At 62.9% G+C, this 51,300-nt stretch carries 42 protein-coding genes and 1 other RNA gene; 17 read left to right on the forward strand and 26 right to left on the reverse strand.

The window, feature by feature from the left end; translation table 11 throughout:
* Positions 1-406: 406 nt before the first annotated feature.
* The 7 genes from citF to KH208_RS05895 form a co-directional block, all read right to left on the reverse strand.
* Positions 407-1,966, reverse strand: a complete 1,560-nt coding sequence (gene citF / locus KH208_RS05865; protein ID WP_291434649.1) for a citrate lyase subunit alpha — start codon at positions 1,964-1,966, stop codon at positions 407-409.
* Positions 1,967-2,063: 97 nt separating this feature from the next.
* On the reverse strand, positions 2,064-2,756 hold the full coding sequence (locus KH208_RS05870) for an aldolase/citrate lyase family protein (RefSeq protein WP_291434651.1): 693 nt from the start codon (positions 2,754-2,756) through the stop codon (positions 2,064-2,066).
* 13 nt (positions 2,757-2,769) lie between these two features.
* Positions 2,770-3,039: a citrate lyase acyl carrier protein gene (gene citD / locus KH208_RS05875; RefSeq protein ID WP_291434653.1), complete on the reverse strand. Its 270-nt coding sequence runs from the start codon at positions 3,037-3,039 to the stop codon at positions 2,770-2,772.
* 411 nt (positions 3,040-3,450) lie between these two features.
* Positions 3,451-4,743, reverse strand: a complete 1,293-nt coding sequence (locus KH208_RS05880) for a (Fe-S)-binding protein (RefSeq protein WP_291434656.1) — start codon at positions 4,741-4,743, stop codon at positions 3,451-3,453.
* A gap of 97 nt (positions 4,744-4,840) precedes the next feature.
* Positions 4,841-6,232: an FAD-linked oxidase C-terminal domain-containing protein gene (locus tag KH208_RS05885; protein ID WP_291434658.1), complete on the reverse strand. Its 1,392-nt coding sequence runs from the start codon at positions 6,230-6,232 to the stop codon at positions 4,841-4,843.
* Positions 6,233-6,275: 43 nt separating this feature from the next.
* The gene (locus KH208_RS05890) at positions 6,276-7,526 is read right to left on the reverse strand and encodes an NADP-dependent malic enzyme (RefSeq protein ID WP_367114943.1); all 1,251 of its coding nucleotides are present in this window, start codon (positions 7,524-7,526) and stop codon (positions 6,276-6,278) included.
* Between the two features lie 136 nt (positions 7,527-7,662).
* Positions 7,663-8,547 carry a CoA ester lyase gene (locus KH208_RS05895; protein WP_291434662.1) on the reverse strand — a complete coding sequence of 295 codons (885 nt, stop codon included), beginning with the start codon at positions 8,545-8,547 and terminating at the stop codon, positions 7,663-7,665.
* A 462-nt stretch (positions 8,548-9,009) separates the two neighbouring features.
* Between KH208_RS05895 and KH208_RS05900 the strand changes: the two genes are divergently transcribed.
* Positions 9,010-9,786 (forward strand): FCD domain-containing protein, encoded by a 777-nt coding sequence (locus KH208_RS05900; protein WP_291434664.1) that lies wholly within the window; start codon positions 9,010-9,012, stop codon positions 9,784-9,786.
* Positions 9,787-9,853: 67 nt separating this feature from the next.
* Here KH208_RS05900 and ffs read toward each other — a convergent pair.
* The 14 genes from ffs to KH208_RS05970 form a co-directional block, all read right to left on the reverse strand.
* Positions 9,854-9,939: signal recognition particle sRNA small type (ffs, locus tag KH208_RS05905), an RNA gene on the reverse strand.
* A 68-nt stretch (positions 9,940-10,007) separates the two neighbouring features.
* Positions 10,008-10,823, reverse strand: coding sequence for an amidohydrolase family protein (locus KH208_RS05910; protein ID WP_291434666.1), 816 nt, complete (start codon positions 10,821-10,823; stop codon positions 10,008-10,010).
* A gap of 180 nt (positions 10,824-11,003) precedes the next feature.
* On the reverse strand, positions 11,004-11,975 hold the full coding sequence (locus tag KH208_RS05915; protein ID WP_291434668.1) for a D-2-hydroxyacid dehydrogenase: 972 nt from the start codon (positions 11,973-11,975) through the stop codon (positions 11,004-11,006).
* 321 nt (positions 11,976-12,296) lie between these two features.
* Positions 12,297-12,764: a peptidoglycan-associated lipoprotein Pal gene (gene pal / locus KH208_RS05920; protein ID WP_008686147.1), complete on the reverse strand. Its 468-nt coding sequence runs from the start codon at positions 12,762-12,764 to the stop codon at positions 12,297-12,299.
* A gap of 211 nt (positions 12,765-12,975) precedes the next feature.
* Positions 12,976-14,304 carry a translocation protein TolB gene (locus tag KH208_RS05925; protein ID WP_291434670.1) on the reverse strand — a complete coding sequence of 443 codons (1,329 nt, stop codon included), beginning with the start codon at positions 14,302-14,304 and terminating at the stop codon, positions 12,976-12,978.
* Positions 14,305-14,336: 32 nt separating this feature from the next.
* Positions 14,337-15,476, reverse strand: a complete 1,140-nt coding sequence (locus KH208_RS05930) for a TonB family protein (RefSeq protein ID WP_291434672.1) — start codon at positions 15,474-15,476, stop codon at positions 14,337-14,339.
* Between the two features lie 19 nt (positions 15,477-15,495).
* Positions 15,496-16,458 carry a cell envelope integrity protein TolA gene (locus KH208_RS05935; RefSeq protein ID WP_291434674.1) on the reverse strand — a complete coding sequence of 321 codons (963 nt, stop codon included), beginning with the start codon at positions 16,456-16,458 and terminating at the stop codon, positions 15,496-15,498.
* A gap of 6 nt (positions 16,459-16,464) precedes the next feature.
* Positions 16,465-16,920 (reverse strand): ExbD/TolR family protein, encoded by a 456-nt coding sequence (locus KH208_RS05940; RefSeq protein ID WP_291434676.1) that lies wholly within the window; start codon positions 16,918-16,920, stop codon positions 16,465-16,467.
* Positions 16,921-16,922: 2 nt separating this feature from the next.
* Entirely contained in the window at positions 16,923-17,618 is a 696-nt protein-coding gene (locus tag KH208_RS05945; protein ID WP_008686141.1) for a MotA/TolQ/ExbB proton channel family protein, read from the reverse strand.
* Between the two features lie 217 nt (positions 17,619-17,835).
* Complete coding sequence (locus tag KH208_RS05950) at positions 17,836-19,782, reverse strand: sigma 54-interacting transcriptional regulator (protein WP_291434679.1); 1,947 nt, start codon at positions 19,780-19,782, stop codon at positions 17,836-17,838.
* A 162-nt stretch (positions 19,783-19,944) separates the two neighbouring features.
* Positions 19,945-20,415 (reverse strand): hypothetical protein, encoded by a 471-nt coding sequence (locus tag KH208_RS05955; protein ID WP_291434681.1) that lies wholly within the window; start codon positions 20,413-20,415, stop codon positions 19,945-19,947.
* A gap of 217 nt (positions 20,416-20,632) precedes the next feature.
* Complete coding sequence (locus KH208_RS05960; protein ID WP_291434683.1) at positions 20,633-21,379, reverse strand: SLC13 family permease; 747 nt, start codon at positions 21,377-21,379, stop codon at positions 20,633-20,635.
* An 89-nt stretch (positions 21,380-21,468) separates the two neighbouring features.
* Complete coding sequence (locus tag KH208_RS05965) at positions 21,469-22,623, reverse strand: sulfotransferase (protein ID WP_291434685.1); 1,155 nt, start codon at positions 22,621-22,623, stop codon at positions 21,469-21,471.
* A gap of 180 nt (positions 22,624-22,803) precedes the next feature.
* Positions 22,804-23,571, reverse strand: a complete 768-nt coding sequence (locus KH208_RS05970) for a sulfite exporter TauE/SafE family protein (RefSeq protein ID WP_291434687.1) — start codon at positions 23,569-23,571, stop codon at positions 22,804-22,806.
* Between the two features lie 279 nt (positions 23,572-23,850).
* On the opposite strand from KH208_RS05970, the gene KH208_RS05975 reads away from it, so the two are divergent.
* Positions 23,851-25,638 carry a DEAD/DEAH box helicase gene (locus KH208_RS05975; RefSeq protein ID WP_291434689.1) on the forward strand — a complete coding sequence of 596 codons (1,788 nt, stop codon included), beginning with the start codon at positions 23,851-23,853 and terminating at the stop codon, positions 25,636-25,638.
* A gap of 110 nt (positions 25,639-25,748) precedes the next feature.
* Here the strand turns inward: KH208_RS05975 and KH208_RS05980 are convergent, their stop codons facing one another.
* Positions 25,749-30,392 carry a PAS domain-containing protein gene (locus KH208_RS05980; protein ID WP_291434691.1) on the reverse strand — a complete coding sequence of 1,548 codons (4,644 nt, stop codon included), beginning with the start codon at positions 30,390-30,392 and terminating at the stop codon, positions 25,749-25,751.
* Positions 30,393-30,569: 177 nt separating this feature from the next.
* On the opposite strand from KH208_RS05980, the gene KH208_RS05985 reads away from it, so the two are divergent.
* The 14 genes from KH208_RS05985 to KH208_RS06050 all read left to right on the forward strand — a co-directional run bounded on the left by KH208_RS05985 (position 30,570) and on the right by KH208_RS06050 (position 46,318).
* Entirely contained in the window at positions 30,570-32,021 is a 1,452-nt protein-coding gene (locus KH208_RS05985; protein ID WP_291434693.1) for a TolC family protein, read from the forward strand.
* 195 nt (positions 32,022-32,216) lie between these two features.
* A complete protein-coding gene (locus tag KH208_RS05990; RefSeq protein WP_291434695.1) occupies positions 32,217-33,875 on the forward strand; it encodes a ribonuclease J in 1,659 nt (552 codons plus the stop codon).
* Positions 33,876-34,130: 255 nt separating this feature from the next.
* Complete coding sequence (locus tag KH208_RS05995) at positions 34,131-34,391, forward strand: hypothetical protein (protein ID WP_291434697.1); 261 nt, start codon at positions 34,131-34,133, stop codon at positions 34,389-34,391.
* Between the two features lie 233 nt (positions 34,392-34,624).
* On the forward strand, positions 34,625-35,791 hold the full coding sequence (gene hflK / locus KH208_RS06000; RefSeq protein WP_291434699.1) for an FtsH protease activity modulator HflK: 1,167 nt from the start codon (positions 34,625-34,627) through the stop codon (positions 35,789-35,791).
* Positions 35,791-36,639 (forward strand): protease modulator HflC, encoded by an 849-nt coding sequence (gene hflC, locus KH208_RS06005; RefSeq protein ID WP_291434701.1) that lies wholly within the window; start codon positions 35,791-35,793, stop codon positions 36,637-36,639. Before hflK ends, hflC begins: the two co-directional genes overlap by 1 nt.
* 31 nt (positions 36,640-36,670) lie before the next feature.
* Entirely contained in the window at positions 36,671-37,363 is a 693-nt protein-coding gene (locus KH208_RS06010) for a helix-turn-helix domain-containing protein (RefSeq protein ID WP_291434703.1), read from the forward strand.
* Between the two features lie 2 nt (positions 37,364-37,365).
* Positions 37,366-38,586 (forward strand): lytic murein transglycosylase, encoded by a 1,221-nt coding sequence (locus tag KH208_RS06015; protein WP_291434705.1) that lies wholly within the window; start codon positions 37,366-37,368, stop codon positions 38,584-38,586.
* Positions 38,587-38,590: 4 nt separating this feature from the next.
* A complete protein-coding gene (gene fabF, locus KH208_RS06020) occupies positions 38,591-39,832 on the forward strand; it encodes a beta-ketoacyl-ACP synthase II (protein ID WP_291434708.1) in 1,242 nt (413 codons plus the stop codon).
* A gap of 10 nt (positions 39,833-39,842) precedes the next feature.
* Positions 39,843-41,468 carry a class I adenylate-forming enzyme family protein gene (locus KH208_RS06025; protein WP_291434710.1) on the forward strand — a complete coding sequence of 542 codons (1,626 nt, stop codon included), beginning with the start codon at positions 39,843-39,845 and terminating at the stop codon, positions 41,466-41,468.
* Positions 41,469-42,164: 696 nt separating this feature from the next.
* Complete coding sequence (locus KH208_RS06030; RefSeq protein ID WP_291434712.1) at positions 42,165-42,821, forward strand: HD domain-containing protein; 657 nt, start codon at positions 42,165-42,167, stop codon at positions 42,819-42,821.
* The gene (locus KH208_RS06035) at positions 42,784-43,695 is read left to right on the forward strand and encodes a D-alanine--D-alanine ligase (RefSeq protein ID WP_291434713.1); all 912 of its coding nucleotides are present in this window, start codon (positions 42,784-42,786) and stop codon (positions 43,693-43,695) included. Before KH208_RS06030 ends, KH208_RS06035 begins: the two co-directional genes overlap by 38 nt.
* A gap of 2 nt (positions 43,696-43,697) precedes the next feature.
* Complete coding sequence (locus KH208_RS06040) at positions 43,698-44,438, forward strand: CatA-like O-acetyltransferase (protein WP_291434715.1); 741 nt, start codon at positions 43,698-43,700, stop codon at positions 44,436-44,438.
* 89 nt (positions 44,439-44,527) lie between these two features.
* Entirely contained in the window at positions 44,528-45,361 is an 834-nt protein-coding gene (locus KH208_RS06045; RefSeq protein ID WP_291434717.1) for an AraC family transcriptional regulator, read from the forward strand.
* A 15-nt stretch (positions 45,362-45,376) separates the two neighbouring features.
* Positions 45,377-46,318 (forward strand): DMT family transporter, encoded by a 942-nt coding sequence (locus KH208_RS06050; protein ID WP_291434719.1) that lies wholly within the window; start codon positions 45,377-45,379, stop codon positions 46,316-46,318.
* 193 nt (positions 46,319-46,511) lie between these two features.
* Here the strand turns inward: KH208_RS06050 and KH208_RS06055 are convergent, their stop codons facing one another.
* The 4 genes from KH208_RS06055 to rfbF form a co-directional block, all read right to left on the reverse strand.
* Positions 46,512-47,486, reverse strand: coding sequence for a prenyltransferase (locus KH208_RS06055; protein WP_291434722.1), 975 nt, complete (start codon positions 47,484-47,486; stop codon positions 46,512-46,514).
* A gap of 2 nt (positions 47,487-47,488) precedes the next feature.
* Positions 47,489-48,007, reverse strand: a complete 519-nt coding sequence (locus tag KH208_RS06060; protein WP_291434724.1) for a dTDP-4-dehydrorhamnose 3,5-epimerase family protein — start codon at positions 48,005-48,007, stop codon at positions 47,489-47,491.
* Entirely contained in the window at positions 48,007-49,119 is a 1,113-nt protein-coding gene (gene rfbG, locus KH208_RS06065; protein ID WP_291434726.1) for a CDP-glucose 4,6-dehydratase, read from the reverse strand. The genes KH208_RS06060 and rfbG overlap by 1 nt, the downstream gene beginning before the upstream one ends.
* A gap of 148 nt (positions 49,120-49,267) precedes the next feature.
* The gene (gene rfbF, locus KH208_RS06070) at positions 49,268-50,032 is read right to left on the reverse strand and encodes a glucose-1-phosphate cytidylyltransferase (protein WP_291434728.1); all 765 of its coding nucleotides are present in this window, start codon (positions 50,030-50,032) and stop codon (positions 49,268-49,270) included.
* A 192-nt stretch (positions 50,033-50,224) separates the two neighbouring features.
* Between rfbF and KH208_RS06075 the strand changes: the two genes are divergently transcribed.
* Positions 50,225-50,911 (forward strand): hypothetical protein, encoded by a 687-nt coding sequence (locus KH208_RS06075; protein ID WP_291434730.1) that lies wholly within the window; start codon positions 50,225-50,227, stop codon positions 50,909-50,911.
* The last annotated feature ends 389 nt before the right edge of the window (positions 50,912-51,300 follow it).

Genomic DNA, 51,300 nt, shown 5'->3' on the forward strand with positions numbered 1-51,300 from the left:
GCGGATCACCTCAAAGGCCGGTCGGAGTCGCTCCGACCGGCCTTTGAGGTGATCCGTGTTCCGTCCAAACGGCGCGCCCTTGCCCGGCACACAGAAGGCGCGCGGAAGTTCCGCGCGCCTCTCGGATTGATGACAAACCCCGCTTCGCGTGGTTTGCGCCACCAACGGCGGCTCAGCCGCCGGGTGGAAAGACACGAAAATCAGCCGCTGCGCTGCCGGGCAGCTAACGGCGCGGCAAAGCCGCGACCTGCTCTGATTTTCGTGTCTGCCGACGTTGTCAGCAGACACAGAAGGCGCGCGGAACTTCCGCGCGCCTTCTGTGTGCCGAAAACCGGGCGGGGTGTCAGCGCCCGGCCGGAGGGAATGCAATGTTATTGTTCCCGGCGGCATGCCGGGAAGCTTGCCCTTACTTGGGCTGCCTGACTACGTCAATGACCGTGCCGTCGCGGTATTCCACCACGCCCACGATCCTGTCGGTAAATTCGATGGGGTCCGGCTTGCCTGCCAGCTTGTCGCCGATTTCCTTGAGTTTCCGGATGTCCATGATCGGCAGCTTGGAGTCTTTCAGTTTTTCCAGCAAATCGGTCCGGCGGGGATTGATGGCGATGCCCCGGTCCGTGACCAGAGCGTCGATGGTTTCGCCGGGGCTGGTCACGGTGGTGACGTGATCGCGCAGCACGCAGAGGCGGCCCTTGAGCAGGTTGGTGACCACAATGGAGATTTTGCTGCCCGCCGCCGTGTCGTTGTGCCCGCCGGAAGCGCCCATGATGGTGCCGTCCGAACCGGTGACCACGTTGACGTTGAAGTCCGTGTCGATTTCCGTGGCGCCCAGGATCATGATATCCAGGTTGTTGACCACCGGACCGCAGTTGTGCGGATTGCCGTACAGCGAACCGCTCATGGCCATATGTTTGGGATTGCTGCCCGCCGAAGCCACGGAGACCAGATCGAAGTCCTGCACGTCGAAGAGCGCGCGGAACAGGCCCTCATTGAGCATTTCCACAAAGTAGGCGGTAATGCCGCCCGCGCCGAAAGAACCCACCACGCCCTTGGCCTGCATGCGTTTCTTGATTTCGGCGGCCACGGCCAGGGACGTGCCGCCCGCGCCGGTCTGGCAGGACATGCCTTCCTTGATGTAGCCGGTCGCGTCAATAAGTTCGGCGGCGGCCGCCGCGATCTTCAGGCCTATGGGATCGGACGTGACTTTGGTGGTGCCGGAGACGATGCCGTTGGGGTCGCCGATGGAATCCACCGCGACCACGTAGTCCACGAAATCCTGGGAGATTTCAATGGGGCAGGCCGGATAGGGCACCAGGTTGTCGGTCACGGCCACCACCTGGTCGGCGTACTGGGCGTCGGGATAGATGTAGGACAGCACGCCGCAGGCGGATTTGCCCTGGGTGCCGTTGATGTTGCCGTAATCGTCGCAGCAGGGCGCGGCGATGAAGGCCACGTCAACGTGCAGATCGCCCGCTTCCACGGCGCGCGGGCGGCCGCCGTGGCTGCGGAACACCGCCGGTTTGGGCAGCAGGCCCTTGGTGATGGCCTTGGCTACCGGGCCGGGCGAAATGTAGTTGACCGAAATGGCGGTGATGACGCCGGATTTGATATATTCCACCAGCGGCTCGTGGCAGGCGAAAATGCCGGTGGCCGCCACGTGGATGTCTTTGATGCCTTTGTCGGCAATGACCTTCATGACCATGTTGGTCACGTAGTCGCCATTGCGCAGATGGTGGTGAAAGGACACGGTCATGCCGTCCTTGAGGCCGGTTTTCTCCACGGCCTCCTCAATGGAGGCCAGCAGCTTGGCGTCGCCGGATTCCAGTTTGTTGCCGGGCTTGACCGAACGGCGGGTGATGGTGGTCCTGGTTCTGGAATCGATGCTGGCGTAGGCGCCTTTAAACGGCTTTACCTGACCATAGCCCTCGATGAATTCGGGGATTTCACGGCCGAGGATATTTTTCATGCTCTTTTCCCTTTTCCGTTATCTGGATGCTTGCTGCCCGGGCGCGTCAGTATGGCTTCGCGCGGCGGGCGGACGGGCCGCCGGAGGGGCCGGGACGTCAGGCGAAAATTTCGTTGATCAGCGGCACCTGGCCGCCGTTGGCCGCCAGCTTGCCGGTAAAGCCCAAGGCCCGGGCATTGCGGGCGTCGGCTTCAAAACCGGCGCGATCCTTGGCGTCATACCAGGGGCGGTCAATGGCCGGAACGCCGGCCGCCCGGCAGGCCAGGGCCACCTTGCTGCGGGCGTGGAGAATCTGCATGGCGTCGCCTGTGTCGGCCACGCCCAGATCTTTCAGGAAATTCCGGGCATTGAACACCACGGCGGCGATTCTGGGGCAGGAAGCCAGCAGGGCGCTGACGTTCTCCACGGCGGCCACGGATTCCACAGCGGGAATCAGTTTGACGGAGCCGGGCGCGAAGTCGTTTTCGGCTTCCAGCGCGGCAACGGCCGCATCCGCCTTGGGCAGGCTTTTCGCATCGGCCCGCGGCAGGATGAAGGCCTGGGGCTTGCCCTTGCCCGCCACGGCGATGTCTTCCACGCCGCCTTCGGACAGGGGATTCACGCGCACAAAGACGCCGCTGTCCCCGAAATCGAAAAAGGCCAGAGCTTCCTGCAACAGCAGGCGCGCGGCGTCCTTGTCGGCCGCGTCCACGGCTTCATGCAGGTCATAGGCCACGGCGTCGGCCCCGTAGAGCGTGGAATTGAGCAGGGCTTTGGGGTCGTTGCCGTTGATGAGCAAAATGCTTTTCATGCTGCCGACTCCTTTATACGGCCCGCTGGATGGCGGCGCGGACTCTGGCTTTGATGGTGCAGTCAAGAGCGCCGTTGTCCTTGGCGCTGATCCGGGCGTTTTCCGCGCCGTTTTCTTCGGCGGTTTTCCGGATCAGTTCCCTGATCTGCCTGCCGAACTGCTTGAGGATGACCGATTTGCCGCTCAGTTCTATCTGAAGGCCCGGTTCCTCGGCGGGGGCGACGGTCACGAGAATGTCGCCGCTTTCAGCGGCTCCGGCTTCGCCTGTTTTGTTCAGTTTCATTGGCTGTCTCCTGAAGGTTGCCTGTCGAGGGAAAGAGGTTGCGTCAAAACGCGTTATGGCCGGGTATTGCTGGAAAAGTCGGGCGTTGGGCCGCAACATTGTCCGCCGGAAAGGGCTTCCCGGACAGCTCGCGCTGATCGGTCTCTGGGCCGGAGATTGAAATCAGGGGGACTGCCGCTCCTCTCCGGCGTCGTGGAGAGCGGCGCGGGCATCGTTTTGTCGGCGCGGCCGAAACCCGGGAGCCGTCCGGAGGTGTGCCGCGCCGATGAGCGGCTGATTTTTGTACCTTTCCGCCCGGCGGCTCCGCCGCGGGCAGCGGCGCAAAACCTGCGGGACGGGCTGTTTCTGAATTTTAGAAACAGCTCCCGGTCCGGCCGCTCCCCCCGCCGGCGGGGGGAGCGGCCTTGTTTTTTAGCGCAGGGAGTCCGCGTAGATTTCAATAGTGTGTTTGACTTTGACCGAGTCGCGGTTGCGGGCGAGCATGTCCGAGATCTGCATCATGCAGGCCGGACAGCCCATGGCCACCACTTCGGCGCCGCTGGCCACGATATTGTCGCGTTTGCGCTGGCCGATCTTGGCGGAAAGCTCGGGCTGAGTCAGAGTGAAGGTACCGCCGCAGCCGCAGCAGTGGTCGGCTTCATTCATGGGCACGAGCTGGTAATCCCGGTTCATATTGATGAGATCCTTGGGCTGTTTGCTGACGCGCAGGGATTTCATCAGATGGCAGGATTCGTGGTAGGCGACCTTGGTCTTGCCCTGACCCGCGCCCTCAGGAGGCGTGACCTTGAGCACGTCCACCACAAAGGCGTTAATGTCCATGGCCTTTTCGCTCAGCGAGCGGGCGAAGTCGCGCTGGGCCGGGGTGAGATCCTCGGCGTTCTGCCAGTGTTCCTTGATGGTGGCGGTGCAGGAAGAGCAGGGCGTGACGATATAGTCGAACTTGCTCTTGCTGAACACGTCCAGATTGTAGCGGGCCAGTTTGCCGAAGCTCTTCAGGTCGCCGGAAGTCAGCGCCGGAATGCCGCAGCAGGCCTGATTGTCGGGCATGTAGACGCCCACGCCGTGATAGTCGAAGACCTTCAGACAGGCTTCGGCCATGTCGGTGTAGATCTTGTCGCCCATGCAGCCCGGGAAGAAGGCGACCCGCAGGCCGCTTTTTCCGGCCGGGGTGTCGCGGGTGCCCAGTTTGGCCGAGAGCGTCTTTTTGGCCAGCATGGGGATGTGCCGCTCGCCGATGAAAGCCTTGAACATGGGCACGCAGGCCGTATTCTGCGGCGAGTTGTCCTTCTTGATGAACAGCCCCTGGAAGGGCGAGCTGACTTTCATCAAGGTGTTGAGCAGTTTCGGATTGGGCAGCAAGGTACGGAAAATAGCTTTTTTGAGGGGCGAAAGCCCCAGGTAGCTGACTACAATGGCGCGCGCTTCAAGGAAGATCTCCATCGTGGGCGCGCCCGCCGGGCAGCTGAAGTTGCAGCCGCCGCAGAGAAGACAGCGGGAGAGCCGCTCGTAAACGGCTTCGGGGTTCTGAATGACAAGGTGGGCCAGGTTTTCCACAAGGGCGATTTTGCCTCGGGTTACGTCGCCTTCTTCGCCGGTTTCGTCAAAAACCGGGCAGAAGGCCTGGCAGAAGCCGCATTTCATGCAGGAGACCAGCTTGTCGTCCAGAGCCATCAACGAATTGGCAAGCCTGGTAAGATCGTTCATGCTCCAGCCCCTGTGCCGGACGGAAAATGTCTGCCGTCCGTCCGGCTTGCTTGAGATTTATGGTTCGGGGCGGCCAAAGGCCGCCCCGGCGGATTTTCTACCCACGGGCCCCGACGATTTTTTCCGGATTGAACAAGCCCTTGGGATCAAAGGCGTTGCGCAAGCGGCGCGAGAACATGATGGAGCCGCGCGAGGTTTCCTGCTCAAGCCACTGTTTCTTGGCCAGGCCGATGCCGTGCTCGCCGGAAAGCGTGCCCTTGAGTTCGAGACCGAGGTTGAAGAGATCGTCCACGGCCAGTTCCACGCGAGCCCATTCCTGCTTGTCGCGCTTGTCGCAGAGAATGCCGGGATGGAGGTTGCCGTCGCCGGCATGGCCGAAGGTGGCGATGGTCACGTTACGGTCCTTGGCGATCTTTTCCAGGCCCGCGATCATGGCCGGAATCTTGGAGCGCGGCACGGTGACGTCTTCCATCATGAAGGTGGGTTTGGCGCGGGCAAGGGCCGGAATGGCCACGCGGCGGGCTTCCCAGATGTTCTTTTTCTGTTCGGCGTCCTTGGCCACGACCACTTCGGTGGAACCGCATTCCTTGAGCACCTTTTCCACAACGGCGGCGTCGTCCTCGACCTGGGCGGGGTGACCGTCCACTTCCACCAGCAGCATGGCGCCGGCGTCGCGGGGCAGGCCGATTTTCACATAGTCTTCCACGTAGTTGATGGTGGCGTGGTCCAGGAATTCCAGGGTACACGGCACCACGTGCGCGGAGATGATGGCGGCCACGGCCTTGGAGGCGGACTGCATGTCCTTGAACAGGGCCATCATGGCTTTGGAGGCCTTCGGCGGGGGCACGAGTTTCAGGGTCACCTGGCTGGTGACGGCCAGAGTGCCTTCACTGCCCACCAGAAGGGGAGAAATGGCATAGCCCGTGGCGCATTTCACGCAACGCGAGCCGCAACGCACCAGGTCGCCGGTATTGGCATAGACTTCCATGCCCATGACGTAGTCTTTGGTGGTGCCGTATTTCAGGCCGCGCAGGCCGCCCGAGTTCTCGGCCACGTTGCCGCCGATGGTGGACACGGACATGGAACCCGGATCCGGGGGATAAAAGAGGCCCATGGAAGCGATTTTGGCGGCCATGGGAGCGGTGATGACGCCGGGCTCCACAATGGCGTAGAGGTCTTCCGTATTGATCTCAAGAATGCGGTTCAGCGCGGTGGTCAGAATGACGATGGTGTCGGTGGTGTCCGGAATGGTGCCGCCGGAAAGATTGGTGCCCGCGCCGCGCACGGTCATGGGCAGGCCTTCCTTGTAGCAGAGCTCGATGATCGGGCCAAGCTGTTCGGTTCTGGTAGGACGCACCACGCCGCCGGGAATGCACGGAGCCCACACGCACGAGTCATAGGCGTAGTTCTGGCGGTCAGCTTCACTGGTAAAGACATTTTCCTTACCGACGATGGCCTCGAATTCCTTGGCAAGGGAATCACTCAACATACATTTTCCCCAACAGGGTTAGAGGATTGTCCGAGCGACATGCTCAGGCGCGCACTTGCTTGGCCAGGCGCTTCCGCAAATTTTCCGCCACGACGGCGGGGTCGATCCTCACACGGGCGATGCCGCTGTCCATGGCGGCCTTGGCGGTAGCCGCGGCGACCATCGGAGCCACATCGGGGTTGAGGGTGGAGGGAATGATCATCTGCGGGCCCAGTTCCTCGGGCTTGACCATGTCGGCCAGGGCATAGGCGGCCGCGATCTTCATGGCGTCGTTGATGTCCGTGGCGCGCACGTCGATGGCGCCGCGGAAGATGCCGGGGAAGGCCAGAACATTGTTGATCTGGTTCGGGCAGTCGGAACGGCCGGTGGAAACCACCTTGGCGCCGGCGTCATAGGCGCGCTGCAGGGGCCAGATTTCCGGAATGGGGTTGGCCTGGGCAAAGACGATGGGATCCTTGGCCATGCTGCGGATCATGTCCTCGTTGAGGGAATTGGGGGCGGACACGCCGATGAAGACGTCGGCGCCCTTGATGGCTTCGGCCAGGCCGCCTTTGACCTTTTCAGGGTTGGTGCGCTTGGCGATCTCGTCCTTGTAGGGATTCATGCCCTCGGGACGTCCTTCCCAGATGGCGCCCTTGGAGTCGCACATGATCACGTTCCTGAGGCCCACGGCCATGAGCAGCTTGATGATGGCGATGCCCGCCGCGCCCGCGCCGCTGGTGACCACCTTGACGTCTTCCAGCTTCTTGCCCACGACTTTCAGGGCGTTGATCAGCCCGGCCAGGGTGACCACGGCGGTGCCGTGCTGGTCGTCATGGAAAATGGGGCCCTTGAAGACGCCGTTTTTCTTCAGGCTGTCCTCGATCACAAAACATTCGGGAGCCTTGATGTCCTCAAGGTTCACGCCGCCGAAGGTGGGAGCGAGCAGCTCGACCATTTCGACGATTTTGGCGGTGTCCTTGGTGTTGACGCACAGAGGGAAGGCGTCCACATCGCCGAAAGTCTTGAAGAGCAGGGATTTGCCTTCCATGACCGGCATGGCGGCGGCGGGACCGATGTCGCCGAGGCCCAGAACGGCCGTGCCGTTGGACACCACGCAGACGAAATTGGAATGGTTGGTGTAGGTATCCACGTCAGCCGGATTCTTGTGGATTTCCATGCAGGGCTCGGCAACGCCGGGCGAATAGGCCAGGGTCAGATCGTCAGTTTCCCGTACCGGCACCTTGACCCGGACTTCGATTTTCCCCTGATAGTTCTTGTGCATGGCCAGGGCTTCTTCACGCAGATTTTTGATTCGAGACATAGATTCTCTCCTTGGAAGCAATCCGGGTGGCGGAGCCGGAAATGCCGCAATGCATTCGCGCGTCAGACGGCCCCGGTTGAACGGGTTCCGGACACGCTGCCCGGAACCCGCAGCGGCAGCGCCGCGTTTATTTCTTGTTCTTGGCGTCGATTTCAGCCTGGGCGGCCAGGATGTCTCTGGCGTTGTCATACACGGGCGTATCAACCATCTTGCCCAGGTAGGACACGGCGGCCTTGCCCTTGGCGAGGCCTTCTTCCTCAAACACTTTCACCACGCCCTGGGCCCATTCCACGTCGGCCGGGTCCGGGGAGTACAGACGGTTGGAGGGCTCCACCTGGCTGGGATGGATGATCATGCGGCCGCCGTAGCCCATCTGCAGGCCGTCGCGCACGTTGCGCTCAAAGGCTTCGGTATCTTTATAGGACACGAAGGGGGCGTCGATGGCCACAAGACCGGCGGCGCGGCAGGCAATGGCGACCTTGGCGCGGCCCCAGAGCTGCTCCACGGCTTCGTTGGTGATTTTGACGTGCATGTCCCGGCAGTAGTCCACGGCGCCGAAAATGGCGTTGACGTTGCGCGGGCTGGCCAGGCAGCATTCATAGGCGTTCATGATGCCCTTGGCCGTTTCCAGCAGCATGGAGATTTTCACGGAGCCGATTTCCATGCCGCGGCGGCGTTCCAGCTCTTCCAGCTTCCAGGACAGGCGCTTCACGTCGTCGGGATGGCCGGTCTTGGCCAGGGTCACGCCGTCCAGGCCGGGCTGCACCACGGCTTCAAGGTCATCGTCGGTCATTTCGGTTTCCCAGTTATTGATGCGCACATACACCTGGGAGCCGCCGCTGGCGGCGTACTTCATGTTCTCGACGATCATCTTGCGGGCGTTTTCCTTCTCCGATGGGGGCACGGAGTCTTCCAGGTCCAGCGTGATGATGTCAGCGGGGATGGAGGGCGCTTTTTCAATGAATTTGGGATTGTTACCGGGCACATAGAAGATGGAACGCATAACAGCCATGTGAGGACTCCTGTGGATAAAAATCGTCTGAAAATTACCTCAACCACGTCAACCAGGGCGACATTGTTCCGGCGCGCATCTCTCCTCGCGGAAGTGCTTCGGGACGGACCGGCCCCCGGAGGGACATTCGGCCGCATAAACCCGTTTGCGCCCGCCTGCCTGCCCGGCGGATCGCCGGGCGGCGCGGCTTTTTGCCGTTTCATTCTGAATAGGCTATTGCTATTAACAAGTCAACATGTCATACCAAAAAAAGTACAAAGAAACTTCGCCCTCAACAACTTTTTCCGAATTTGTTCAGCCGGGTTTACAAAAATGTGGCAGCGGGGCACACTGAACTCGCTGGCATAGTTTTTTTCACCGATTGTTCACACCTTACCAACGATACGCATGAAAAACAACTATACAGAAATACTTGGGAACAGGCGGCGAAATATTCAGCGCCCACGGGTGCATACCGAGGTCTTGACCTGTCTTCTCGAGGATATCCGGGCGGGCATCTACCAGGAAGGGCAGAAGCTGCCTTCCGAGCGCGAACTCATGGAGGAGTTCGGCGTGGGGCGGCCTGCGGTGCGCGAGGCCTTGTCCGCGCTGGGCCGCATGGGACTGATAGAAATATCGCCGGGCATGCGCGCCCGGGTCTGCAAGCTGACGCTCAAACCCTTGCTGGGGGAGATGCGGGCCACCTTGCAGATTTATTCCAGTTCCCCGGACGGCTGGCGGCAGCTGCACGATCTGCGCCTCTTTTTTGAAACCTCCGTGGCCCGGCAACTGGCGCATCAGGTGACGGACGAGCAGTTGAAGGCCTTGAAGGATATTCTCGCCAATCAGAGGAATTTTCTGGACAGATCGGAAATCCGGTCCTTTGCCGAGGCGGATATCGCCTTTCACCGGGCTCTGGTGGAATTTCTGGACAATCCTTTTCTGGGGCTGCTGGCCGAGGGCTTCGGCGGCTGGCTGATCACGCCCCTGTATGCCTCCATGCAGGTGCGGCGGCAGAGCGAGCGCTCGTACACCGCGCACGTGGCCGTCTTTGAGGCCCTGAAAAAGCGTAATTCGGACTTGGCCGAACAGGCCATGCGCTCGCATCTGGAAGAAATGCGCAGTATCTATCAGGTTGACCTGATGGCCGCGCGTAAAGCCGGGGAAGGCGAAGAGGCTTTTGCCGCCATGGATCAGGCGGTCCCGGCCCAGCCGGGCGAGCGGGAGTTTCCGCCCATGCCGTTCGGCGCGCCGGAGTAGCCTTGCGGATTTGAGATCGCCCGTTCCACGAACGCAAAAAACGCGACAACTTTAGTTGTCGCGTTTTTTGTGGGCCGGACACCCGGCAACGGCTGTTGCCGCTGCTTCCTTTCGGACCTGACGGAGTTGGCAGTGTTGCCGCCGCCCGGCTTGAGCTATGCTTTACCCGCAAAGAGGGCGGCCTGTCAATGCTGCTTTGCCCGTCTCCCGGCATCCGCCGTTCACGCCAGGGCCGGACCCCGGGCCGCGAAAAGCCGTTCGGCGTTGCTCATAACCGCCTCCAGCCGTGCGTCGTCCAGCCCGGCCATGCGCTGCAGGCGCTCCAGCTCTTCCTCGGGGTCGTACAGCGGCCAGTCCGTGCCGAAGAGCAGGCGTTCCTGGGGAAAGGCGGCCAGCAGGGCGCGCAGTTCCTCCGGCGTCACAAAGGGGGTGACGCTGGAGGTGTCGAACCAGAGGTTTTCGCGCCGCCGCCCGCCCAGAACCTTCATTGCGTGTTCCCACATGCGGTAGCCGCCCAGATGAGCCGCGATAATGGTCAGGTCCGGAAAAGCATCCAGAATGGCCGCCAGTTTGTACGGGCAGGAAGGATTTTTCTCCGGGCTGATGTTGTCGCCGATATGGATTTCAAAAATAAAATCCTTTTGAGCAGCTTCAAAAATGGGCAGCAGACGCGGGTCGTTGAGCCAGAAGCCCTGAAAGTCCGGGTGGAGTTTCAGGCCGCGCAGCCCGGCCGCCTTGATGCGCTGGAGCTCCGCCTCCCAGTTGGCGTAGCCGGGGTGCAGGGTGCCGAAGCCGATGACTTCGGCATGGGCTTTTTGCAGGCTCATGGCGTAATTGTTGGCCGGAATGACCTGGGCCGGGGCCGTGGCGGCGCAGAGCACCACGCATTTGTCCACTCCGGCGTGCTTTTCGCGGGCCAGCAGATGATCGATGGTGCCGTCGCCGGCGCAGGCCACGTTGTAGAAATTGTTAAGGTGGTCCACGGCCTTGTATGCGATTTTAGGATGGAAGGCGTGGGTATGGATATCAATGAACATATGTTGCAGCTCGCAGAGGCGGCGCGCCCGGACATGGTTCTGTTCCGCCTGTCGTTGACGGCATGCGGGTTTGCCATTAGAGCAGTTACACTTGAACCTCTCTCGCCGTTGCGACAAAGAGATTCATGCCCCGTGGGGCGCTTCCGGGCGGGTTGACGGCGTCGACGGCTGAGGGCCGCTTCAGGCCCTGCCCACGCCGTTGACCACATTGACCGGGTTGCCCTCCTGCCAGCGGCGGATATTTTCCGCCGTGAGGTCAATGATGTTCTGGCGGGCCTTAACCGTGGCCCAGGCGATATGCGGGGTGATCAGAGTATTGGGAGCGCTGAGCAGGGGATTGTCCCGGCTGGGGGGTTCCGTGGAGAGCACGTCCGTGCCCAGGCCGCGCAATTGCCCGCTTTTCAGGGCCTCGGCGGCGGCCGCCTCGTCCACCAGCGGACCGCGCGCGGTATTCAGCAAGATAGCCCCCCTGCGCATTTTAGCCAGGCTCTTGGCGTTGATCAGGTTGCGGGTCTGGGGCGTGAGCGGACAGTGCAGGGAGATGACATCGGATTCCGCCAGAACCTGGTCCAGGGAGGCAAAAGCAAAGGGACTGTAGGACGGCGGATTTTTGGGCGAGCGGCAGTGGGCCAGCACGCTCATGCCGAAGGCATGGGCCAGTTCGCCCACCCGGCGGCCGATGGAGCCGAAACCGACGATGCCCATGCTCAGTCCTTCCAGGCAGAGGGGAGTATATTTCCAGTAGCACCATTGCTCGGCCCGTTCCCAGTCGCCGGCCTTGACGCTTTCGGTATGCTGGCTGGTGTGGCGGCAGAGTTCCAGCAAAAGGGCCATGGCGTGCTGGGCCACGTCGTCCACGCCATAGGCCACCACGTTGCAGACCGGAATATTGCGCTCGGCAAAAGCCTCCGCATCCACTGTATTATAGCCTGTGGCCAGCACGCCCACCATGCGCACGCTGTCCAGAATGGGGAGATCGTCGCGGCGCAGGCAGGTTTTGTTCGCCAGCAGGACGTCGGCGCCTTTGGCTCGTTCCGCCAACTGCTCTTTGGCGGTGTCCTCGTACACGGTCACGTCGCCCAGAGCTTCTATGGGACCCCAATCCACATCGCCGGGATTGAGTATGGCACCGTCGAGAATGACTATCTTCATGAGAATGTCCTTGGGTTGCGGCTGTTCGCGGCGCTCGGGACGCGCCGGGCAAACAGTGTAGCTTGAGCCGGGACGGGCCGCAAGCGTCCGGCCCAAACGCCGGATGGCGTAAAGCCACTGCGCCCGCAGGGCCCGGAATACCTCATCTGTATGACAAGCCCATAGAACGATTCCCTTTGAAAGATAACTTATTATAGCTACAGAATCATTCTGCCTACGAGCGGAGAACGGAATGATCCTGCCCGACCGGCGGACGGTCGGCCCGGAACAAAAAAAGGCCACCCGTGAGGGCGGCCTTGAAGAGACGGAATCAGCGGATGCCTAGTGGGCGATCACGCGGAAGTCGTCGCGGCGGTTCTTGGCCCACACGGCTTCGCCGGTGCCCTGAACGGCCGGATTTTCCTTGCCGTAGCTGATCATTTCAAGCTGGCTGGGGTTCACGCCCAAGGTGACCAGATATTCATAGGCGGCGCGGGCACGGCGTTCGCCGAGGGCCAGGTTGTATTCCTGGGTGCCGCGGTCGTCGCAGTTGCCTTCAATGCGCACGCGAATGCTGGGGTATTTCTTCATCAGCTCAGCCTTGGTCTTCAGCATGTCTTTGTATTCGGGCTGAATGTTGAATTTGTCGAAAGCGAAGTACACGCGGGCATCAGTGATCTGCTGAATGGCGGCGCGCATTTCGGGGGTCAGGCCGTCATCGTAGCCGGGTTCACCGGTGGTTTTCTTCGCGCAGCCGAAACCGGCGGCCAGGGCCATAACCAGAGCGAGAATAAGAGCGTAGCGTTTCATGTGTGTCCTCCTGAACAGCTCATACTCCAAAAAAAGTACCTTTCCTTTCTGCACAACGCGTGATCCCTTGACCACGCGAAAGAGATGGTATCTGCCCTTCTATTTTTGTCAAGGCATGGAGGGCTGATTCGTAAAATTTTTTTTACCCGGCCTCTGAAAAAATTCAGATGACCGGGTAAAAATACGTCTTCCCGCCGTATTCAGCGAAAAATCACTTCTGCGTTACCGGCATGCCCCAGCGCGGGAAAGAGGCCGCGCCGCCGCCGGTGGGCACCTGCTTGGCGTCGCCGCCGTGGCGGGTGGTCAGGTAGATGCCGCGTCCGCCGCCGCGAGTGGAGGCAAAGGCAATGAAGTAGCTGTCCGCGCAGAAGGAAGGCTGTTCGTCGCTGCCGGGCCCGAAGGTGATCTGGCGCTCCATGCCCGTGAGCATGTCCTGCACGAAAATGCGGTGGCCGAAATCCGTCATCCGGCTGTAGACCACCAGGGTGCCGTCCGGGGAGAGATTGGCTTCGGTGTTGTAGGTGCCGTTCTTGCTCACCCGGGTGATGCTGCCGCTGTTCAGATCCTTGAGGAAGATCTGCGGGCCGCCCAGGCGGGATGAGGTGAAGGCCATCTTGGTGCCCGTGCTGTCAAAGGTGGGCGAAACGTTGATGGAGTTGCTCTGTTCCAGCACGCGTTCTTTCTGAAAAACGTGGTTGAGCAGGAAAATGACCGGATACTTGCCGTTGGAGAGGGCCACAGCCACTTTGTTGTCGGGCATGAAAGCCGGGCCGATGACCACGTTGCCGGGGAAGCGGATGCGCTGCACCTTGCCGGTGGAGCGGTCCCACACGCCCAGGGCATGGGATTTGGGGTCGATGTGGCTGAAGACCACAAAGCGGCCGTCCGGGGACCAGGCCGGGGAAAGGGCCTCGCCCGGAATGTTGGTGATCTGGCGCAGATCGCGGCCCGTGGGCTTGACCAGCCAGACGTTGGCGCTCATTTTGCCGGTTTTCTTCACAAAAGCGAGGGTGGAACGGAAAAAGGCGCCGTTGCCGGTCAGGGCTTCCAGCAGGTCGGCGCAGAAGCGGTCGGCCACTTCGGGCAGATCGCGCTTGTTGACCTTGGGATATTCCTTGCCGAACAGGCGGCCGCCGGTATTGGTTTCAAAAGCGCGGATCTGGACGGGTTTGGTGCCGCTGTCGCCGTCGGGCCAGAAAGTGGTGACCACGATGTCCGAACCGGCCAGCTGGAAGCGCTTGAAGTCAAGGGAGGGCGGTTCGTAGCCCGCCAGCACCACGCCGCCCAGCACGGCTTTGGGGTCCGTGAGGCGCATGAAGGGCAGGAAGCTGAGATTCTGTTCCACCAGGGTCTGCAATTCCGCGCCCATGCCCGTGGCCTGAACCTGGGGGCCCTTGAGCGGGGCGGCCAAAGCCAGATTGACGATATTCTGGCCGGGATTCATGATATCCACGCGCATGGCCGCCTCGGCCCTGGTGCCGGTCAACGGCCCCAGCGCCACGGAGAGAGCCAGGGCCAGGAGAAGAAGGGTTTTTTTCATGGCTCGGTATTCCTCAATTCGGTCGGCGCGCGTCAGCGGCGCACCAGTGTAAAGGTGAGATCCAACGTGTTGCCGAGGCCTGCGGGCGGTGGCTCCACGCTGCCCGCCCGGCGTATGCCCTGGAGCACGAATTTGTCAAGTCGTTGGTCCCCGCTGCCCTGCAGCAGGGTGGATTTCTTGATGGCGCCCGCGGCGTCCACCTGCAGACGCACCGTGGCATAATAGGTGCCCGGCGCTGTTTCCGCGGGAATGAACATGGCGTTGCGCAGATTCCAGGTAATGGTGGAAAAATACTTGCGGTAGCGCGGGCCGTACTGGTCCTGCGCCATGCTATGGGGCCCGGCCTGTCCGGTCTGCGGCGTGCCCGCCGCGGAGGCTGCCGCATGTCCGGCGGACGCGTCGGAGAGATCCAGGCGCATTTCCTCTTCGGAGAGGCCCGTGCCCGATGGCGCGGGCGGCGCGGCTCCGGTTCCGGCCGCTTTGGGGGCGGCGGGCTTTTCCTTGGCGGGTTTGATGGCTTCGGTGGCCGGGCTGTCCGGGCTCAGACCGGCCTGCGGCCCTTTGGCGGCCTTTTTCCGCGTTCCGGCATCGGCTGCCGCCTTGGTTCGCGGCGGGGCCACGGGCGCGGGCGCGACCTCGGGCAAGGGCTGCCCCGCGCTTTTGGCAATGGCCTCGGCGCGTTCCCGGGCGCGCTCCTCGACGGAACTGGCCCGCTGCTGGCCCATGAGCCGCTCGGCCTTGTCGCGGGCGATAACCTCGGCCCGCATGGCCTCTTCATTGGAAAGGGGTTCGGCTTTGGCCTTGCCCTTGGGCATGCCGGTCCAGAAGGCCAGATGCACGTCCAGGGGCATGCCGTAGGGCGGCGTGCCGAACGGAGCCGCCTGGCGCACGGCGCCGCAGGCGGAACTGTCCAGGGCTTCCATGCCCGAGGCCTTGGTGGGCGCGCAGTTCAGCACCTTGCCCCGGCCGTCCAGGGAAACTTTCAGCCTGACTTCAAATTCGCCCTTGAGCGCCGGGGGCGGCGCCCAGACCGCGATGACCTTGTCCAGCACCTTGCCGGAGTAGCCGCCGTTCTGATCTGCCGCCGCCAGGCTTGCTCCGGCAGCCGGAACCGCCGCGAAAAGCAGGGCTGTGAGCAGGACCGCAAGACCCGTGCGCAAGATGAATGGCATGTGCGTCGTTCTCCTCAGATTAGCGACCCATGAGTTCGTCGAAGGTGAATACCAGGTCCAGGTCCGTGTACTCGGCCGACGGGGGGGGCGGGAATTCCCCGGCCTGGCCGGTACGTACCACAGCGTTGACCGCCGAGGCGTCGTACTGCGAGTTGCCCGAACTCTGGCTGATTTCAGCCTGGAGCACTTTGCCCTGCATGTCCACCCGGACCTTGACCACACAGCTCAGGTTGACCCGCCCGGCCGCGGCGAAGCCCCAGTTGGGGCGCACGGCCAGCATGACCTGGCCCATATAAACATCGCCCAGACCGCCACCGCCGGGGCCGTCGCCTTCGCCGCCGCCTCCGCCGCGATTGCCCCCGGCCTTGCGCTGGGCCTGGGCCAGAGCCTGCTCGATGGCGTTGCCCCGGTCGCCCGAATCGGCGCGGGAAGTGGCCTTGCGGGCCTTCTGCAAGGCGGCGGCAATGGGATCTTCCTTGGCTTTGCCGTCTTTCTTGGACTTCTCGTCTTTTTTCGTCTTGTCGGCCTTCTTGGGCTCTTCCTTTTTTTCCTGCTTCTTGGGTTCTTCCTTGGGCGCTTCTTCCTTCTTGGGCAGGTCTTTCTTTTTCTGGGCCACCGGAGTGGCTTCTTCCTTGGCTGGTACCGGCTTGGGGGGCTCCTTCACGGGATCGGGCCGTTTGACCGGCGCGGCCTCCTTGGGCGGCGCGGGCACAGGCGCGGGTTCCCTGACCTCTTCCCGCGCGGGCGCGGCGATTTCATTTTTGGGCGCGGGCGGGGTGGGGGCCTTGGGTCCGTCCCCCGGTTCGCCCATATGCCCCAGAATGGGCGAGGGCGTCCGGTTGCCGCCGGGCGCGCCTTCCACCAGGCTGATCATCACCGGCGGCGTGTCCAGCCGTACCGGCGGATGGCTGGGCCAGAACCAGATCAGCAGGAAGGCCGCCAGGTGCAGGCAGAAGGAAAGAACGTAGGAGGCCAGGCGCATGCGAACCTACTTCCGGGTTCCGGCGGCAGCGGGCTTCGCGCCGCCGGGGGCCGCGCCCTCGGGCTGTTCGGCCATCACGCCCAGCTTTTCAATGCCCACGGCCTTGATATGCCCCATGACTTCCACAACGATGCCGTAGGGCACTTCCTTGTCGGCCTGCAAAAAGAGACTCTTGTTCTTTTCCTTGACCAGGCGCTGGAGATAGCCCTCCAGGTCTTCCATGCTGTCCACGCCGTATTCGTCCAGAAAGATCTTGCCGTCCCGCCGCACGGTGAGGACCATGTGGTCCGCCTCGGTTGGCAGCACTTCCACCTGTTTGGTCTGGGGCAGGTCCACGTCCAGACCCTGGCTCATCATGGGCGTGGCGACCATGAAGATGATCAGGAGCACCAGCATCACGTCCACAAAGGGCGTGACGTTGATCTCCGAGACGAATTTGCTGTTGCCGAGGCTCGCGCCCATGACTACAGCTCCGTGGCGCCCGCGCGCTGCACGGGGCGGTGGGCGTTGAGCTCGCGCTGGACGCGGTTCAGGAAGAAGCCCGCGAAATTGACCAGCAGGGTGTCCACCTGGGAGAGTTTGCCCATGAAGATGTTGAAGCCGACCGTGGCGGGCACCGCCACGCCCAGGCCGATGGCCGTGGCCACCAGGGCTTCGGAAATGCCCGGCGCCACCGTGGCCAGGGAGGCGGACTTGAGCATGCCGATGGAATGGAACGAATTCATGATGCCCCAGACCGTGCCGAACAGGCCGATAAAGGGCGCGGTGTTGGCCGTGGTCGCCAGAAGTGAGAGTGAACGCTGCAGGCGGGCCAGTTCGCTGGCCACGCCCTGGCGCAGGGCGCGGCGCACATTGTCCACCACCACTTCGCTGGAATTGCCCAGCTCCTTGGAGCGGTTGAACTCCAGCACGCCCTGATGGGCGATGTAATAGAGCGGCGAGGCCGGGTCGGAACCCAGAGACTGCACCGCCTCGCGCAGGCTGGCCGCCTTGTCGAAGCGCTCGGCGCCGCTCAGGGCCTTACGGCTGGCGGCGTTGAGCGCGATGAACTTCTGGATCATCATCCCCCAACTGCCGATGGACATGAGCACCAGAAGCGCCAGCACGGCCTTGGCTATCAGGCTTGCCTGGGCGATCATCGAAAAAAAGCTGAATTCCATGTGGTTCTCCGTAACAATGCACGATCAAAGCCGCACGCGGGACGGAGCGGCGGACGCAAAAAAACGTCCACCGCAAAGGGGCGGAAGCGCCGGAGCCCGCGACTGGGCTTCGAGGCGAACAATGCAACGAGAGAGCTCTTTTTTCAAGATTTTTTTTAGAACCCGGGCGCGTTTTCATTCCCGAACGGAAACACGCACGGAGGGGCGCCAAGTGGCACTAGCGCGGGCCGCCTTTCATTTTGCGCCAGAGGGTATTGGCGCTGATGCCCAGATTTTTGGCGGCGCGGCCGCGATTGTGCGCGCATTTTTCCAGTTCGGCGCGGATGATTTCCTGCTCCAGGCCTTCCAGGCGTTCCTTGAGGCCGCCCCGTCCGAGCGTATCGCCGGCCGGGGGCGAGGGGCTTTCTGTTGCCCCGGCGGAGCCGGAAGACGAAACGGCGGGGGCCAGGCGGCCCTGGGTGGCGCGCAGATCGTCGAGCAACTTTTCCAACAGGGCTTCGTCACAGGCGTCGGCGTCTGAAAGCAGGCAGTAGCGGCGCAACAGGGCGTCCAGCTCGCGCACGTTGCCGGGCCAGGCATAGTTTGCCAGCAGGCGCCGGGCGCGCGGCGAAAGCTCTTTGCGCGCCATGGCCAGTCTGTCCAGCATATGCCGGGCCAGCGCGGGGATGTCTTCCGGCCGCTCGCGCAGGGGCGGCGTTTGCAGGCGCAGCAGGGAGAGGCGGTAGTAGAGATCCGCCCGGAAGCGTCCGGCCCGGACCTCTTCCACCAGGTCTTTCCAGGACGAGCTGATGACGCGGGCATTGACGGCAATGGGCCTGTCGCCGCCCAGGCGGAAGATTTCGCCGGTTTCCAGCACGCGCAGCAGGCGGATCTGCACGGCCGGGCTGATGTCCGCGATTTCGTCCAGAAAGATGGTGCCGTCCTGGGCCATTTCAAACAGGCCTTCCTTGCCGCCGCGCCGCGCGCCGGTAAACGCACCCTCGTCATAGCCGAAGAGTTCGCTTTCCAGCAGGGTTTCGGGCAGCGCGCCACAGTTCAGGGCCACAAAGGGGCCGTTTTTGCGCGGTCCGGCCTGGTGCAGGGCGTGCGCCAGCAGTTCCTTGCCGGTGCCGCTTTCGCCGTGGATGTGCAGGGCCGCGTCCGCATCCGCGAAACGGGCGGCCTGAAGCCGCAAGGAGCGCATGGCCGGGCTTGTGCCCAACAGGCTGTCCAGACTATGGCGGGCCGTGAAGCCGCGCTGACTGCGATTTTTGAGCTTGCGGGTCAGGTCGCGCAGACGCGCGGCCGGGGCAAAAGCCGCCAGCGCGCCGCGCAATTTGCCGTCCACCAGCACCGGCCGGGTATTGATGACCAGCTCCCGGCCGTTGACGCGGCGGATGATGCCCTCCTCCCCCCGGCCGGTTTTCAGGGCTTTGGCGATGCCCAGGCTCTCCGGCAGGCCGGTGCCGTCGGCAACGGAAGCGGACATCCCTTCCAGCAGAGCTTCGGCGGCGCGGTTGCTGGTGGCCGTCCGGCCCTCGGTGTCCACGCCCACAATGCCTTCGTGCAGGGATTCCAGCACGCCGCGCAGCCAGGCGGTCTGTTCCCGGTCCTGTTGCTGGGAGCGGGCGATATTCAGGGCCTCGTCCAGAGCCCGTTCCAGGGCCTCCTCTCCCGGCTTGACCACCACGCCCCGGCAGCCCTGGGCCTGGGCGATTTCGGCGCAGATGCCTCCGCCCACCACGCAGCCCACGCCCTGGGCCACGGCCTGGCTGATCCCGGCCGCCAACTCCTGAGTGGTGGTGAAGGACACGGGCAGCAGGCGGACGTGCAGCAGTTCGGCGAACAGGGCGGGCCAGCGGGGCACCGCGCCATAGCAGGTGCAGGCGATATGCCGCGTGTATTCGCGCGCGCTGATCAGGGCCTCGAGGATGTCCAGATGGCTGCGGGCGATGGTCACCACCGGACGGCGCAAATGGCGGCGCAGCAGTTTGCCGGTGCCTCCGCCGCCCAGGATCACGTCCGTGCCGTCGTCCAGCAGGGCGCGGGCCACGGGCAGGGCTTCCTCCATGGTCGCCAGGCGGATTTCCATGTGCAGCTGGCGCGCAGCGGCGTAGTCGCGCACGGTTTGGGCCACGGGCAGGGAGTTGGAGACAAAGGCGAAGCGAAAGGAATCGTTGCGCATGGCTGTATTCCGTGGAGGAGGTTGCCGGGAATGCCGGATGGTGTTCCGGCTGTGGCCGCCGCCCTCGGAAAAGGTCGACCGCGCCCGCCTTGCGGGCGGGCACGGTAACGGAGGGGCGGGCCTCCCCCTGTGAGAGGCCCGGCATGCGGGAAAGGGGACGGCTTACGCGGGCGGCAGAATGTAGAAGTCCAGGCCCATCACCACCACGGTCAGCCAGAAGTAGAGGATGGTGATGCCCACGGAGACCGCCGCCGCCACAAGGCCCCAGAGGAACATGGTGCGCAGGTTGGCTCCGTAACCGGCCACAATGCCCTGCGCGCCGGTGGCCGAAGCCACGGCATAGCTCCAGCTGATGGCCGCGCCGGTGATCCAGACCCAGGGCACCGCGCCGAATTGCAGGCCGCGCCAGTGGTCCATGGCTTCTATGGCCAGAGGCACCATGACCCCGGCTGCCGCCGTGTCGCTGGTCACCTGGGAAAGGGCGTTGGCCGCCACGCTCCAGGCCACGATGGAAAAGGTGTCACTGACGCCCACAAAGGCCGTGATCCATTGGCCGAACACGGCGGACGCCCCGGTGGCGCCCAGAATTTTGCTCAGAGCCACGGCCGCGGGCCACATGAAGAGAATAGTCACCGGAAAATGCTCCCGCAAGGTCCCGGGGGAAAGAATGCTTTCGCCTTTGGCCGCGCGGGAGGGCCAGAACAGCAGGAGCAGGGGAATGATGCAGAACAGTTGGGTGGGCTGGAGCCAGGCCCACTGCGGCCCTTGGCATACGGGGCGTAGAGCGGCTGGAGCACGGCCAGCGCGATGGCCAGGGCGAAGCCGTAGAAGGAAACTTTTTCCTCATAGCTCATGGGGCCGAGCTTCGCCAGCTCCTGGCGAAGTACATCATGACGCCCACGCCGAGCACCACCAGCATGGAAACGGGCAGCATGCGCAGGGTCCAGTCGATGAAGTAGATGTTGTAACCCAGATATTTGTTGAGCAGGCCGTAGGTCACCACGGACTGGCCGCCGCCCAGGGGCGTGGCCATGCCGCCCACACTGGCGCCCCAGGCCACGGCGATGAGAATGTTGGACGCGGCCTTGGAGTTCCAGCGCTCTTCGTTCGTGTTGAAGCCCGCGTACATCAGCGAGGCCACGGCCACGGGCGCGAACATGGCCGCCACCGTGGTATTGCCCACCACAAAGGACGTGACGCCGCAGAGGATGAACCAACCGGCGGTCTGGGCGCGCACGTTGCCGCTGACGCGCATCAGGAAGTTCAGGGCAAGCCGCTTGGCGAAACCCCAACGCACCCAGGCGGAAGTGATGGCCGTGGCTCCGAAAATGAGTACGGCCTCTTTGTGCACATAGGCTTCCAGTACCTTGCCCAACGGCATGTAGCTGTAGACGCAGACCACGAAAATGGGCACGAGACAGGTCAGTTTGATGTCCACCGCCGTGGTGATCCACCACCAGACCATCCAGAACAGGATGCCGAAGCCGAAACGGGCGTTGAGCGGGCCGAAGCAGGGCAGACAGAGGGCCAGCAGCAGAAGGGCCGGGCCGCTCAGGATAAGCAGAACGCGGCGCGCCGCGGAAGGGGAGTCGGACATGAGCTTTCTCCGGGGCTTTTCGGGCGGGCCGCGGTCCGGCCCGCCGGGGAGAGTTTTCCCGTGCGGTCCGCACGGATATGGCGTGGCCGCTACAGCACCACGTCGCCCACATAGCGCCGCTTGATGGAAAAATGTTTTTTCCAGCGGGCGGAGGCGCGCAGACCCGTGATGTATTCCTCGTCGGGATCTCCGGCGGGAAATACCACGGGCGCGTCAGCCGGGTTCCAGACGCCTTTTTTGCGGCGTTCTTCGCGTTGGTCGATGAGCCAGTCGTTGTAGCTTTCAAAAACGATATGGCCTTCAAAGCCGTCCAGAGTGGCGGCGCGGATGCGGCCGTCGAATTCGAGGTATTTCTCGATCATCCGCTCGGAAGGCATTTCCGGCTCCACGTCGTTTTTGTAGCCGGCTTCCTCCAGCTCCTTCCCGGCCACGGCGGCGAAAATGCGCCGGTCGCGCGGAGAGAGCAGGTCTTTGTGGATGCCCACGTACTTGTCGCTGATGGGCTTGCCCAGCGGGGCGTGGTCGCGCGAAGCGCCGCGCGCCTTGCAGAGATCGGTCTTGTAGAAATCGAACATGCCGTCTTCGAAATCCTCGCCCAGGAATTCGCAGACGTTGCGCATGACCCGTTGCGGTTCGCGCACCAGCTCCTCATACTTCACGTCCAGCCAGAGGCCCTTGTCCCGCAGCGGCTCGCGCCACTCCCTGACCGCATTCCAGCAGCGTTTCCAGGATCGGGCCGCGCAGTAGATGTTGGTGGGCCCGAAGGAGGATTCCATGTAGTCCACGCAGGCGTCGCGGCCGTCGCGCGTAATATAAATAAACTGCGCGTCCGGAAAGTCATGGTGCATGGGGCCCACAAAATAGAGATTGTGCGGGGTCTTTTCACCCCAGCGCGGCTTGTTCGCATACTGCGCGAAGCGCATGTGCATGCCCGCGTAGAGTCCGGCGAAGCTGCGTTCCGGGGCCAGTTCCAGCACTTCGTCCACGATGGTGCGGGGATTGACGCGCATGCCCCAGAAGGGGGTTTTCAGGCCGAAGACCATTTCCTCGGCCAGGACGCGGAAATTTTTTTCCTGCGAGAGATCGCCGTAGGTGTGCAGATAGGGATAGAAGCGCGGGTAGTACCAGACCACTTCGGGCACGGCGATGCGCGAATGGCAACCCAGCAGGGCCATAACCAGGGTGGTGCCGGAACGTTCGGCGCCGATCATGAAAATGGGGCGTTCCTTGAGACGGATGGGCATGGAAATTCCTCCTGTGCCGTTTGCGGGTGTTTTTCCGGTTTCAGAGAAAAGTGTCTGAAGTCTTTTCCGGAACCGGAATCCGCGACAGGGATGTCGCGTTGGAATGCGAAGCATTTCGTCGGCAGCGGGCGGCCGTGTCCGCGCCGCTGCCGACGCATAACAGCCGCATGAATGCGGCTGTTATGCTGGAATGAGCTGAAGGGCGCGCAGGACGATGAACGCGCCCACCACGATACAGACCACGGAAACCACTTTCTTGAGGGATGCCTGGGAAATGCTGTGGGCCAGGCGCGCGCCGACCGTAACGCCCACCAGCTCGGCGACCGTGACCCAGAGGGCCGTGCCCGTGTCGATGAAGCCGTGGGCCAGATTGCCCGCGCTGCCGGACAGGGCGGCGGTGATCTGGATGACCTGGCTGGTGGCGATGGCCGTGAGGGGCGAGAAGCCGATGATGACCATCAGCGGCACGGAGAGCACCGGGCCGCCCACGCCGGTCAGGCCGGAGCCGAAGCCCACAGCGCCGCCTATGGCCAGCAGGAACAGCTTTTGCTTGAGATCGCCCCCGCCGTTCATGCTCCGGTATTCCAGACGGCCGCCCTTGGCCGGAAAGAGTGCGTAGACGCCCGCGAAGATGATCACGGCCCCGAGCAGCAGGTCCAGCAGACGGGCCGGAGCCGCCGCATTGGCAAGGGAACCGGGATAGCCGCAGAGCAGGCCGCCCAGACAGACGGGAATGGTGATGCGCCAGTCGATGCTGCCGTGCCGCCAGAACAGCCAGGTGCCCAGCAGGCCGGTGAAGATGAAGCTGAACAGGGCCGTACCCATGGCCGTGTGCGTTGAAAGTCCGGCCAGGACGTTGAGGGCCGGAATCAGCAGAATGCCGCCCACGCCCACGGTGCCGATGAGTCCTCCGACAAGGACCGCCACAAGTAATAACAGAAGAAACATAGCCTGCTCCACGGTTGTGATGCCTTGGAACAGCAATCCGCATGCCATGCTGATTTGTTATGTTAATATGCTGTAATTATTGATTGTTATTTTTAGCACGAAACCGGTTCGGCATGCGAAATTTGCAAATATGGAATGAAATATTTCAGATATGGAGTGAAGGGGCGGCGCCGCTTCCGGAAGCGCCCGTAATGGCGCATGGCGCTCGCGCTCATTGTGCATCTGGCGGGATAGGGCTATGATCGCTCGTTACGCAAATTTTTTATCCACAGGAAAAGCATGACCGCATCTTTTGAAGAACTGGGTTTGTCCCAAGACCTTTTGGACGCCGTTAAGGATATGGGCTTTGAGGAGCCTTCTCCCATCCAGATATTGGCAATTCCGGCATTGCTGGCCGGGCGGGATGCGGTCGGGCAGGCGCAGACGGGCACCGGCAAGACAGCGGCTTTCGGTCTGCCCATTCTGGAAAAAGTCCTTTCCGGAAAGGGCGTCCAGGCCCTGGTGCTCTGCCCCACGCGCGAGTTGGCTATTCAGGTGGCCGAGGAACTGAGCAAGCTGGCCGCGAGGAGGAAGGGAGTCACCATTCTCCCCGTGTACGGCGGCCAGCTCATTGAACGGCAGTTCCGGGCTTTGGCCAAAGGCGCGCAGGTCGTGGTGGGCACGCCGGGCCGGATCATCGACCATTTGCGGCGCGGCACGCTGCGCCTGGGCGAAGTGGGCGTCGTGGTGCTGGACGAGGCCGACGAGATGCTGGACATGGGCTTTCGCGAGGATATTGAAGACATTCTGGAGCAAACCCCGGACGGCTGCCAGCGGATTTTGTTTTCAGCCACCATGCCGCCGCCCATCCGGGAGTTGAGCAAGCGCTTTCTGCGCGAACCGGAAATGCTGACCATTGCCCATAAAATGCTCACCATCCCGGCCATTGAGCAGACCTACTACGAGGTGCGGCCGTATCAGAAAATGGACGCTCTCTGCCGGGTTCTGGATTCGCAGGGATTCCGCAAAGCCCTGGTGTTCTGTTCCACCAAACGCGGTGTTGATGAAGTGACCACGCATCTGCAGCAGCGGGGCTACCAGGCCGACGGCCTGCACGGCGATCTGGCCCAGGCGCAGCGGGACCGTGTGATGCAGCGCTTCCGCACGGAGGGCCTCGAGATTCTGGTGGCCACGGACGTGGCGGCGCGCGGCATTGACGTGGACGATGTGGACGCGGTGATCAATTACGATATGCCGCATGACGTGGAAAAATATGTGCACCGCGTCGGGCGCACCGGACGGGCGGGCCGCGTGGGCAGCGCCTTTACCTTTGTCACCATGCGCGAGCAGTATAAGCTGCGCGACATCATCCGTTGCACCAGGGCCCGCATCAAACAGGGCCGCCTGCCGACCCTGCGGGACGTGGACAATATCCGTACCTCCCGGCTGCTGGAGGAAGTGCGCCAAGCTGTTGAAGCCGGAACGCCGGAACGCTGGCTGGCGCTGGTGGAAGATTTTCTGGCCGAGCGTTTTCCGGAAGGCGGAGTCACCGGCCGCGATATGGCCGCCGCTTTGCTCAAGCTCCTGATGCAGCGGGATTTCGGCAATCAGGACGCGTCCCGTGAACCCGACGTTTTCGCCGAACCGCCCCGGCGCTCCGTCCCGGACGGCGCGTCTTCGCATCCGCGGGACGCCCGAGGCGGGGACAGCCCGAATCCCCGCGGACGGAAAAACAGCGCGCCCATGACCAGGCTGCGGGTCAATGTGGGGCATACGCACAAGGTTTCCCCGCGCGAGCTGGTGGGCGCCATCACCGGGGAATCCGGCATATCAAGCCGCGACATCGGCGCCATCGGCATCCGGCAGCAATACAGCGTGGTGGACGTGGCCGAGGAAGTGGCCGGGCATGTGCTGGCGGTGCTCAATCGCGGCGTGTTTATCTGCGGGACGCGGGTGACCGCCGTCGTGGACGACAGCGGCACGGGCGCCGCGCATCCGCGCAAGCCCCTGAACTTCGGCCCGCGCCGCCAGCGGCCCGTAAAATACGGTAAAAAGCCGCGCGGCGCGGCGCATGAGCGGGGGGAGTAAGTCAGAACGGTTGACGATGAAATGCGTCAACCGTTCTGTGAATTCTTGCCGCGAAACGCAAGCAGGAGGATTTTGCTCGCCGTAAACGAGCATTTCAAGCATAAAATGCTTTACCCGGCAAAACGGCCTTCCTGCTCCTCAAAGTCGCCCAGAGGAACGGGGCGGGAGAAAACATAGCCCTGCACGGCGTCGCAACCGATGGCCCGCAGAAAGTCCACCTGCTCGGGCAGCTCGATGCCCTCGGCCACGGTGGTCAAGTCCAGGGCGTGCGCCATGCGGACCACGCTTTCGACCACGGCGCGCTCACGGGACGTTCCCTCGGTGTTGCGGAAGAACTCCATGTCCAGCTTGAGCACGTCGAGGTCGATGTTTTTCAGCAGGTTCAGGGAGGAATAGCCCGTGCCGAAGTCGTCCATGGCCCGGCGGAAGCCGCAACCGGGCAGCCGGGTCATGACTTCGCGGAACAGGGGAAAATCCTTGACCGCAAGGCTTTCGGTGCATTCCAGTTCCAGCATGCCGGGGGAGATGGCGTAGCGCTCCCGCACGGCGGTGTAGCGCTCAAGAAAGTTTTTTTGCCCCAGGCTCATGCGTGAGACGTTCACGGACAGGCGTAGTGGCGGCAGGCCGCGCGAACGGCGCGAGGCAAGGTAGGCGCAGGCCTGTTCAAACATGAAGGCGTCCAGATCCACAATGAAGCCGTTGCGCTCGAACAGAGGGATGAAGTCGCAGGGAGGCACGAAACCCCGCCCCGGCCGCTGCCAGCGCGCCAGCACCTCCGCGCCGATCAGGCGGTTGCCGTTGTGGATGTCGATCTGCGGTTGCAGCCAGGCGCGGAATTCCCCGTTGCGCAGGGCCTTCTCCATGGATGCCTCGACTTCCTGTTCATAAATGACCTTTTCGCGCATGGCCTTGGAATAAAATGCATAACGGCTGCCGCTCAGGGGTTTCACGCTTTTTTGCGCCATGGTGGCCCGGCCCAGCATATCATTGAGACTGAGGGCGTCGTCGTCTTCCACCAGGTAACAGCCGCCCACCAGTTCCACGCGGAAGCGTTTGCTGGCCAATTCTTCAAAATGCCCGAGCAGTTCCACGGAATTGTGGAAACGTGTCTCCATTTCCGCAATATCCCGGTAGGTACAGAGCAGCACGAAATTGTCCGCCGAGGAGCGCGCGAAGGTCTCCTCCGGGCTGAAGCTGGCGGCGGTGAGGTCGGCCCAGTACTTTAGCAGGCGATTGCCCACATCGTAGCCGTATATATCATTGATATATTTGAAGTTACGGAAGTCGCAGTGCCACAGGGCATATTTGCGTCCGGCGCGCGCGGCGAGCAGGCGCGTGGCGTCCAGCTTGAATTTTGCCAGGTTGCTGTAACCCGTGACCGGGTCATGCTCGGCCCGGTAGCGGAGCTGGCGCAGGGTACGGATGTTGGCGTCCACATCGGTGATGACGCCTACGATGCGGGTCGGGCGGCCTTCATTGTCGCGGCGGACGGTGACGGCAATGCGGCACCAGAGGAAGGCTCCGTCCCGCCGCTTGAGACGCAGAGTTGTTTCCGCTTCCGATGCTGTGCTGCGCAGAGTTTGGTGGAAGGCATCCAGCAGAGGGCGGTCGTCCGGATGGATATCCAGAGAGCGCAGCATGCTCATGGGGCCTTCCCCCGCAATGGGATCGCAGACAAACCGCTTTTCAAGCCCGGGCGCGTAGTGGACGCCCCGCTCCAGGTCGAGATCCAGCACAATGCCGCGGCTCTGTTCCACAATGATGCGGTAGCGCTCGTCCTCCAGTCTGTTTTGCCGTAGTTGCTTGTTTTCGCTGGAAAAACTTTCCAGTCGCTTGCGCTCGTCAATGCCCATGACGCAGACAAGGAATCTCCGGCTGGCTTCCTTAATGGGCAGAACGCTAATGGAAACCCAGTGATACGCGCCGTCCCGCCAGAGACAGCGGAATTCATCGCGACTGGGTTTGCCGCTTCGGGCTTCCCGCGCCCGGTAATGAAAGCGGTCGAAGCGTTCCCGGTCATCGGGGTGAATCATGCCGTCGCGGGCGGCGTGCTGGAGTTCTTCCACCGTCCCTTCCGGCGGCAGGGGCAGAAACTCGCCGCCCGAACTGCGGATGGTCTGGTACCGACCGCGCTCCATGTCCAGTTCGTAAATCTCGTCCGAAGTGTCCTGGAGGGTGTAGGCGTAAATTTCCGCGATACGGGTCTGTTCGCGCTGCTTTCTGCTTTCGGTGACGTCGGAAATGACGTTGTAGGCCAGATTCAGGCTCTCGTTGCGCAGAAAATGGAAGCGGGATTCTATCCACAGGATTTCGCCGGACGTCCGGCGCACGCGGTATTCGCGGGACAAAACTTCCTCGCCGCGCTCGCAGGCCGCGCGGAGCTGCGCCAGCCCCAGTTTTTCCCGCAGCATGGTTTTATCTTCGGGCAGAACCGGATGGAGCAGGGCGTCGCCCAGCATTTGCTCATAGGGGCCCGTCGAGGGAAGCCGGGAGCTGACCGCATGCGCGCCGTAGCGGATGTGGTATTGTCCGCTGTCGAGATCAATGCGCAGAATGATGCCGAAGGCGTGCTTGAAGAGCAGATGGCGTTCAAATGCCCGTTCAGCCCGGTCCAGCACAAATTCCCGCCCGTCGCGGCCTTTGCCCTTCATCCGGTACATGGCTTCGTCGGCGGCGTGAAAAAGCAGATTGTAGGAGGTCCGCTCGGTGGTAAAGGCCACGCCGACGCTGAGGGCAAGGCCACAGTCCGCGTATTCCCCGCCGAGCGAGTCGCGCATGCGTCGCGCCACGCCGTCCGCCATGGCCGCGGCTTCCTGTTCGGAGGGAATGTCCTGCAGAAAAGCGATGAATTCGTCGCCGCCGGTGCGGGCCAGGAAATCCCGGCTGCGAAACTGTTTTTTAAGTATTTCCGCGAAGCGGACCAGCGCGGCGTCGCCTTCCAGGTGCCCGTGCATGTCGTTGACGCGTTTGAAATTGTCCAGATCGAAAAGCAGCAGGGCCGAGGCGTGCCCGTGCTGGTGGATGTCGAGATAGGTCTGGATGTATTGCCGGGCATAGTCGTGATTGTACAGGCCGGTGAGCGGATCCTGGCGGGTGCGTTGCACCAGCTCGTCGTGGCGGAGTTTCCTGTCGGTGATGTCCAGCAGGATGCAGATGTAGATCCGTTCGCCGTCCTCGTCCGTGGTCAGGCGGCCTTTTTCCAGAGCCCAGATCACGTTGCCGTCGGCTTTTCTGATCCGGTATTCCTCTTCGTAATAGTCGCGCTGCGGGTCCGCGCAGGCCGCTGTGACGCGCCCCCGGTCGTCGGGGTGGATGATGCCGGTCAGCCTGCCGTTGCAGGCATTTTCAAACTCCTTGCGGGTATAGCCGAGCAGGGAGAGCAGGCTGTCGCTGACATAGGCCAGAGGCCGTCCGGCCTCGGCGCGGGTAATGAAGGAACCGCCCGCGATGCTCGAACTGATCAGGGACATGAAGTGCTGCTGGCGCTGGTAGACGGCGTCGCGGCGCTCCTGTTCCTCAATGTCCGTGTAGAAGCAGTAAATAACGTTGTAGCCGTCGTGGGTTTCACTGGTCTGGCAGCCGTCCAGACGGATGCGCGCGCTCTCGCCGTTCTTTTTGACGAAGCGGCATTTGACGGAAAAACGCCCTTGCTCCTTGAGTTCGCGGATGTTTTTATCCGTGGCCGCCGCGTCGGCGGGGTGCATAATGCGCAAGGATTCATTGTTGAAGAGGGAGAAGAGCTCCTCCCGCGTGTAGCCGAGATTGTCGAAAAACTGGTCGTTGGCATAGAGCAGGGTATAGCCGGGGTCGTCCAGGATTTTGGCGATGCCGCTGACCACCACCTGATAAAAAGCTCCGAGCTCGGCGTTTTTGCGTTCCAGCGAGGCCATGCCCCGTTGGAGCCGCTCCTGAAGCCGGCGTTGCTGGGTGATGTCGATGACGATGCTGACAATGACCTTGCGCCCGCGGTCCGTGGTCAGGCAGCCCCGGTCCAGCACCCAGATGAACGAGCCGCCCTTGGCGAGCATGCGGTAGACGACTTCGTAATGGTCGGAAACCGCCAGCGATTCCGACACCACCCGGTTGACGTGCTCGCGGTCCTCGGGGTGGATGCCGTTGCCGACCATGCCCTGTATATCCGCGGCGAATTCCTCGTAAGAGCCGTACCCCAGATGGCGGATCAGATTGTCGTTGACGAAATAGAGAGGAAAGCCCGGCTCCATGAAGCCGCCGATAAGACCGCCGGGGATGCTGTTCTTGAGCAGTTCAAATGCCTGTTCCTTGGAGCGGAAGGACATCCCGGCGGTGGTGGTTTCGCCGAGGCTGGCCGGAAAAAATCCGCCCTCGTCCCGGCGTTCGACGGGCGCGGAAACGTGGATGGCCCGGATCAGGCAGTCCTCTCCCCGGCAGCGGCAAACGGCGGAAAAGTGCATTTCCAGGCGCGCGGCTTCGCCGCCGGACAGGGTTGCGGGCAGTCGCAGGACGCCGTCCACGCAAGCGCAGTTTTCGCCGCAGGCAAACGCGCGCGGATCGCGCAGTTCATATTTCCGGGGGCCGGGGGCCGCCAGGAATTTCTCGCGCAGCGAGGCGCGGAATGTCTCCGGGCCCTCCCCGGTGGTTCCCGATGTGCCGATGCCGATCCAGCGCACATCCTCACAAAGACAGTGCGCCGCTTCTTCAGGGTCTCTTTCCTGCAGGTAGGCCCTGAAAAAACGGCGGACGGCATCAATGGACCGCGTGACGGTTGCATCCATAACGGCTATTGTCCTGTTGCTGACGTATCTTCAGATAGTAAAAACGAATTCACGGTCCCGTCAAGGCGGAATGACCCCGGCGCCGCGCGCTCCATGCAGCGCGGACGTCACGGCCGGGCGAGCCCGGAATAAAGTCTGTGTTGCCAATGCCGTGTCTGTACGTGTATGCTGGAGGCCATGCGCATAATCGTCTTTTTCCGCCGCGCTCCCGCGCTCTGCCTGCTGGCCGGGCTGTGGCTGGGCTGCGTTGCCCTCTTTTTTGCCGATCCGCCCGTGGCCGAGGCTCAGCCCGCGTCCAGGGCCGGAGCCATGAAGTCCCCACCCGCGCCGCTCTACACGGGGCCGCGCTCCCCGGACGGCAAGGACGCGCATCTGGGCCTGCCGGATGCCGTCAGCATGCCCGAGGCCGTGCAGCGGGCCTTGAAGTTCAATCCCAGCCTGGGGTCGCAGGAATCCCAGAGCCGTTCCTCGGAAGAGGCGCGCAAGTCGGCGCGCGGGGCCTTCGGTCCCAAACTCGGCATGAGCTACACGGCGATCAAACAGGAAAGGAAAAGTTCGCCCGCCAGCTCGCGTCCGCCGGAACTGGGCACCTATTCCTGGGCCGTGGAAGTTTCCCAGCCGGTCTTTCAGGGGTTCAGGCTGCTGGCCACCTACCAGAAAGCCGCCCTCCAGTCCGACAGCGACAAGGCCTCCCTGCGTAAGGCCGAACTGGATATGACCGAACAGGTTCAGACCTATTTTCTCGATTACCTGCGCGCCGAGGAAAACGTGCGCAGCGAGCGGGATTCCCTGGCCCGCCTGCGCGACCAGTTGCGCATCACCAAGGCTTTTTACGACGTGGGCCTGCGCCCGCGCCTGGATGTGCTTCAGGCCGAGGTCAACGTGAGCCAGGCGGAAAACCAGCTGATCCAGGTGGAAAACAACCGCGACACCTATCTCGCCAAGCTCAATACCCTGCTGGGTCTGCCCGCCACCGCCAGGGCCGCGTATACGGGCAAACTGGTCCATGTGCCTTTCCGGCGTTCGCTGGAGCAGTGTCTGGAGGCGGCCTACCGTCAGCGGCCGGATCTGTATATGGCGGCCAAGTCCGTGGAAATCGCGGGCAAGGACCAGCGCGTGGCCCAGAGCGACTACTACCCGCAGGTAGAGGCCTATTACAATATCAATCAGACCGGCAATACCCCGGATCTGCAACGCTCGGGCGACCGGAGCTCGCGCGGCACCACCTGGGAGGTGGGAGCCCGCGCCACCTGGAACGTCTTTCAGTGGGGCACCACCTATTATGCCGACAAGCAGGCGGGCTGGCTGGTGACCAAGATGCGCTACGAAGAGGAAGACCTGAAGCTCCAGGTGGGCTACGACATCAAGTCCAAGCTGCTGGCCGTGCATGAGGCGGAAAAGCGTATTTCCGTGGCGGAAAAGGGCGTGGAACAGGCCACGGAAGCCTACAACGTGGCTTTGGCCCGCTACCAGGAACAGGTGGGCACCAATTTCGATGTGCTGGACGCCTCTTCCAAGCTGACCACGGCCCAGGCTTCGCTGACCAGCGCCAAGGCTGATTACCTCACGGCCCTGGCCCAGATTTACGTGGCCATGGGCGAATTTCATCCCGATCTGATGCGGCGCTGATTCCCGTGGAGCGCGCCCTGTCGCGGCGGGCTCCGGAACGCATCGCCGGCGGCGGCAAGCCGCGGCAAAGCGCGGCCCTTATTCGCGCCGGAAGCGTTTTCCGGCATATTTCGCAAACGCGGACGGCTTTCTGAAAGCCATCCCGTCTGTAATTGCATGAATTGTTCTGACGAAAATCAACATACGACGGCAGGCATGAACGAACCTTATCTTTCCATTACCCCCCTGGGGGGGCTCGGCGAAATCGGCCTCAACTGCCAGCTCTGGGAAACAGAGGGCGGCGTGGTCATGGTGGACTGCGGGCTGATGTTTCCGGATGACGCCCATCTGGGCGTGGACGTGGTCATTCCGCATTTCGGCGCGGTGAGCGCCGTCAAGGACAAGCTGCTGGGCATCGTGCTGACCCACGGGCATGAGGACCACATCGGCGCGTTGCCCTGGCTGGTGCGGGAACTCAAAGGCACACGCATTTACGGCTCGCGTTTCACCCTGGCCCTGGTGGAGCACAAGCTGCGCGAACATGAAATTCTGGACTGGGTGGAGCTTTGCCCGGTGGATGCCGGTACCACGCTGCCCCTGGGCGACCTGACCTTTCATTTCTTTCCGGTCTGTCACTCCATCCCCGAAGGTTTCGGCCTGGGCGTGGAAACCCCCGTGGGCCGGGTGGTGCACAGCGGCGACTTCAAAATCGACCCCCACCCCTTGGGCGGCTCGGGCACGGACCTGCGGCTTTTCCGGGAGTTCGCCGGTCCGGAAGGCGCGCGCCTGCTGCTTTCGGACTCCACCAACGTTATGCGTGAGGGGCGCTCGCTCACCGAGCGGGAGGTCAAGGATTCTCTGGCCAAGGTCTTTGATTCGGCCGAGGGCCGCATTGTCATCACGCTTTTTTCCAGCCATATCCAGCGCATCCAGGAGGTCTTCGACCTTGCCAGGGAGCGCGGGCGCACGGTGGTCATCAGCGGCAAGTCCCTGGCGAACAATATTGAAATGGCGCGGGATCTGGGCTTCGCCAAGCTGCCGCCCTCCTTTTTCAACGCCCACAACGGCGTGCCGGACCTGCCGGACGAGCAACTGGTGCTGGTGGTTACCGGCGCGCAGGGCGAGCCTTTGTCGGCCCTGTCGCGCATGGTGCTGGGCGGCCACCGCCAGCTCTGCATCCGCGAGGGCGACACCGTGGTCATGAGTTCGCGCATGATTCCTGGCAACGCCAAGGCCATTTCCCGTCTGATCAATGAAATGTACCGCCTGGGAGCGGAAGTGCTCTATGAGAGCGTGCATGCCATCCACGCCTCGGGTCACGCCCACAGCGAGGAATTGCGCGAAATGCTGCTGGCCGTGCGGCCCGAGCTTTTTGTGCCGGTGCACGGCGAATACCAGCATCTGGTCAAGCACGGCCGCCTGGCCGAAAGCTGCGGCGTGGCCCCGGAAAAGATCATCCTGCTGGAGGACGGCCAGCCCTTGAGCATTCTGCAGGATTCCTTCCGTCTGGAGGACCGCGTACCCGTGGAGTGCACCCTGGTGGACGGCAAGGGCGTGGGCGACGTGGGTTCCGCCGTGCTCAAGGAGCGGCGCATCCTGGGCGATGAGGGCATGGTCATCGTGGTGCTGGTTGTGGATTCGGAGACGGGCAGCGTGCTGCATGGGCCGGAAATGATTTCCAAAGGCTTTGTCTTCGAGCAGCAATACAGCCACCTGCTGGAAGACGCCAAATGCCTGGTGCTGGATGAGATCGAGGCGGCCCGGCCCGGCCAGCTCACCCGTATGCAGGAGGGCATCCGCTCTTCCCTGCGGCGTTTCTTCCGCCGCGTGCTGGAACGCGACCCGGTGGTGGTGCCCATTATCAGCGAAGTTTAGGGCTGCGCTGATTAATGGTCCTTTTGCCCTCTGCCCGCGTCAGTCTCACTCCGTGTGAAGGCCGGGTTTGAATACACTCCCTCCTCGGCAGAGAACAAAAATCTACATTAATCAGTCCTGAGAGCGGCTTACCTTTCAAAGGTAAGCCGCTCTCCAGCATTTTGCCCGGAAAATTCTCCTGGCACCAATATTGCTTATTCCTCACATGGAAGGGCGGCAGGGAAAAATCTGCCGCGAAATATTGAGGAGCAAGCAATGATCAGAAGCAACGGAAAAAACAATGCGCCGTACGCCCTGTTGAGCGCCGCCCTGCTGGGCTGCGCGTGCTTTTTCGCCGCCATGCTCTGGCAGGGCGGAAACGCGCGGACGCCGCGCGCGAATCTGGCTGATTACGTACCCAATTTCGCGGTGCAGGCCGATGTTGTACGCGTGGTGCGCGTGGTGCCCCTGGCCGGCAGATCCCTGCGCAGCCCCTGTGCCGACGCCGACGCGGAGGTTGTGGAGGCGGCGCGGTAGGCCACTTCTGTTGCGACGTCCCAGGCCGCTGGCAGGGCTTCATTTTTTTCTTGGCCGCAAAAAAAGGCGCTCCATGCAGTCCTTTTTCATGCGGCTCTTCTTATTGACATGCCTCTCTCCGTCTTGACCAAGGCGGATTCGTGTCCTATTTATAAACACTACTCCTCACGTTGTGGGCGTTGCGAACGTTTGTGGGCGCCCCGCACCTCTGAAGCGAAGGTATTGCCTCTACCATGAATTGGGATTGGGATAAACTACAAGAAAAGCGGCAGCGACAGCAGGGGCAGAATCCTCCCCCCAGGCCTCCTCAGGACCAGGATCACGACGAAACCGAGCGCGACGAACCTCGCGCGCGGCGTACTCCCTTCAGCAAGGGAGGCAACGGGCCGGATGCGAATCCGCTCAAACGTCTCTCCCAGATGCGCGTGCCCAACGGACGCGCGGTGTTGCTGGTGCTGCTGGCCGTGGTGGGGCTCTGGCTGTTGTCGGGCATTTATATCATCAATCCCGACGAACAAGGCGTGGTGCTGCGTTTCGGCAAGTACGAACGCACGGAAGGACCCGGCCCGCACTATGCCTGGCCCGTGCCCATTGAAACGGTCTACAAGCCGCAGGTCACCCAGGTGCTGCGCAGCGAGGTGGGCTTCCGCTCCGTGGGCCAGTCCGCCACTTTTCAGCAGGGACAGGTGCGGACCATCCCCGAGGAAGCCTCCATGCTCACGGGCGATGAAAATATCGTCAATGTGCAGTTCAGCGTGCAGTACAAGATCAGCGATCCCGTGCAGTACCTCTTCAACGTCAGCGCGCCCGCGGCGCTGGTGCGCAACGCCGCCGAGGCGGCCATGCGCGAAGTCATCGGCAACAGCCAGATCGACTCGGCCATCACCGACGGCAAGCTGAAGATCCAGAGCGAGGCCACCCAGCTTCTGCAGCAGATTCTCAATCGCTACGGCGCCGGCATCCATGTCATCGCCGTGCAGTTGCAGGATGTGCATCCGCCGCAGGACGTTATCGAAGCCTTCAAGGATGTGGCCAGCGCCCGTGAGGACAAGAGCCGGATCATCAATGAGGCCGAGGCCTACCGTAACGAACTTCTGCCCAAGGCGCGCGGTCAGGCCGCGGCCTTGCGCAATCAGGCCGAGGCCTACAGCGCCACCCGCGTGCGCAACGCCGAGGGCGACGCCTCGCGTTTCGACGCCTTGCGCGTGGAATATGAAAAAGCTCCCAAGGTCACCCAGCAGCGGCTGTATTACGAAACCATGGAAGACATTCTGGCCGGCGCCGGAGAAAAGGTGCTCATGGACGGCGCTGCCGCGGCCCGCGTGCTGCCCTATCTGCCCCTGCCCGGTCTGAGTGCCCCCCAGACCCCCAAGGCCCCGCAGGCCGTGGAGAAAAAGTAATGCGCAAGAATCCGCTGCTTCTGGTTATCGTGGCCCTTGTGGTCCTGGCTCTGGCGAGCCAGTGTTTCTTCACCGTGCATCAGACCCAGAAAGCCCTGGTTCTGCAACTGGGCGAGCCGCTTTCGGAAGTGTACGGACCGGGCCTGCATTTCAAACTGCCTTTCATTCAGAACGTGGTCTATTTCGACTCCCGCGTGCTGGATTATGAAGCGCGCTCGCGCGAGGCCTTCACCGTGGACAAGAAGGCCATTGTGCTGGACAACTACGCCCGCTGGAAGATTATTGATCCTCTCCAGTTCTACCGTACCATGCGCAGTATTCCGGGAGCGCAGGCACGTCTGGACGACGTTGTCTACTCCCAGTTGCGGGCTCTGGTGGGCGCATATACCCTTACCGAGGTGGTTTCCTCGCACCGCGCGGCCATTATGAAGGAAGTGACCGACAAGGTCTCGGAACTGATGAAACCCTTCGGCGTGGAAGTGCTGGATGTGCGCATCAAACGCACGGACCTTCCGGCCGAAAACCAGCGTGCCATTTTCGGCCGCATGCGCGCCGAGCGTGAACGCCAGGCCAAGCAATACCGGTCGGAGGGCGAAGAGGAATCCACGCGCATCCGTTCCGACGCCGACCGCCAGCGCGCCCTGATTCTGGCTGAAGCCGCCCGCGAGGCCCAGATGGAACGCGGCAAGGGCGATGCCCAGGCGGCAGCCGCCTATGCCGAGGCCTACAGCAAGTCTCCGGAATTTTATGCCTACCAGCGTTGGCTGGAGGCTATGCGCAAGTCCTTTAAGGACAACAGCAAGATGGTGCTGACCAATGAAGCGCCGCTGCTCAATCTGCAACACTGATGACGCGTTTCTGCGCGTTATGGAGTATCCCATGCCTGTCTTTGCGGAAATATATGAACGCATCAAACTGGCGACCAGCAGCCGCACCCAGGTGGAGTTGGCTGAAGTGCTGGATATCCGCCAGTCGAGCATCTCAGACGCCAAACGGCGCAATTCCGTGCCGGGCGACTGGTATATGAAGCTCTTTGAGAAATACGGACTCAATCCCGACTGGCTCAAGCAGGGCGTCGGGCCCATGTACCTGCGTACCGAGCAGGGCTACATGCCGCAGGATGCGCCGGCCTCCCTGGCCGAAAGCGCGGCCCATTACGGCGATGCCCTGGCTAAAAATTCCGTGTGTACGGAATATGACATGCACTGTGCCTACAGCGATAAAAAGCCCCGGCCCGAGCTGACGCCGGCGGGTAAAATTTCGCTGCCGCTTTCGCTGAGCCGCGAGGGTCTGCTGGTGCTGCGCATGCGCGGGGCCAACATGAGCCCGCTCATCCTGCCCGGCGCACATCTGGGTGTGGACACCCTGGACAACAATGTGGTGTCCGGCCAGATTTACGCCCTGTTCGCCCCCAATGAAGGATTGATGCTGCGCCGCGTCTTCCTTAACGGAGAGCAGGACGGCTACCTGCTGCGCTCGGAGTCGCCGGATTTCCCCGAAATCTCGTTGACGCCCGATCTGCTGGTCAAGCGCCTGCTGGGGAAGGTGGTCTGGATTCTGCAGGAGTTGTAGCCATGTCTCCACGGCAGCTGCGGCGTCAGCGCGCGCGTTTTCGCCGGACGTCTGGCCCGCGCTGTTTTCTGCTGATCCTTTGTTTTCTGCTCGCCGCCTGCGGCGGCATACACACGGCTTCCACGCCGCCCGCCGCAGGCGCGACGAGCGACACTCTGACGGAACGGGATCTGCCGTCCCCGACGGCGGACAATCCCGGCTCTCTTTCTTCCGTACCCTCTCAACCTTTCGCGGGCTCCGCGCCCGTTGCTCCGGAACCGGCTCAGCCGGGGCCCCCTTCGGTCGCCGCGCCCGCCGGCCAAGTCGAAAATTTGGCCGGAAACGTGGCTGGAAACCCGGCCGGGAATGTCGCCGGAAACGGGGCCGTGGCCCCGGCATGGCGGCCTTTGGCCGAACGCCTGGCCGCCGACGGCCTGGCCGGGCCCAGGGTGGACGCGTTGTTGTCCACCCTGGCGGCCAGGCCCAGCCAGTCGCCCATGGGCCGGAAAATGCGCGAGCTGTATATGCGGCGTTTTTTCCCCAAGCCGCCCTCGGGCAAACCCGCGCCGCTCTATTACAAGGGCGTCGTCACGGAGAAAAACGCCCGGCTCTGCCGCGAGTTCATCGCGGCCAACCCCCAGGCCTTCGCCCTGGCGGAAGCCCGTTACGGCGTGCCGCCCGCCATTGCCGTGTCCCTGCTGTTTGTGGAGACGCGCCTGGGCAAGGTGCTGGCCGACGTGCCGGAAAACGCCTTCTATACCTTGGCCAGCATGGCCGTGAGCCGCCGGCCGCAGGACATCAGCGACTGGCTGCCGCGCCTGCCCGGCTATGAACGGCATCTGGACTGGTTCGCCGAAACCATGCCCAAGCGCGCGGACTGGGCCTACAAGGAAGTACGCGCACTGACGGCGCATCTGCTGCACGACAATGCGGACCCGCGCGCTTTGCCCAGCTCCATTTACGGAGCCGTCGGGCTTTGCCAGTTCATGCCGTCCAATATCGCGGTCTACGGCGCGGACGGCGACGGCGACGGCAAGGTGGATCTGTTCGGCGTGCCGGACGCGGTGGCCAGCCTGTCCAATTATCTGGCCAAACATGGTTGGAAACCGGGAATCTCACGCGCCCGTCAGCATACACTGCTGATGGCCTACAACCACTCGCGGACCTATGCCAACACCATTCTGGCCCTGAGCGATCTGGTGGCGCAGCCTCCGGCATCCCGGGGCGCGGCGGCCAAAAGGTAGTCGTATGAAAGACACGGCGCTGGTGATTACCGGCATGGGCGCGGTCACTCCCATCGGCATCGGCGTACCCGCCTACTGGAAAAATCTTGTCAACGGCGCGTGCGGCGTCGGCCCCATTACGCGCTTCGACGCCTCGGGTCTGCCCGTGCGCATTGCCGCCGAAGTCCGGGATTTCGATCCGGCGGAAATGCTGCCCCGGGCCGTGGCCCGGACCACTTCGGCCTTCATGCAATACGCTTTTGCGGCAGCGGAAGAGGCCCTGCGCGACAGCGGCCTGAATATGGCCGCCGAGGCGGAACGTGTGGGCGTGGTCATGGGCACGGCCATGGACGGCGTCACCACTGTGGCGCGCACCCAGGACGCCTTTCGGGCCAGCCGCACGGGCAAGGTCAGCCCCCATTTCGTGCCCATGGTCATCGGCAACGTGGCCGCGGCCCAGGTCGCCATTGTCCACGGTCTGCGCGGGCCCAGCCTGACTCTGAACACCGCCTGTTCAGCCGGAGGCGACGCCCTGATGACCGCTGCCATGCTGCTGCTCTCCGGCGAGGCCGACGCTGTTCTCGCCATGGGCGGCGAAAGTATTTTATGCCCCATCGTGGTTTCCAGCCTGGCGCAGGCCAAGGCCCTTTCGCGCCGCAACGACGAGCCGCGCACGGCCTGCCGCCCCTTTGATCTGAGCCGGGACGGCTTTGTCATCGGCGAGGGCGGCGGCGCCCTGCTGCTCGAAACCGAAGCCCATGCCCTGGCGCGCGGCGCGGAGATCAAGGCCGTGCTGGCGGGTTGGGGCAATACCATCGACGGCCATCACATCACCGCGCCGGAACCACGGGGGGCGGGCGCGGCGGCCTGCATGCGCGCCGCGTTGCGCCGGGCCGGGCTCCGCCCGGCGGACATCGGCTATATCAACGCCCACGGCACGTCCACCCTGCTGGGCGACCGGGCCGAAACCCTGGCTATCAAAAACGTGTTCGGCGGCGCGGCGGCCGCGCCGCCCGCCGGCTCCACCAAGGGGGCCACCGGGCATCTGATGGGCGCGGGCGGCCTCACCGAGGTCATTGCCTGCATTCAGGTCATTCGCGAGGGCGTTCTGCCGCCCACCTTGAACTATTCCACACCGGACCCGCTTTGCGATCTGGACTATGTGCCCAATACGGCGCGTCCCGCTGTGGTGCGCGCGGCCATGTCCAACTCGCTGGGCTTCGGCGGCCAGAATTCCAGCATTATCGTATCCCGCTATCCGTCATAGGAGACGTATTGTGGCTTTTACCTACGATGTCGCCATGTTCAGGGACACCTTCGAGCATGAGTTCACCTGGCTGAACGGTTTTCTGCGCAATGTGGGCCGCTTCGCGGAACGACCGGCCCTGCACTGTCCGGCCGGCGGACGGCGCTGGACCTATCGGGCCCTCAATGCCGACGCCAACCGTCTGGCCCATGCTCTGACCGCCGACGGCGTGGGCGGAAACAGCGTGATCATGTATATGCTGCTGAACAGCCCGGAATTCGCCTTCTGCTATCTGGCCGGGCACAAGACCGGGGCCATCAGCTGCCCGGTCAACTACCGCCTGGCGCCGGGCGAACTGGCCCTGATCATCGACGACAGCACGCCCGAAATTTTCGTTTATGACCTGGAATTCGCGGAAACGGCGCGCCAGGCCCTGGACTTTGCCCGCCACAAGCCGCGCCGCGTGGTGGCGGTGGGGGAGGGGGCCCCCGCCCGGCCCGGCGACACCTTGTACGAGGAATATGTGGCGGGCAGGCCGGAGAGCGATCCCGTGCGGCCGGACCGGCCGCACATCTACGACGAAACGGCGCGCCTCTATACGTCCGGCACCACCAACCGGGCCAAGGCCGTACCCATCAACAACATCAATGAAGTGCTCTCCGCCCATGACGTGATGATGCACTTTCCGCTCAACGCCACGGACCGGACCATGAACATGACGCCCTGGTTCCACCGCGGCGGACTGCATTCCGGCGGCCTCACGCCCACGCTTTACGCCGGGGGCGAGGTGGTCATCCTGCGTGAGTTCAATCCCCGCCGCTGCCTGGCCTTTGCCCAGGAGCATCAGGTCACCTTTCTGATCGGCGTGCCCTCCATCATCGCCCTGCTGGCGCGGGCCCAGGAGCGCGCCCCGGCGGACCTCAGCGCTCTGCGCGGCATCGTGACCATGGGCAGCCCCTTTGAGAAAAGCGCCTGCGAAAAATACCGGAAGCTGTTCACGCCCAATATCTTCAACGGCTACGGCACCACGGAAACCTTCTGGAATACGTTTCTGCGCCCCTACAATCTGCCGGAAATGGCGGGCAGCGCCGGGCAGGCCTGCACGGACGACGACGTGCGCGTGATCCGGCTCAAGGAGGACGGCCGCGCCGAGCCTACGGAACTGGCGGCCAAGGACAATGCCGAGGTGGGCGAAATCATCATCAAATCCCCGGCCAAGTCCGCCTGCTGCTATGTGAACAATCCGGAAATGAGCGCGCGGAAGTTTTACAAGGGGTATCATTACACCGGCGATCTGGGCACCTGGGATGAAAATGAATGCGTCACCATCGTGAGCCGTAAGGACGACATGATCATCTGCGCCGGTGAAAACATCTATCCCACCCAGATTGAGGCCGTGCTCAACGAGCATCCGAAGGTGGCGGAAAGCGCGGTCATCGGCGTGGCGGACCGTCTGCACGGCCAGTGCGTGGCCGCCTATGTGCTCCCGGCGGATGAAAGTCTGAGCGTGGAGGAGCTGAAAGCCCACTGCGCGCGCCATCCCATGCTGCCTCCGTACAAACGCCCCAGGTTCTATACCCTGGTGAAGGAGCTGCCGCATACCGCCACCGGCAAGCTGCTGCACTACAAGCTGCGGGAGCAGGCCGCGCGCGGCTGAACGAGCGGGTTTTTTTGCGTGAATTTCCCCACGGGCCGGAGTTTCCTCTCAAGTCTTCGCGCGGCGGGCCGATAAGAGAGCTTAGAGCGCAGCATGCGTTCTGCTCGTCGCGGCCCTTTCCGTCAACAGGGCCATCCCTTGCGGAATTATGCCTGATTCCGACCGCCTGTGGGGATGCAGCGGCGACGCGCGTCGGTTCGTGTCGTAGCCGGCGCCCGGTTCACTTCCCGTTGCCGCCGCTCCGGACTCCGGCGCCATCCGGCGTCCGGAGCGGCCAGGGGAGTGGGGCAAAATAGTCGTCAACAGCGGACCGGCCTTTGAAGGACGGTCCGCTGTTTTGTTTTTGCGCGATTCCTTGAAACGGCAACAGCGGGGGTGCAGGGGCATTCTGTTCTCCGTCAGTTGTTTTATTCTGCCCCCCGGTCCCTGTCCGCGCCGGGCTTCAGCCGTTGGCGGCAAGGCCGCCTTACGGATGAAGACAGCAACGATAGGCGGCCAAAACGCCAGGAGGCGCAAAGGCACTGCGCCCGCAGGGCTCGAAATACCTCATCCATATGATAAGCCCATAGAACAATTCCCTTTGAAAGATAACTTAGTAGAGATCAGAATAATTCTGCCTACGGACGGAGAAAGGAATGACCCTGGCGGCGTTGCGGGCGTCTTGCCATCCCACTCCGCCGGTGGCATACTTGCAGGATGAACAGTTTTGACCCCGCGCCCGGCGCGGCGAAGCCCTTCCGCCACCCTCTGTCCGGCCTGCCGGAACTTCCGGGTTTGAGTACGGCCGCCTCCGCGCCGCCGGACGACGAGGCCTGTTTCGCCCTCTGGCGCAAGTATGTCATGCTGCCCAATGTGCAGCGCCATTCGCGCCTGGTGGCCCATATCGCCACGGCTTTGGCCCGGCGCGCGGCGGCAAAGGGCTTCGCGGTCAATGTGCCGGAGGTGCGCGCCAGCGCTCTGCTGCACGACATCGCCAAAACCTACTGTCTGCGCCACGGCGGCAGCCACGCCCTGCTGGGCGGCGCGTGGGCGGTGGCCGAAACCCGCAACTACGCGCTGGCTCAGGGCGTCATGCTGCATGTGCACTGGCCCTGGCCCCTGCCGGAAGGGGCGGGCATCTGCGCGCTGCCGTTTTTTGTGATTTATGCCGACAAGCGGGTCAGGCACGACGCCTGCGTGCCGCTTGAGGAACGCTACGAGGATCTGCTGGCGCGCTACGGCCGCACCGAGGCCGCGCGCGAGGGCATCCGGGGTTCCTATGAACAGGGAAAAACCATTGAGCGCGCCTTGTCGGCGCAGTTAGGATGGGCGTTGCATGAAGATTCTTTTGATTGCGGGCGGCTGGTCCAGTGAACGCGAAGTCTCGCTGAACGGCGCGCGCGGCATGGAGGAAGTCCTGCGGGCGCTGGGCCACAGCGTGACCTTTTTCGACTTGCTGACGGAATTCGACCAGCTTCTGCCCCAGGCCAGGGAGCATGACTTTGCCCTCATCAATCTGCACGGCGCGCCGGGCGAGGACGGTCTGGTGCAGGCCATGCTGGACCGGGTGGGCTGCCCTTACCAGGGCGCGGGCCCGGCGGGCTCTTTCCTGGCCCTGAACAAGGCCGCGGCCAAGCAGCTTTTCCGGCATGCGGGCCTGCCCACGGCGGACTGGGAATTTCTGCCCTGTCCCCCGCCCGCGGACTGGCAGCCGCGCCTGGCCTACCCGCTTTTCGTCAAAAGCAATACCGGCGGATCTTCCCTGCGCCTGGGCCGGGCGCGCGACCGCGCGGAACTGGACAAGGTGCTGGCCGAGATCTTCGCCGCCGGGGACGAGGCCCTCATCGAACCGGAACTCAAGGGCCGCGAGGTGACCTGCGGCATCCTGGGCGAAGAGGCCCTGCCGCCCATTCTCATTGAGCCTGTGGCCGGGGATTTTTTTGATTACGAAAGCAAGTACGCCACGGGCGGCGCGCGCGAGATCTGCCCCGCGCCCATCGCGCCGGAGCTGACCGACCGGGTGCGGGACCTGGCCCTGGCGGCCCACAAGGCATTGGGGCTCCGGGGCTACAGCCGGGCCGACTTCATTCTGGATGCGGATCAGAACCTGACCCTGCTGGAAGTCAATACCCTGCCGGGCATGACCGCCACCAGCCTTGTGCCGCAGGAGGCCAAGGTCATCGGCCTTGATTTCGGCCGGTTGCTGGAACGGCTCATGGAACTGGGCATGGCGCGGCGCAAGAGCTGAACATGGCGGCTTCGGGCGCGCACGGAGTGGAGGAAGCGGGCGGCGCGGGCAGGGGCATAGCGCCTGCCTTCTTCACGCCCGTGGACCTGGAGAGCTGGCCGCGCCGGGAATACTTCGCCTATTATTTCGACAGGCTCAAGTGCCGCTATTCCATCACCGCGACGCTGGACATCACCCGCCTGATGCGCCGTCGTCGGCAATTGCAGCGCCGCTTTTTTCCCATCCTGCTCTATGTGATCATGCACGCCGTAAACAGGCAGAGCGATGAAGAGAATGCGGGCAACGGCGCCTTCCGTATGGCTTTTGACGTTCAGGGCCGCCTGGGCCGCTGGAGTTACTGTAATCCGGTTTACACCGTCTTTCATGAGGACGACGCGACGTTCTCCGACCTCTGGAGCCAATGGTCGCCGGATTTCAGCGTATTTTACGAAACCGTGCTGGCGGACATGGCCGGTTACGGCAACGTGCGGGGCATCAAGGGCCGCGCCCGCACGCCGGAAAATTTCTGTTCCGTTTCATCCCTGCCCTGGCTTTCCTTCACTTCTTTCGCGCAGGACACCTATGCGGAATCTCGCCTGCTTTTCCCGCTGATCCGGGTGGGCAAGCACTTTGTCCAAGGCCGCAAAAGGCTGATTCCTGTGGCTGTCTCCGTACATCACGCGGTGGCCGACGGCTTTCACACAGCCGGGCTCTTCCATGACATGCAGGCCGCGGCCGACACGACGGAGCAGTGGCTATGCTGATCAGCGCTCATCTGACTGTTCCGGCGTCAATATCGTACCAGAAAATTTTCGCCTGACGCGCTACTTTTCGTTCATACAAGGAGTTGGCCATGCCGGGCGGGACGCGTGTGATCCGTTTTGACGCGGATCTGCAGATCGAGGCCTGTTTGTTTCACGGGCTGCTGCAAAATTTTCCCAATCATTTTCATGAGCATTATGTCATCGGCTGCATAGACGGCGGCCGCCGCCGGGTTCTCTGCAACAACAGGGAATATCTGGCCGAGGCCGGGGATCTGATTCTTTTCAACCCGCGTGACAACCACGCCTGCAGCCAGGTGGGCGACGAGCTCCTGAACTGGCGTTGTCTGCATGTTGGCGAGGAAACCATGCGCCGTTTGACCCGGCAGATCACCGGCGCGGGGGCCTTGCCCGTGTTCGCGCCCAATATCGTGCCGCAAAGCGAGCTGGTTCCTTTGCTGCGGGATCTGCACGCCATGATCCTGGAAGAGTCTGTGGACTTTTGCAAGGAAGAGCTGCTCTTCGCCCTTCTGGAACAGTTACTGGAAGAATTCGCCGCGCCCTTTACGCCGCCCGCGCCCCAGACCGGAGATGCGGTCGCCCGCGCAATCCGTGTGGTCTGCGCCTTTCTGGAAGAGCATTATGCGGAGCGGATCAGCCTGGACGATCTGGGCCACCTGGCCGGGCTGGACAAATATTATCTGTTGCGGGCCTTTACCCGCGCCAAAGGCATCACGCCCTATCGTTATCTGGAAAACGTACGCATCGCCCGGGCCAAAGCCCTGCTGGAGACGGGCGTGCCGCCGGTGGAGGCTGCCCTGAGCGCGGGCTTTGCGGACCAGAGCCACTTCACGAAATTTTTCAAATGTTTTATCGGCTTGACGCCCAAACAGTACCAGCGCATCTTCATCCCGGCCAAACGGTGAGCGGGAAGGAACATCATGACGGACCGGAAACAGCTGATCGGACACCTCGCTGCCCTGATGACCATTATCGTCTGGGGCGTTACCTTTATTTCCACCAAGGTGCTGCTGCGCGATTTCACGCCCCTGGAAATTTTATTTATCCGCTTCACGCTGGGCTGGCTGGCCCTCTGGCTGGTCTGCCCGCGCCGCCTCAAACTGACGGACAGGCGGCAGGAATGGCTTTTCGCCATGGCCGGGCTGACCGGCGTGACCTTGTATTTTCTGCTGGAAAATATCGCCCTGACCTATTCCTTTGCCTCCAATGTGGGGGTGATCGTGGCCGTGGCGCCTTTTTTCACTGCTTTGCTGGCCTTTCGCTTTCTGGACGGCGAGCGGCCCAGGGCCAACTTCTTTTTGGGTTTCGCCGTGGCCATCACGGGTATCGGCCTGATCAGCTTCAACGGCAGTACGGTGCTCCGGCTCAATCCTTTGGGCGACCTGCTGGCCGTGCTGGCGGCCCTGGTCTGGGCCGTCTACTCCATCCTGACCCGCAAGATCGGGGCTCACGGCTACGGCAGTTTGCAGGCCACCCGCCGGATTTTTTTCTACGGCCTGCTGTTCATGCTGCCCTGCCTGCCTGTTTTCGGCTTTTCCTGGGACGCCGCGCGCCTGCTCAAGCCGGTAAATTTTCTGAACCTGCTTTTTCTGGGCCTCTGGGCCTCGGCCCTCTGTTTCGTGACCTGGACATTCTCGCTCAAGCGCTTGGGAGCCATTAAAACCGTTGTCTATATTTATCTGGTGCCGGTGGTCACGGTGCTTACCTCAGTGCTGGTGCTGCACGAGCGCATCACATGGATGTCCGCCACGGGCACGGCCCTGACCCTGTTGGGTCTGGCCATTTCCGAGCTGCGGCGGCTGCGGCTGTGGAAGACGCACGGGCGGATTGCGGAAAATGAGAGCAATTCACGTTTGAAATGAGTGAATTACTCCGGTGCCCGCGTGAGCGGATACCCGCGCCCAATCGCGAGAAAAAGCTGTGCTTTTCCCGCAGCACGTGGACGGTATTTTGATGGGGCCTGATCCGGGGCTGAAAAAACGGCACTAAAAGCAGAGGCGCGATCTTCTTCTGGAGATCGCGCCTCTGCTTTTAGTGCGTTTACGGATTGCGTGCTCAGAAGGCCACGCCCAGGATCAGGGCCGCGCCGCAGATCAGATAGGTTTTGCGCACCAGATGGCCGTGGGCGTCCAGGTGCAGCCAGTCGCCGAGCCCGGCGGCGTTGATCCGGCGGCAGGCCGTGAGATAGAAGGGCAGGCCCAGCAGGCCCAGAAACACCGGCCATCCGGCCAGGCCACAGGCCCAGAGGTTGATCAGCAGCAGCCAGACGGCGGGCCACCAGAGCTTGAACACCAGGGCGGCCTTGTCCTTGCCCAGCCTGTTGGCCAGGGTGTGCTTGCCCGCGGCCAGATCGGTTTCGATTTCCGGCAGGCTCTGGTAGTAGAGCACGCCCGCCACCATCAGGCCCACTGGCAGGGCCAGGGCCAGAGAGCGCAGGTCGAAACGCCCGAGAAGCAGAGTGGCGCCGGCTGTCACCATGATCAGGCCCATGTTCAGGCAGACGAAAAGTTCGCCCAGGGCGCGGTGCCCGTAACGGATGGGCGGGGCCACGTAAAAGACGGCCGAAGCCACGGCAAAGAGGGTGGCCGCCCACAGGCCGGGCCGCAACGCGGGCGGCAGGCTGAAAATCAGGGCCGCGCCTACAACCAGGGTAGCCGGGATCAGCAGCAGAAGGGCTGCGGAAAGTTGGCGCGGACTGATCAGCCCGGCCTGGATCACCCGTGAGCCGCCGATGTTTTCGCCCTCGTCCACGCCGAGGATATGGTCGAAAAGGTCGTTGGCGAAGTTGGCGATGGTCAGGCCCAGAAAACAGCCCAGCAGCAGAAGCAGCCAGACGCCCCACTGGCCGGGCGTCACCTGTCCCTGCACGCGGAAGGCCAGGGCCAGCGCCAGGGTCACAGGAATGGCGGCGGTAATGAAAAAAGGGGGGCGGCAGGCCTGCCACCATGCGCGGCATTTTTGCCGGGCGGAGAGCGGCGGGGCGCCGGACGGACGGGGAACCCAGGCCGCGCGCAGCAGATGGCGGGCCATGCTCAGCGTTCTCCAGCCCGCGCGGCGCTCTCCCAGCTATAGGGAATGGCCGGATCGTCCGCCGGGCGGCGTTCCCCTTCGGCGGGATCGTGGGGAAGGTCCGCGCAGTTGCAGATCAGGGCCGCTTCCCCGCCCAGGGCCGCGAATCCGTACCAGACGCCTGTCGGAATGCGCAGCAGGCCGTAGTTTTCCGGTCTGCCCAAGGCCAGCTCGCAGAGTACGCCCTGGGTGGAAGAGCCTGGGCGGTCGTCATAAAGCACGATTCTGAGCAGGCCGTGGGGCACGGCAAACAGCTGGGTCTGGCGGTTGTGGCGTTTCCAGGCTTTGACAGCGCCGGGCAGCACTTCCGAGAAATAGATTTCGCCGAAACCCGCCGCGAAATCGGGCAACAGGGGCGAATCGGGCCGCAGCATGCGCAGCACCGGCCCCCCGGGCGTGGGGATCACCGTCAGGGGCTGGAACAGCGCTCCCGCGATGCCCACCTCCTGTGCGATAGGGCTGTTGGTGGTTCGCGCGTCCATCAGCGCACCCAGATCTGGCCGCGCTGTTCGGCCGCGTTGACGTAGGCCGCGATCTGGCCCAGGCTGTAGTCCAGCATGTCGGGCGGCGTCGCGCCGTCCCGGCCCCGGTAGAAACGGTGATACCATTCGGCGGTATAACGGATGGTTTCGTCAAAGCTGAGAGTGGCCTTCCAGCCCAAGTGGGCCAGGGCTTTGTCGCAGCAGAGCTTGAGCAGGGTGCATTCCTTCATGCCCGCCTGCCCCGCCGCGTCCATTCGGCTTTCAAAGCCGGGCCAGTGCCGGGCCAGGGCTTCCACCACCTCGGCCACGGTATTGTTGACGTCCGCCGCCGGGCCGAAGTTGTAGGCCTGACCGCGCGGGTCAAAGGGCGCGTTCCCGTTGTCCAGCAGGCGCGCGCCCAGCCAGAGATAGCCGGAAAGCGGCTCCAGCACCAGCTGCCAGGGCCGCGTGGCCCAGGGGCTGCGGATCTGCACGGCCCGGCCCTCGGCCCAGGCCCGCGCGCAGTCGGGCACAATGCGGTCCTGCGCCCAGTCCCCGCCGCCGATCACATTGCCCGCGCGCACCGTGGCGCAGGCCGGACCTTCCTTGAAAAAGCTCTGAAAATAGGAGTGGGCGATGATTTCCGCGCAGCCCTTGGAAGCGGAGTAGGGATCGGCTCCGCCCAGATGGTCGGTTTCACGGTAGCCCCAGACCCATTCGTCGTTGCGGTAGCACTTGTCCGAGGTGATCATGACCACGGCCCGCACCGAAGGGCAGGCCCGCACGGCTTCCAGCACGTTCATGGTGCCGAGCATATTGGCCTCAAAGGTGCCCGCAGGGTCCTCGTAGGATTTGCGCACCAGGGCCTGGGCCGCCAGGTGGAAGACCACCTCGGGCTTGAAACGCCGCACGGCATCGACCATGCCCTGCCGGTCGCGGATGTCGCCGCGCAGATCTTCCAGGTGCGCGCCCAGATGCATGGCCGCGAAATGCGAGGGCTCGGTGGGGATGCCGTCGGAAAAACCGGCCACGGTCGCGCCCAGCCGCGTGAGCCAGGCCGCCAGCCAGGAGCCCTTGAAACCCGTGTGCCCGGTAACGAAGACCCGGCGTCCTTGATAGGCATTGGCAAACATTTGGTATCCTTAACTATGCTGTTCCCCTGACGGGGATGATTTTTCTGTCCGGCAAGGAAAACGAGCGGCGCGCCGCGTGGAGCATAGCCGGCTATGTGGCCAAGGTGCGCCGTGGTGTTTAACGCTGCCAGACAGAAAAAGAGCCGCGTCAGGCCCAGAAGGCCCGGCCGCTGTCCCAGAGTTCATTGAGCTTGATGGAATCGCGCAGGGTGTCCATGCACTGCCACTGGCCGGGATGCGGATACATGGAAAGCTGCCCTTCGGCGGCCAGTTGTTGCAGGGGTTCTTTTTCCAGGTCGCAGTTTTCGTCCTCGCTCAGATAGTCCAGGAAACGGCGTTCGAACACGAAAAAGCCGCAGTTGATATGCTCGTTGAGCACGGGCTTTTCCTCCCAGGAGAGAATCTTGCCCGCCGCGTCCGTGCGCACCGCGCCGAAACGCGAGGGCATGCGCACGCCGGTGAAGGTGCCGATGGTGCCGGACTGCTTGTGGAACTCCAACAGCTTGTGCAGGTCGATATCCGCCACGCCGTCGCCGTAGGTGACCATGAAGCGGTCGCTGTCGATATACTTGGCAACGCGTTTGATGCGGCCGCCCTTGAGGGTTTCCTGGCCGGTATCGCAGAGGGTCACCCGCCAGTCCTCGACATGACCGGGGTGGGAGATGATAGTGCCGCTTTTGAGTTCCACGGTGAAATCCGTGTTGCGGATGTTGTAATCGTGAAAATACTGTTTGATGACTTCGCCCTTGTAGCCCAGCGGCAGGACGAAATCCTTGAAGCCGAAACGGGCGTAAATGGACATGATGTGCCAGAGCACGGGCCGCCCGCCGATTTCCACCATGGGCTTGGGTTTGACCGAGGTTTCCTCGCGCAGGCGCGTGCCCTTGCCGCCGCACATGATGATCACTTTCATATTAAAGGCCTCCCTGGGTCGCCGACGGGTATGCAGCCCGCGGGACTCGGCTACCTGTAGCAGAAGCCCGCACGGAAAAAAAGCCCCGCCGTCGGCCCGGCCGGGGCGGGGCTTTGCATTATTCCGGCTCGCGCGCTATAGTATTTCCGTTGGAACGATACTATCGCGTTTCGGCGCGTAAACGAGGTTGTCATGAATATACTACGTCGGCCGTCCCCCTTTCTTCTGGTGGCGGCGTTGCTTGCGGCCCTGCTCACGGCCTGTTTTGCCTCCGGCCCGCAGAAGGCTCTGAATTCGCTGGCGGAAGCCCTGAATAAAAACGACAGTGCGGCCTTTCTGGCCCAGCTGGATCTGAAGACTTTCGCGGCCAACCAGATCAAAAACCTGACCCGCGAGGACCAGGCTTTGAGTTCCCTGGACTCCTTGGGCCGTATGCTGGGCCTGGGCGGCATGGACGATCTGCTGGGCAGCGTGCTGAATATGGAAAACCGTTTGCAGAGCCAGTATACCCGTGGCGTGAGCACGGGCGAAATGATGGCCCAGTGCCGCGAGGCCCAGACACCGGACTGCCCCTGGGTGCCTGAATCCCTGAAACAGGCGCAGGTGACCGAATTGAGTGACACGGCGGCGGTGGCCAAGGTGACCACGCCCGCCAAAATGACCAGCTGGCTGGCCCTGCGCAAGAAGGGCGACCGTTGGCTGGTGGTGGGCCAGGCCATTCTGGAAAGCACGGCCAAGGCCTACGCGGCGGACGTTTCCGCGCCGCCGGTGAGCGGCGCGCCCGCGGCCAAACCAGACGCGGGGAATAAGGAAGACAAGAACGCCGGTCCCGGCGGAGGTGCGGACAAGCCTGCGGACGGCGGCGCAATGAATATTTAATTCCGGCTCGGTGAGTGCCAGAGCATTTCAAAGGGAATCCGCTTGAGAGAGGCGGGGAGAAGGGGGAACTCTTTTCCCCGTTTTTTTGTGCGTCCGTTTGCGAGCCTCCAGAGCATTCCAACCTTGAAATGCTCTGACGCCGAGCACGGTGAGGCGCGCCGCGAAGACCGACCCGACGGGCTGTCCCCGTTGGCGGCAACGGAGCCATACGGGGATCGACAGCAGCGATAACCGCGTTTTTTGCCGCAATGACCCCTTTGAAACGTGCAGCGTTTCAAAGGTAATCTGCTTTAGGGCCTGTTAACACTAATTGTCAAAACGTTCTTCATGGGTTAACTTTGCCCTATGAAGATATCCAAAGAACAATATGAACGCATTGCGGATAGCTT

The sequence above is a fragment of the Desulfovibrio sp. genome (assembly GCF_018379785.1).
In the GTDB taxonomy this organism is placed as follows: domain Bacteria; phylum Desulfobacterota; class Desulfovibrionia; order Desulfovibrionales; family Desulfovibrionaceae; genus Desulfovibrio.

Bases quoted from the DNA above. Each gene is read 5' to 3' on its own strand.
- KH208_RS05980 (WP_291434691.1), bottom strand. From the start codon at position 30,392: ATGGATGCAACCGTCACGCGGTCCATTGATGCCGTCCGCCGTTTTTTC.
- KH208_RS06010 (WP_291434703.1), top strand. From the start codon at position 36,671: ATGCCTGTCTTTGCGGAAATATATGAACGCATCAAACTGGCGACCAGC.
- citF (WP_291434649.1), bottom strand. From the start codon at position 1,966: ATGAAAAATATCCTCGGCCGTGAAATCCCCGAATTCATCGAGGGCTAT.
- citD (WP_291434653.1), bottom strand. From the start codon at position 3,039: ATGAAACTGAACAAAACAGGCGAAGCCGGAGCCGCTGAAAGCGGCGAC.
- KH208_RS05995 (WP_291434697.1), top strand. From the start codon at position 34,131: ATGATCAGAAGCAACGGAAAAAACAATGCGCCGTACGCCCTGTTGAGC.
- pal (WP_008686147.1), bottom strand. From the start codon at position 12,764: ATGAAACGCTACGCTCTTATTCTCGCTCTGGTTATGGCCCTGGCCGCC.
- KH208_RS05970 (WP_291434687.1), bottom strand. From the start codon at position 23,571: ATGTTTCTTCTGTTATTACTTGTGGCGGTCCTTGTCGGAGGACTCATC.
- KH208_RS05975 (WP_291434689.1), top strand. From the start codon at position 23,851: ATGACCGCATCTTTTGAAGAACTGGGTTTGTCCCAAGACCTTTTGGAC.
- KH208_RS05945 (WP_008686141.1), bottom strand. From the start codon at position 17,618: ATGGAATTCAGCTTTTTTTCGATGATCGCCCAGGCAAGCCTGATAGCC.
- fabF (WP_291434708.1), top strand. From the start codon at position 38,591: ATGAAAGACACGGCGCTGGTGATTACCGGCATGGGCGCGGTCACTCCC.
- KH208_RS06075 (WP_291434730.1), top strand. From the start codon at position 50,225: ATGAATATACTACGTCGGCCGTCCCCCTTTCTTCTGGTGGCGGCGTTG.
- KH208_RS06045 (WP_291434717.1), top strand. From the start codon at position 44,528: ATGCCGGGCGGGACGCGTGTGATCCGTTTTGACGCGGATCTGCAGATC.
- KH208_RS05950 (WP_291434679.1), bottom strand. From the start codon at position 19,782: ATGCGCAACGATTCCTTTCGCTTCGCCTTTGTCTCCAACTCCCTGCCC.
- KH208_RS06060 (WP_291434724.1), bottom strand. From the start codon at position 48,007: ATGGACGCGCGAACCACCAACAGCCCTATCGCACAGGAGGTGGGCATC.
- rfbG (WP_291434726.1), bottom strand. From the start codon at position 49,119: ATGTTTGCCAATGCCTATCAAGGACGCCGGGTCTTCGTTACCGGGCAC.
- KH208_RS05895 (WP_291434662.1), bottom strand. From the start codon at position 8,547: ATGGCTGTTATGCGTTCCATCTTCTATGTGCCCGGTAACAATCCCAAA.
- rfbF (WP_291434728.1), bottom strand. From the start codon at position 50,032: ATGAAAGTGATCATCATGTGCGGCGGCAAGGGCACGCGCCTGCGCGAG.
- KH208_RS06050 (WP_291434719.1), top strand. From the start codon at position 45,377: ATGACGGACCGGAAACAGCTGATCGGACACCTCGCTGCCCTGATGACC.
- KH208_RS05985 (WP_291434693.1), top strand. From the start codon at position 30,570: ATGCGCATAATCGTCTTTTTCCGCCGCGCTCCCGCGCTCTGCCTGCTG.
- KH208_RS06035 (WP_291434713.1), top strand. From the start codon at position 42,784: ATGAAGATTCTTTTGATTGCGGGCGGCTGGTCCAGTGAACGCGAAGTC.
- KH208_RS06055 (WP_291434722.1), bottom strand. From the start codon at position 47,486: ATGGCCCGCCATCTGCTGCGCGCGGCCTGGGTTCCCCGTCCGTCCGGC.
- KH208_RS06015 (WP_291434705.1), top strand. From the start codon at position 37,366: ATGTCTCCACGGCAGCTGCGGCGTCAGCGCGCGCGTTTTCGCCGGACG.
- KH208_RS05915 (WP_291434668.1), bottom strand. From the start codon at position 11,975: ATGAAGATAGTCATTCTCGACGGTGCCATACTCAATCCCGGCGATGTG.
- KH208_RS06040 (WP_291434715.1), top strand. From the start codon at position 43,698: ATGGCGGCTTCGGGCGCGCACGGAGTGGAGGAAGCGGGCGGCGCGGGC.
- KH208_RS05990 (WP_291434695.1), top strand. From the start codon at position 32,217: ATGAACGAACCTTATCTTTCCATTACCCCCCTGGGGGGGCTCGGCGAA.
- KH208_RS06030 (WP_291434712.1), top strand. From the start codon at position 42,165: ATGAACAGTTTTGACCCCGCGCCCGGCGCGGCGAAGCCCTTCCGCCAC.
- KH208_RS05885 (WP_291434658.1), bottom strand. From the start codon at position 6,232: ATGTTGAGTGATTCCCTTGCCAAGGAATTCGAGGCCATCGTCGGTAAG.
- KH208_RS05870 (WP_291434651.1), bottom strand. From the start codon at position 2,756: ATGAAAAGCATTTTGCTCATCAACGGCAACGACCCCAAAGCCCTGCTC.
- KH208_RS05880 (WP_291434656.1), bottom strand. From the start codon at position 4,743: ATGAACGATCTTACCAGGCTTGCCAATTCGTTGATGGCTCTGGACGAC.
- KH208_RS05910 (WP_291434666.1), bottom strand. From the start codon at position 10,823: ATGTTCATTGATATCCATACCCACGCCTTCCATCCTAAAATCGCATAC.
- KH208_RS05925 (WP_291434670.1), bottom strand. From the start codon at position 14,304: ATGAAAAAAACCCTTCTTCTCCTGGCCCTGGCTCTCTCCGTGGCGCTG.
- KH208_RS05940 (WP_291434676.1), bottom strand. From the start codon at position 16,920: ATGGGCGCGAGCCTCGGCAACAGCAAATTCGTCTCGGAGATCAACGTC.
- KH208_RS05960 (WP_291434683.1), bottom strand. From the start codon at position 21,379: ATGTCCGACTCCCCTTCCGCGGCGCGCCGCGTTCTGCTTATCCTGAGC.
- KH208_RS05935 (WP_291434674.1), bottom strand. From the start codon at position 16,458: ATGCGCCTGGCCTCCTACGTTCTTTCCTTCTGCCTGCACCTGGCGGCC.
- hflC (WP_291434701.1), top strand. From the start codon at position 35,791: ATGCGCAAGAATCCGCTGCTTCTGGTTATCGTGGCCCTTGTGGTCCTG.
- hflK (WP_291434699.1), top strand. From the start codon at position 34,625: ATGAATTGGGATTGGGATAAACTACAAGAAAAGCGGCAGCGACAGCAG.
- KH208_RS05965 (WP_291434685.1), bottom strand. From the start codon at position 22,623: ATGCCCATCCGTCTCAAGGAACGCCCCATTTTCATGATCGGCGCCGAA.
- KH208_RS05930 (WP_291434672.1), bottom strand. From the start codon at position 15,476: ATGCCATTCATCTTGCGCACGGGTCTTGCGGTCCTGCTCACAGCCCTG.